General features: G+C 35.1%; 39 protein-coding genes, 1 tRNA gene, 1 rRNA gene and 2 pseudogenes. 10 read left to right on the top strand and 33 right to left on the bottom strand.

Annotated features, from left to right (window positions below; all coding sequences use genetic code 11):
• Positions 1 to 87 precede the first annotated feature (87 nt).
• Positions 88 to 1,761 carry an asparagine synthase B gene (gene asnB / locus A9G36_RS02555; RefSeq protein ID WP_034947849.1) on the top strand — a complete coding sequence of 558 codons (1,674 nt, stop codon included), beginning with the start codon at positions 88 to 90 and terminating at the stop codon, positions 1,759 to 1,761.
• Positions 1,762 to 1,840: 79 nt separating this feature from the next.
• On the opposite strand, the gene satP is transcribed toward asnB, so the two are convergent.
• Positions 1,841 to 2,419, bottom strand: coding sequence for an acetate uptake transporter (gene satP, locus A9G36_RS02550; protein ID WP_034947846.1), 579 nt, complete (start codon positions 2,417 to 2,419; stop codon positions 1,841 to 1,843).
• A gap of 232 nt (positions 2,420 to 2,651) precedes the next feature.
• Between satP and dnaK the strand changes: the two genes are divergently transcribed.
• Both dnaK and dnaJ read left to right on the top strand, forming a co-directional pair.
• Positions 2,652 to 4,568, top strand: a complete 1,917-nt coding sequence (gene dnaK, locus A9G36_RS02545; RefSeq protein WP_065585368.1) for a molecular chaperone DnaK — start codon at positions 2,652 to 2,654, stop codon at positions 4,566 to 4,568.
• A gap of 125 nt (positions 4,569 to 4,693) precedes the next feature.
• A complete protein-coding gene (dnaJ, locus tag A9G36_RS02540) occupies positions 4,694 to 5,821 on the top strand; it encodes a molecular chaperone DnaJ (protein WP_065585367.1) in 1,128 nt (375 codons plus the stop codon).
• 252 nt (positions 5,822 to 6,073) lie between these two features.
• On the opposite strand, the gene grcA is transcribed toward dnaJ, so the two are convergent.
• Entirely contained in the window at positions 6,074 to 6,457 is a 384-nt protein-coding gene (gene grcA / locus A9G36_RS02535; protein ID WP_034947838.1) for an autonomous glycyl radical cofactor GrcA, read from the bottom strand.
• 432 nt (positions 6,458 to 6,889) lie between these two features.
• Here grcA and ung point away from each other — a divergent pair, with 432 nt between their 5' ends.
• Positions 6,890 to 7,579 (top strand): uracil-DNA glycosylase, encoded by a 690-nt coding sequence (gene ung / locus A9G36_RS02530; RefSeq protein WP_065569312.1) that lies wholly within the window; start codon positions 6,890 to 6,892, stop codon positions 7,577 to 7,579.
• A pseudogene (locus A9G36_RS10480) lies at positions 7,576 to 7,833 on the top strand (LacI family DNA-binding transcriptional regulator); the annotation flags it as partial. The gene ung and the pseudogene A9G36_RS10480, both read left to right, overlap by 4 nt.
• Here the strand turns inward: A9G36_RS10480 and A9G36_RS02525 are convergent.
• Entirely contained in the window at positions 7,801 to 8,058 is a 258-nt protein-coding gene (locus tag A9G36_RS02525) for a DUF805 domain-containing protein (RefSeq protein WP_081295292.1), read from the bottom strand. The pseudogene A9G36_RS10480 and the gene A9G36_RS02525 sit on opposite strands and share 33 nt — an antisense overlap.
• 323 nt (positions 8,059 to 8,381) lie before the next feature.
• On the opposite strand from A9G36_RS02525, the gene upp reads away from it, so the two are divergent.
• Positions 8,382 to 9,008: a uracil phosphoribosyltransferase gene (gene upp, locus A9G36_RS02520; RefSeq protein WP_065585365.1), complete on the top strand. Its 627-nt coding sequence runs from the start codon at positions 8,382 to 8,384 to the stop codon at positions 9,006 to 9,008.
• 102 nt (positions 9,009 to 9,110) lie between these two features.
• The gene (locus A9G36_RS02515; protein WP_081296659.1) at positions 9,111 to 10,370 is read left to right on the top strand and encodes a uracil-xanthine permease family protein; all 1,260 of its coding nucleotides are present in this window, start codon (positions 9,111 to 9,113) and stop codon (positions 10,368 to 10,370) included.
• A 475-nt stretch (positions 10,371 to 10,845) separates the two neighbouring features.
• Here A9G36_RS02515 and lysS read toward each other — a convergent pair whose 3' ends face one another.
• From lysS to tyrA, 24 genes are all read right to left on the bottom strand, one after another.
• On the bottom strand, positions 10,846 to 12,363 hold the full coding sequence (gene lysS, locus A9G36_RS02510) for a lysine--tRNA ligase (RefSeq protein ID WP_065574127.1): 1,518 nt from the start codon (positions 12,361 to 12,363) through the stop codon (positions 10,846 to 10,848).
• Positions 12,364 to 12,393: 30 nt separating this feature from the next.
• A protein-coding gene (prfB, locus tag A9G36_RS02505) for a peptide chain release factor 2 (protein WP_141670610.1) occupies positions 12,394 to 13,492 on the bottom strand; the annotation gives its coding sequence in 2 pieces (ribosomal slippage) (positions 12,394 to 13,416 and positions 13,418 to 13,492; 1,098 coding nt in all).
• A gap of 189 nt (positions 13,493 to 13,681) precedes the next feature.
• Positions 13,682 to 14,308 carry a Fe-Mn family superoxide dismutase gene (locus A9G36_RS02500; protein ID WP_065585363.1) on the bottom strand — a complete coding sequence of 209 codons (627 nt, stop codon included), beginning with the start codon at positions 14,306 to 14,308 and terminating at the stop codon, positions 13,682 to 13,684.
• 121 nt (positions 14,309 to 14,429) lie between these two features.
• Entirely contained in the window at positions 14,430 to 15,281 is an 852-nt protein-coding gene (locus A9G36_RS02495; protein WP_218055746.1) for a VanW family protein, read from the bottom strand.
• A gap of 25 nt (positions 15,282 to 15,306) precedes the next feature.
• Positions 15,307 to 16,035 (bottom strand): type 1 glutamine amidotransferase, encoded by a 729-nt coding sequence (locus A9G36_RS02490; RefSeq protein ID WP_065585361.1) that lies wholly within the window; start codon positions 16,033 to 16,035, stop codon positions 15,307 to 15,309.
• Positions 16,036 to 16,207: 172 nt separating this feature from the next.
• Positions 16,208 to 17,404, bottom strand: coding sequence for a restriction endonuclease subunit S (locus tag A9G36_RS02485; RefSeq protein ID WP_081295295.1), 1,197 nt, complete (start codon positions 17,402 to 17,404; stop codon positions 16,208 to 16,210).
• Positions 17,344 to 19,380, bottom strand: coding sequence for an HsdM family class I SAM-dependent methyltransferase (locus A9G36_RS02480; protein ID WP_065585360.1), 2,037 nt, complete (start codon positions 19,378 to 19,380; stop codon positions 17,344 to 17,346). The genes A9G36_RS02485 and A9G36_RS02480 overlap by 61 nt, the downstream gene beginning before the upstream one ends.
• A 319-nt stretch (positions 19,381 to 19,699) precedes the next feature.
• Positions 19,700 to 19,775, bottom strand: a tRNA-Asn gene (locus A9G36_RS02475).
• A gap of 80 nt (positions 19,776 to 19,855) precedes the next feature.
• Positions 19,856 to 20,437, bottom strand: coding sequence for a YiiX/YebB-like N1pC/P60 family cysteine hydrolase (locus A9G36_RS02470; protein WP_034947809.1), 582 nt, complete (start codon positions 20,435 to 20,437; stop codon positions 19,856 to 19,858).
• Entirely contained in the window at positions 20,421 to 21,008 is a 588-nt protein-coding gene (locus A9G36_RS02465) for a biotin transporter BioY (protein ID WP_051825423.1), read from the bottom strand. The genes A9G36_RS02470 and A9G36_RS02465 overlap by 17 nt, the downstream gene beginning before the upstream one ends.
• A gap of 162 nt (positions 21,009 to 21,170) precedes the next feature.
• A complete protein-coding gene (locus tag A9G36_RS02460; protein ID WP_034947806.1) occupies positions 21,171 to 21,803 on the bottom strand; it encodes an MBL fold metallo-hydrolase in 633 nt (210 codons plus the stop codon).
• 4 nt (positions 21,804 to 21,807) lie between these two features.
• Positions 21,808 to 23,211, bottom strand: coding sequence for a DHA2 family efflux MFS transporter permease subunit (locus A9G36_RS02455; protein WP_065569303.1), 1,404 nt, complete (start codon positions 23,209 to 23,211; stop codon positions 21,808 to 21,810).
• A 290-nt stretch (positions 23,212 to 23,501) separates the two neighbouring features.
• Positions 23,502 to 24,290 carry a TatD family hydrolase gene (locus A9G36_RS02450; RefSeq protein ID WP_065574129.1) on the bottom strand — a complete coding sequence of 263 codons (789 nt, stop codon included), beginning with the start codon at positions 24,288 to 24,290 and terminating at the stop codon, positions 23,502 to 23,504.
• A gap of 8 nt (positions 24,291 to 24,298) precedes the next feature.
• The gene (gene recC / locus A9G36_RS02445) at positions 24,299 to 27,547 is read right to left on the bottom strand and encodes an exodeoxyribonuclease V subunit gamma (RefSeq protein ID WP_218055745.1); all 3,249 of its coding nucleotides are present in this window, start codon (positions 27,545 to 27,547) and stop codon (positions 24,299 to 24,301) included.
• A gap of 203 nt (positions 27,548 to 27,750) precedes the next feature.
• Positions 27,751 to 28,176 carry a F0F1 ATP synthase subunit epsilon gene (locus A9G36_RS02440; RefSeq protein ID WP_034948095.1) on the bottom strand — a complete coding sequence of 142 codons (426 nt, stop codon included), beginning with the start codon at positions 28,174 to 28,176 and terminating at the stop codon, positions 27,751 to 27,753.
• 41 nt (positions 28,177 to 28,217) lie between these two features.
• Positions 28,218 to 29,600, bottom strand: coding sequence for a F0F1 ATP synthase subunit beta (gene atpD / locus A9G36_RS02435; protein ID WP_065574131.1), 1,383 nt, complete (start codon positions 29,598 to 29,600; stop codon positions 28,218 to 28,220).
• A 49-nt stretch (positions 29,601 to 29,649) separates the two neighbouring features.
• A complete protein-coding gene (gene atpG / locus A9G36_RS02430) occupies positions 29,650 to 30,519 on the bottom strand; it encodes a F0F1 ATP synthase subunit gamma (protein ID WP_034947795.1) in 870 nt (289 codons plus the stop codon).
• A 14-nt stretch (positions 30,520 to 30,533) separates the two neighbouring features.
• A complete protein-coding gene (atpA, locus tag A9G36_RS02425) occupies positions 30,534 to 32,075 on the bottom strand; it encodes a F0F1 ATP synthase subunit alpha (protein WP_034947791.1) in 1,542 nt (513 codons plus the stop codon).
• 11 nt (positions 32,076 to 32,086) lie between these two features.
• Positions 32,087 to 32,620 (bottom strand): F0F1 ATP synthase subunit delta, encoded by a 534-nt coding sequence (gene atpH, locus A9G36_RS02420; RefSeq protein ID WP_065574132.1) that lies wholly within the window; start codon positions 32,618 to 32,620, stop codon positions 32,087 to 32,089.
• Between the two features lie 13 nt (positions 32,621 to 32,633).
• On the bottom strand, positions 32,634 to 33,104 hold the full coding sequence (gene atpF / locus A9G36_RS02415) for a F0F1 ATP synthase subunit B (RefSeq protein WP_034947786.1): 471 nt from the start codon (positions 33,102 to 33,104) through the stop codon (positions 32,634 to 32,636).
• Between the two features lie 24 nt (positions 33,105 to 33,128).
• On the bottom strand, positions 33,129 to 33,356 hold the full coding sequence (atpE, locus tag A9G36_RS02410) for a F0F1 ATP synthase subunit C (RefSeq protein WP_442902649.1): 228 nt from the start codon (positions 33,354 to 33,356) through the stop codon (positions 33,129 to 33,131).
• 34 nt (positions 33,357 to 33,390) lie between these two features.
• On the bottom strand, positions 33,391 to 34,173 hold the full coding sequence (gene atpB / locus A9G36_RS02405; protein WP_034947779.1) for a F0F1 ATP synthase subunit A: 783 nt from the start codon (positions 34,171 to 34,173) through the stop codon (positions 33,391 to 33,393).
• A gap of 257 nt (positions 34,174 to 34,430) precedes the next feature.
• Positions 34,431 to 35,762: a phosphoglucosamine mutase gene (gene glmM / locus A9G36_RS02400; protein WP_065569297.1), complete on the bottom strand. Its 1,332-nt coding sequence runs from the start codon at positions 35,760 to 35,762 to the stop codon at positions 34,431 to 34,433.
• Between the two features lie 88 nt (positions 35,763 to 35,850).
• Positions 35,851 to 36,972 (bottom strand): bifunctional chorismate mutase/prephenate dehydrogenase, encoded by a 1,122-nt coding sequence (tyrA, locus tag A9G36_RS02395; RefSeq protein ID WP_065585359.1) that lies wholly within the window; start codon positions 36,970 to 36,972, stop codon positions 35,851 to 35,853.
• Between the two features lie 114 nt (positions 36,973 to 37,086).
• Between tyrA and xthA the strand changes: the two genes are divergently transcribed.
• The 3 genes from xthA (at position 37,087) to dolP (ending at position 40,765) form a co-directional block, all read left to right on the top strand.
• On the top strand, positions 37,087 to 37,893 hold the full coding sequence (gene xthA / locus A9G36_RS02390) for an exodeoxyribonuclease III (RefSeq protein WP_034947767.1): 807 nt from the start codon (positions 37,087 to 37,089) through the stop codon (positions 37,891 to 37,893).
• A gap of 30 nt (positions 37,894 to 37,923) precedes the next feature.
• Complete coding sequence (gene xseA, locus A9G36_RS02385) at positions 37,924 to 39,258, top strand: exodeoxyribonuclease VII large subunit (RefSeq protein WP_065585358.1); 1,335 nt, start codon at positions 37,924 to 37,926, stop codon at positions 39,256 to 39,258.
• Positions 39,259 to 40,186: 928 nt separating this feature from the next.
• Entirely contained in the window at positions 40,187 to 40,765 is a 579-nt protein-coding gene (dolP, locus tag A9G36_RS02380) for a division/outer membrane stress-associated lipid-binding lipoprotein (RefSeq protein ID WP_065569294.1), read from the top strand.
• 3 nt (positions 40,766 to 40,768) lie between these two features.
• Here dolP and csdE read toward each other — a convergent pair whose 3' ends face one another.
• The 6 genes and pseudogenes from csdE to rrf form a co-directional block, all read right to left on the bottom strand.
• The gene (gene csdE, locus A9G36_RS02375; RefSeq protein ID WP_065574133.1) at positions 40,769 to 41,164 is read right to left on the bottom strand and encodes a cysteine desulfurase sulfur acceptor subunit CsdE; all 396 of its coding nucleotides are present in this window, start codon (positions 41,162 to 41,164) and stop codon (positions 40,769 to 40,771) included.
• A gap of 68 nt (positions 41,165 to 41,232) precedes the next feature.
• A complete protein-coding gene (gene csdA, locus A9G36_RS02370) occupies positions 41,233 to 42,444 on the bottom strand; it encodes a cysteine desulfurase CsdA (protein ID WP_065585357.1) in 1,212 nt (403 codons plus the stop codon).
• A complete protein-coding gene (locus A9G36_RS02365) occupies positions 42,413 to 43,291 on the bottom strand; it encodes a U32 family peptidase (protein ID WP_065569291.1) in 879 nt (292 codons plus the stop codon). The genes csdA and A9G36_RS02365 overlap by 32 nt, the downstream gene beginning before the upstream one ends.
• An 83-nt stretch (positions 43,292 to 43,374) precedes the next feature.
• Positions 43,375 to 44,370, bottom strand: a complete 996-nt coding sequence (ubiU, locus tag A9G36_RS02360; protein WP_034947751.1) for a ubiquinone anaerobic biosynthesis protein UbiU — start codon at positions 44,368 to 44,370, stop codon at positions 43,375 to 43,377.
• 482 nt (positions 44,371 to 44,852) lie between these two features.
• Positions 44,853 to 44,948 (bottom strand): annotated as a pseudogene (locus A9G36_RS09985) (pseudouridine synthase); the annotation flags it as partial.
• A 126-nt stretch (positions 44,949 to 45,074) separates the two neighbouring features.
• Positions 45,075 to 45,156, bottom strand: a 5S ribosomal RNA gene (rrf, locus tag A9G36_RS10475); the annotation flags it as partial.

Genomic DNA, 45,156 nt, shown 5'->3' with positions numbered 1-45,156 from the left:
TATTAAATAAAAATATTATTATTTTTTTATCTAGTTAGTTTTTACTTGTAACAGTATCGCTTATGCGATTTAAAATGGAGAAAATCAATGTGTTCGATTTTAGGTATTCTTGATATTAAATCAGATCCAGAACAATTACGAACAAAAGCATTAGAACTATCATGCCTACAACGTCATCGTGGTCCTGATTGGTCTGGTATTTTTGCTTCTGATAAAGCAATTCTTGCTCATGAACGTTTATCAATTGTAGATGTTAATACAGGATCTCAGCCGCTTTATAATAAAGATAAAACATTAGTTTTAGCAGTAAATGGCGAAATTTATAATCATCAAGAACTCCGAAATCAGTACAAAGATCGTTATGAGTTTCAAACAGGCTCTGACTGTGAAGTGATTCTTGCTTTATATCAAGAAAAAGGTATTGATTGCCTTGATGAATTACAAGGTATGTTTGCTTTTATCCTTTATGATATCAATAAAGGAAGCTATTTTATTGGCCGTGACCATATTGGTATTATTCCAATGTATACAGGTCATGATGAAAATGGCACATTTTATGTTGCCTCTGAAATGAAAGCATTAGTTCCTGTTTGTAAAACAATTGAAGCTTTCCCTCCGGGATGCTATCTATCTAGTACCGAAGGTGAAATCAAAACATATTACAAACGTGACTGGATGGATTACGAAAATGTGAAAGACAATAAGACGGATATTAATGCACTGCGTGTTGCATTAGAAGAGTCTGTAAAAAGTCATTTAATGTCTGACGTGCCATATGGTGTTTTATTGTCAGGTGGACTTGATTCTTCCGTCATTTCAGCGATCACTAAAAAATTCTCAGCACGTCGTGTTGAAGATCACGAAAAATCAGAAGCATGGTGGCCACAGTTGCACTCATTTGCTGTAGGTTTAAAAGGTGCTCCAGATCTTAAAGCTGCACAAGCGGTTGCTGATCATCTAGGTACAGTTCACCATGAAATTAACTTTACCATTCAAGAAGGTATTGATGCGATTCGTGACGTAATTTATTTCATTGAAACTTATGATGTAACCACAATCCGTGCATCAACACCAATGTATTTAATGGCACGTAAAATCAAAGCAATGGGAATAAAAATGGTACTTTCTGGTGAAGGTGCTGATGAAGTGTTCGGCGGTTACCTCTATTTCCACAAAGCGCCAAATGCTAAAGAATTCCATGAAGAAACTGTACGTAAATTAGCTGCACTACATATGTATGATTGTGCACGTGCGAATAAAGCAATGGCGGCTTGGGGCGTTGAAGCTCGAGTACCATTCCTTGATAAAAAATTCTTAGATGTCGCAATGCGCATCAATCCAAATGATAAAATGTGTGGTAGCAATGGCAAAATGGAAAAACATATTGTCCGTGAAGCATTTGAGTCTTACTTACCAGCATCGGTTGTTTGGCGTCAAAAAGAACAATTCTCTGATGGTGTTGGTTATAGTTGGATTGATACATTAAAAGAAATTGCAGAAAGTAAAATTACTGATCAGCAATTAGAAAATGCAAAATTCCGCTTCCCATATAATACGCCAACTTCGAAAGAAGCTTATATGTACCGTGAAATTTTCAATGAACTATTTCCAGTTGAAAGTGCGGCTCATTGTGTACCTGGCGGTCCAACTGTTGCATGTTCAACTGCTAAAGCAATTGAATGGGATGAATCATTTAAGAACTTAAATGATCCATCTGGGCGTGCAGCGGTTGGTGTTCATAACGACGCTTATAAAAAATAATTGGTTTTAGCGATAATTATTTGATAAAAAACGGGAAATATTTCCCGTTTTTTTATTAACGATAGACTAAATTAAATTATTAATGCGCAACGCCTTTTGGTGCACCAATCGGTAAAATAGTACGACCAAATTGCTCATTAATCACTTCTGCCATTGCCAAATAAACGGCACTTGCTCCACAAATAATGCCTTCAAAACCAGCAATATGAATAATACTATGATTACCTGAAATATTACCAATAGCTAATAAAGCAAATAAAATGGTTAAACTAGCAAAAACAAATTGTAATGCGCGGTTACCTTTTAATGTACCAATAAACATAAAGCCAGTAAAAATCCCCCATAACGCAAGGAAAATACCAACAAAAGTCGCATCAGATGGCGCTGTCGCTGGTGAAGTTGGTAAATACCAAATACCCACTAACGCAATCCAAAAGAAACCATAAGAAGTAAATGCAGTAGTACCAAACGTATTACCTTTTCTAAATTCTAAAATGCCAGCAATGACTTGTGCAAGTCCACCGTAAAAAATACCCATTGAAACTATTACTGTCATAACAGGAAAAAATCCTGCATTATGGATATTTAATAAAATTGTTGTCATACCAAATCCCATTAGCCCAAGTGGGCCTGGATTTGCAAGTTTAGTTTGTTCCATAAAAATCCTATAAATTAAATATGATGATTAAAAAGAGCAGCAATAATAAGTGTAGAAAACTTTACAATCAAGATTTAAGCAAAATTATTTTTTTTTACCCCTTGATATTGCCAAGAATGTTCCCATTTTATGTGGAAACAAAAACATTTCATTGTGTAAATTAAGGGCTTGAAATTACAGATTTAAGACCTATATACAATAAATAATAAACAGGTTTTGAGGAGAAAAGATTATGGGTAAAATTATTGGTATCGATTTAGGTACAACAAATTCATGTATTGCAGTAATGGACAATGGTCAAGCAAAAGTATTAGAAAACGCTGAAGGCGATCGTACAACCCCTTCTATTATTGCTTACACACAAGATGGAGAAATCTTAGTTGGTCAACCTGCAAAACGTCAAGCAGTAACCAATCCACAAAATACACTATTTGCAATTAAACGTTTAATTGGTCGTCGTTTTGAAGATGCCGAAGTACAACGCGACGTTAGCATCATGCCATATAAGATCGTAAAAGCTGACAATGGCGATGCATGGGTTGATGTTAAAGGTCAAAAAATTGCACCACCACAAATTTCTGCTGAAGTATTGAAAAAAATGAAAAAAACAGCAGAAGATTATCTTGGGGAAGCAGTGACTGAAGCGGTTATTACTGTACCTGCTTATTTTAACGATGCGCAACGTCAAGCAACTAAAGATGCTGGTCGTATTGCAGGACTTGATGTAAAACGTATCATCAACGAACCTACAGCTGCAGCGCTTGCCTATGGTTTAGATAAAGATGTAGGTAACCGAACTATAGCTGTTTATGACCTTGGTGGTGGTACATTTGATATCTCCATTATCGAAATCGACGACGTTGATGGCGAAAAAACCTTTGAAGTATTAGCAACAAATGGTGATACTCACTTAGGTGGTGAAGACTTTGACTCACGTTTAATCAATTATTTAGTTGATGAATTTAAACGTGAACAAAACTTTGATTTAAAAAACGATCCATTAGCAATGCAACGTTTGAAAGAAGCAGCAGAAAAAGCGAAAATTGAATTATCATCAGCTCAACAAACAGATATTAATTTACCGTACATTACTGCTGATGCAACAGGTCCAAAACATTTAAATATTAAAGTAACACGTGCAAAACTTGAGTCTTTAGTTGAAGATTTAGTTAAACGTTCTATGGATCCAGTAAAAACAGCCTTACAAGATGCAGGTCTTTCTGTTTCTGACATTAAAGACGTTATTCTTGTTGGTGGACAAACTCGTATGCCAATGGTTCAAAAAGCGGTTGCTGACTTCTTTGGTAAAGAACCCCGTAAAGATGTAAACCCTGATGAAGCGGTTGCTGTTGGTGCTGCTGTTCAAGGTGGTGTACTTGGTGGTGATGTTAAAGATGTTTTATTACTTGATGTTACACCATTGTCTTTAGGTATTGAGACTATGGGTGGCGTTATGACAGCGTTAATTGAAAAGAATACTACAATCCCAACTAAACATAGCCAAGTGTTTTCAACCGCTGAGGATAACCAATCAGCCGTAACTATTCATGTTTTACAAGGTGAACGTAAACGTGCAAGTGATAATAAATCACTAGGGCAATTTAATCTTGATGGTATTCAAGCTGCACCTCGCGGTATGCCACAAATTGAAGTTACTTTTGATATTGATGCTGACGGTATCTTACATGTATCGGCAAAAGATAAAAATACAGGTCGTGAACAAAATATCACCATTAAAGCTTCTTCGGGTCTAAGCGAAGAAGAAATTCAGAAAATGGTAAACGATGCTGAAGCAAATGCCGATGCTGACCGTAAATTTGAAGAGTTAGCACAAATACGTAACCAAGCAGATCATCTTGTTCATTCAACTCGTAAACAAATAACTGAAGCGGGTGATCAGTTATCAGCTGATGATAAAAAAGCCATTGAAGATGCAGTCAATGCTTTAGAAGTTGCCACTCGTGGTGAAGATAAAGCAGAAATTGAAGCTAAAATTAATGCATTAATGGATACTTCTAAAAAATTACTTGAATTAGCGCAACAACAAGCCCAAGCAGCTCAAAGTGCGGGACAATCAAATAATGCCACTGGTGCGCAAGATGATGTTGTTGATGCCGATTTTAAAGAAGTTGATGATGATAAAAAATAATCATTAATTAGTATGTTTTTTAATGCGTTATTTCAACAAGTTTTAAACATGTAACACATTAAACGGGCGTGAGGTAACTCAAGCCCGTTTAGTTGTTTATACAATGATAAAAATAAAGGTTAATTATGGCGAAGAAAGATTATTATGAAATATTAGGCGTAAGTAAAAGTGCCAGTGAAAGCGAGATAAAAAAAGCCTATAAACGACTAGCCATGAAATATCATCCCGATAAAAATCAGGATAATAAAGCAGAAGCAGAAGCAAAATTTAAAGAAGTCAAAGAAGCTTATGAAATTTTAACTGATACACAAAAGAAAGCGGCTTATGATAAATATGGACATGCTGCTTTTGAACAAGGCTATGGTGGAGCTGGTGCTAGTGGTTTTAGTGGATTTGGTGGTGGTTCTGCATTTGATGATATATTCAGTGATTTCTTTGGTGGTGGTCGTGGACGTGGACAAACTGTATCTCGTGGCAATGACTTACAATACAATATCACACTAACATTAGAAGAAGCTGCCGCAGGTGTAAGTAAAGAAATTAAGGTACCAACTTGGGTAAGTTGTGATATTTGCCATGGGCAAGGAACTGAAAAGTCTTCTGATGTGGTAACGTGTAATACATGTCATGGTGCTGGTGTTGTACAAATGCGCCAAGGCTTTTTTGCCGTACAACAAGAGTGTCCAACTTGTCATGGTCGTGGTAAAGTCGTTAAAAATCCATGTAAAAAATGTCATGGTGAAGGTCGAATACAAAAAACAAAAACATTGTCTGTCACTATTCCTGCTGGTGTTGATACAGGAAACCGAATTCGACTTTCTGGTGAAGGTGAAGCGGGCTTAAATGGAGCTCCTGCTGGTGATTTATATGTACAAGTGCAAGTTAAACAGCATGCTATTTTTGAGCGAGATGGCATAAATCTGCATTGCGAAATCCCGATTAATATTGCATTAGCATCACTTGGTGGCGAAGTTGAAGTGCCAACACTTAATGGCAAGGTCAGCTTAACAATTCCTGCCGAAACACAAACAGGTAAAATGTTTAGGCTACGTGGTAAAGGCGTTAAATCATTACGCACTAGCACTATGGGTGATCTTTACTGTCATGTTGTGGTGGAAACACCGGTTAATTTAACTAGTAAGCAAAAAGATCTACTGAAAGAATTAGGCGAAAGTTTTAAAGCAGATAAAAATTCAAAACACAGTCCAAAAGAAAAAAGCTTTTTTGATAAAGTAAAGAAATTTTTTGGGTAATATAAAAAATTAACTAAGCGAGATAGGTATTATCAATCTCGCTTTTTATTATCACTAGATAAGGTAAAAATTATTTTCCTTACATAATTAGATGCATTAAAAAGAGAAATGATTCAAAGTATAAAAATATATACAACCTATTAAGTGAAAAGAAAATGAAAAGGATGAATTAAAAATTAATATGACATCAAAACAATACTTTCGAACACTCAGAAAAAACAGAGTGTTCGAATAAAATTATTAGTATACAAATTACATTTTTGTCGTAAATGTACGTGCGATAACATCACGTTGTTGTTCAGCAGTTAACGAGTTAAAGCGAACTGCATAACCAGAAACTCGAATGGTTAATTGTGGGTATTTTTCAGGATGTTGAACAGCATCTTCTAAAGTTTCGCGTCGAAGAACGTTTACATTTAAATGTTGACCACCTTCAACTTTGATTGTTGGTGCTACATCTAATGGAATCTCACGATATTCGAATTGACCCAATTCAGCTGTTGGAATAACCTGATCTTCTTTATAAACTGATTTAGCGGCTACACAACGAGCTTCTTTTGTTGAGTCATCTAATAACCAAAAAGAATTAAGTAATGCAGCATTGTCAGCTTTAGTAATTTGAATACCTGTAATCATTTTGAGCCCTCCTACGGGGTTTTATTACCCTAAAATTATTAAGGATAATATAGCACTTTCAAAATTTGATTAAAGTCAAAAAAAACTATCAATTCAATAATCAATACCTTTGATTGCTATTTTAGTTATGGCTATAAAAGTTATTTATATTAATTATTTTGAATTTATCACTTTATTTAAAATTAAAAGAACTTAACCAAATATTTTATTTAGTACAATGTCGATAGGAGCCCTAAAATATTATAAAAATATCAGTTAAACATTGAAAGTTTGAATAATCAGTTTCCATTTTATATCTAAGTAAACATTTAAGAATATTGGTTTAGCGAAAGCCAAGCTGATTAACATTAGGTTTATTATTTTTTTTAGGTATAATTATTTAATCAGCAAATAATGTTGTTGAGTCATATGAAATAATAATATAGGTATTGTATGAGTAATCAATTAACATGGCATGATGTTATAGGCAATGAAAAAGAAAAGCCCTATTTTCAGAATATAATGCAATTTGTAGCATCTGAACGTACTAATGGTAAGATTGTGTACCCACCACAGCATGATGTGTTTAATGCATTTCGTTTTACACCGTTTGATCAAATCAAAGCGGTGATTTTAGGGCAAGATCCTTATCATGGTCCTAATCAAGCTCACGGTCTTTCTTTTTCTGTTTTACCCGGAGTTAAGACACCACCATCGTTAGTTAATATTTATAAAGAACTGGCAACCGATATTGATGGTTTTACAATTCCTTCTCATGGCTATTTAGCTTCTTGGGCTGCTCAAGGTGTATTACTATTAAATAATGTGTTGACTGTTGAAGCGGGGCAAGCGCATTCTCATGCAAAAATAGGTTGGGAAACTTTTACTGATAATGTGATAGCGGCAATCGATGAGTATCTTGAAGGTGTGGTTTTTTTATTGTGGGGATCTCCTGCACAAAAAAAAGGGCAGTTTATTAATCGCCAAAAACATCATGTATTAACATCGGTGCATCCATCACCGTTATCAGCTCATCGTGGATTTTTTGGCTGTAAGCACTTTTCCAAAGCGAATGATCTTATTATGCAACAAGGTAAAAAAGCAATAGATTGGCAACCAAGACTATCGGAAAAACAAACATGAGTAATAATAAAAGACGTCGAACAAGTTTGCAGGAAATTGCAAATCTAATCGGGATTAGTAAAATGACTGTGAGTCGTTTCTTACGCGATCCCAATCTTGTATCAAAACCACTTCAATTACAAATTTCAGCCGCAATAGATAAGCTAGGATATATTCCCAATAAAGCTCCCGATATGCTGCCTAACGCTAAAAGTAATGCCATTGGCATTGTGTTCCCTTCTTTAACCAATCAGGTTTTCGCCATATTGGTTAGGACCAAGAGTTGAATCGGTACACATAAGCTTTAATAGCGTATAAGGTATTGCAGTCAAAAAGTACCAACCCGGTTTATCAACATCATGCAAACGGCGTACTGTAACTGCGCAATTAGGAACAAATAAAGTCAATGTCAAGCTCAAAGTTAAAACGAGGTTATTTTTCATCATATTATCAATAATTATCATCAAAATAATTAGAACAATATAGATCGAAGAGAACATCCAATATTCTTCACGGCAAGCTCGTCCATTAAAATTTGCATAATTTATTGTAATACAATTAATAAACCAATTCTTTCCTATATTCCTTTTTTAAATTAATTACTGAAATAAATTATTTGGGACGGCTATTTTAATGAAAAAAAAACGAAAATAAAACTGATTTTTATCGTTAAATTTTTTTATTTTTATTTTTTATCAATATTTACATTGCCTATAAGGCTGTTGATTTCAGGTTTTCATAAAGTGATAACTATGTTAGAATTACCGCTCAGTGGTTATTTATACCAGCTAACAGATTATAGAAAATAACACTGAGGCCCTCCATGAAAATAGTTGAAGTAAAACACCCTCTTGTACGTCATAAAATTGGATTAATGCGTGAACACGATATTAGTACCAAAGACTTTCGTAATCTTGCCAGCGAAGTTGGCAGTTTATTAACTTATGAAGCAACGGCTGATCTACCTACCGAAACAGTAACAATAGACGGTTGGTGTGGACCTGTTCAAGTAGAACGTATTAAGGGTAAAAAAATTACGGTTGTACCTATTTTGCGTGCTGGCTTAGGTATGATGGATGGTGTGCTTGAGCATGTGCCAAGTGCCCGTATTAGCGTTGTTGGTTTTTACCGTAACGAAGAAACGTTAGAACCTGTTCCTTATTTTCAAAAACTAACCTCGGATATTGAAGATCGAATGGCTTTAGTTGTTGATCCAATGTTAGCTACAGGTGGCTCAATGGTGGCGACAATCGATTTGCTTAAAAAAGCAGGTTGTAAAAATATTAAAGTATTAGTTTTAGTTGCTGCACCAGAAGGTATTAAAGTGCTTGAACAAGCTCACCCTGATGTTGAACTTTATACTGCATCGATTGATGAGAAGTTGAACGAAAAAGGCTACATACTACCTGGACTGGGTGATGCTGGAGACAAAATCTTCGGCACAAAATAAAATCTCAAAATTTAGACCGGTTAATCCGGTTTTTTTATGCCTGTTAATCAGGCAAGTTATACAATAAATTTCGTTAAGTAAGAGAGGCGAGATGTGAGCAATATCACAACAGATAAAACAAAAAATATAACATCACTGCATAAACATTCTTGGCAAGATATTTTTACTGGAGCGCAAATGTTATTTGTCGCATTTGGTGCATTGGTGTTAGTTCCACTATTAACAGGGTTAAACCCGAATGTAGCTCTTTTTACTGCTGGAGTAGGTACTTTATTATTTCAATTGACAACTAAAGGTAAAGTTCCTGTATTTTTAGCTTCGTCATTTGCTTTTATTGCTCCTATCTCATTTGGTGTTGCTCAATGGGGGATTCCTGCTACTTTAGGCGGTTTAATAGCTGCGGGATTTGTATTTATGTTTTTTTCTTTTTTAGTAAAAATAAATGGTAAACATGTTATTGATAGTATCTTACCGCCAGTTGTAACTGGACCAATTATTATGGTTATTGGTTTATCATTGGCGCCTGTTACTATAGGTATGGCAATGGGTAAAAACAGTGGACTGCAAGCTGAAAATTATCAATTGATTATTATTTCAATGGTATCATTATTAACAACTTTAGTGGTTGCCATTTGGGCAAAAGGTTTTTTAAAATTATTACCTATTATTTCGGGTATTGTAGTTGGTTATACGCTCTCTTGCATGTTTGGTATTGTCAATTTCCAGCCAATTATTGACGCACCATGGTTTAAAGTTCCCGATTTCACTTTTCCTGAATTTCACTGGCAAGCCATTTTGTATATGATCCCAATTGTCATTGCGCCAACCATTGAACATGTTGGCGATATTATGGCTATTAGCGCCGTAACAGGTAAAGACTATACACGCGATCCTGGTTTACAGCGTACATTACTTGGTGATGGGCTAGCAACTTCGATGGCAGGATTTTTTGGTGGACCACCGTGTATTACTTATGCAGAAGTGATTGGTGCAGTAACGCTAACTCGCAATTTCAAAACTCGAGTAATGACATGGGCAGCTTTTTGGGCAATTTTAATGTCTTTTATCGGAAAAATTGGTGCATTTTTAAGTTCAATTCCAACTGTAGTAATGGGTGGGATTATGGTGTTACTGTTTGGTTCTATTGCATCTGTGGGCATTAATATCTTAGTGAAACATAAAGTCGATCTATCTGTACCGCGTAATATGTGTATTGTTTCATTAGTTTTAGTTTTTGGTATTGGAGGGATGATCTTTGATTTTGGCTCTTATACACTGCAAGGTATTAGTTTGTGTGGTATTTTAGCTATTGTGTTAAATCTTATCTTGCCACATCAAGTCAAATCGATTGATAGCCACTAAATTCACTCATATTTCGTTGGCTATATTGATAGTCAACGATTCTTTATGATATGTCATGATTAATTTATTGATACATTGTGCATTGCTTGATATCTTAAATTAATAGATAAAAGTGAATAACTACTCACTTTTTTATTTTGTGATTATTCTCACATGCAATAAACTAATTTTAGCAATATTGTTTTCTTTTTAATATTAACTTATATAGTGTTTTTTGCCATTTATGATGGTATATGTACTTACTAAGTATGTAAGTAATAACTTACAATGTTATTTGTTAATCATTAAAGCTGATGTTGGATAACTGGGTATTAAACAATAAATAATCTAGATGGGCTATTAGTAAGTAAAATGAATTAGTATGTTTTTTATTGGTTACGATACAAATTGTTGTTAAAAACTTTCAGTAAAACATGCGTTTCAGTATAAAAACACACTTATCAAAAAATAAGTGTGTTTTTAATGATAAACCGTTTTATTTGATTGGACGCATGGTTGGGAATAAAATTACGTCACGAATTGTATGGCTGTTGGTAAATAGCATCACCGTACGGTCAATACCAATCCCAAGTCCTGCTGTAGGCGGTAAACCGTGCTCCAGCGCTGTAATATAATCTTCATCATAAAACATCGCTTCATCATCACCCGCATCTTTTTGTGATACTTGATCAGCAAAGCGTTGAGCTTGATCTTCAGCATCGTTAAGTTCTGAGAATCCATTGCCAATTTCACGACCACCAATAAAAAACTCGAATCGGTCTGTTACAAATGGGTTTTCGTCGTTACGGCGAGCAAGCGGTGATACTTCTGCTGGGTATTCGGTAATAAAAGTTGGTTGAATTAAGTTCGATTCAGCCACTTCTTCAAAAATTTCAGTCACAACACGACCAAGTCCCCAACCTTTTTCAATTTTAATGCCAATTGATTGTGCTATGGCACAAGCTTTATCAAAGTCATCTAGATCAGTATTATTGGTTTCAGGGCGGTAATGGCAAATGGCTTCACGCATGGTCATTTTGATAAATGGTTTACCAAAATCAAACGTATGTTCACCATATTGCACAACAGCATCACCTGTTACCGCAATAGCTAAACGACGGAATAATGTTTCTGTTAATACGATCAGATCTTTGTAATCAGCATAAGCCATATACATTTCCATCATGGTAAATTCTGGATTATGTCTTGGTGATACGCCTTCATTTCGGAAGTTGCGATTAATTTCAAATACCCGCTCAAAGCCACCTACAACTAATCGTTTTAGATAAAGTTCTGGCGCAATACGCATATACATATCTAAATCAAGCGCATTGTGATGCGTAATAAATGGTTTAGCTGATGCACCACCCGGAATTACCTGCATCATTGGCGTTTCGACTTCCATAAAGTGGTTTTCAATCATAAAGTTGCGGATTTCACTGACAACTTTGGAACGCGCTTTAAAAGTCTCTCTTGACTCTTGATTTGTGATAAGATCCAAGTAACGTTGACGGTAACGCATTTCTTGATCGGCAAGTCCATGAAACTTATCAGGTAATGGGCGAAGAGCTTTAGTTAATAAACAAATTTCTTCACAGTGAATAGAAAGCTCACCAGTTTTAGTCTTAAATAGGTAACCTTTAGCGCCGACAATATCGCCCAAATCCCATTTTTTAAATTGCTCGTTATAAAAACCTTCAGGGAGATCATCACGAGTAACATAAAGTTGGATTTGTCCAGCAACATCTTGTAGAGAAACAAACGAGGCTTTACCCATAATACGACGCATCATCATACGGCCAGCCACAGTTACAATAATTTTCTTTTCAATCAGTTCTTCGTTAGTTTTATCGCCATATTGTTTATGGAGATCACTAGAAATCGCATCACGGCGAAAATCATTAGGAAAAGCAATACCTTGTTCGCGAAGATGAGCGAGCTTTTCGCGACGTACTTTTAGTTCATTATTTAACTCTTCAATTTGGTTTTGTTGATCTTGCTGCTCTGTTGACATAGTTTTACCTTTTATTTATAACCAAGCGGTTTATAAACCTGCTTTTAAGCTTTCTTCAATAAATTGATCTAAATCGCCATCTAATACGGCCTGTGTATTACGAGTTTCAACGCCAGTACGCAAATCCTTGATACGCGAATCATCAAGTACGTAAGAGAGAATTTGGCTCCCCCAACCAATGTCAGATTTAGTCTCTTCCATTTGTTGTTTTTCAGCATTCTTTTTTTGCATCTCAAGCTCATACAGTTTTGCTTTTAACTGTTTCATTGCTTGATCTTTATTGCTGTGTTGTGAACGGTTATTTTGACATTGAGTAACAATACCCGTAGGAATATGAGTGATTCGTACAGCAGACTCAGTTTTATTTACATGTTGACCACCAGCACCTGACGCACGGTATACATCGATACGGAGATCGGCAGGGTTAATGTCGATATCAATATCATCATCAATTTCAGGATAAACAAATACAGAAGCAAACGAGGTATGGCGTCGATTGCCTGAGTCAAATGGACTTTTGCGAACTAGGCGGTGTACTCCAGTTTCTGTGCGTAACCAACCGTAAGCATAATCACCCGATACTTTAATCGTTGCCGATTTGATACCAGCAACATCACCATCCGATACTTCCATCACTTCAGTTGCAAAACCTTTTGATTCAGCCCAGCGTAAATACATCCTAAGTAACATTTCTGCCCAATCTTGTGCTTCAGTTCCCCCTGAGCCTGATTGGATATCTAAATAACAATCTGCACTATCATATTTACCAGAAAACATTCGTCGGAATTCAAGTTCAGCCAGTTTTTTCTCTAACTGTTCAAGTTCAAAATTAGTTTCATCGAAAGTATCTTGATCTTCAGCTTCAATAGCAAGTTCAAGCAAGCCTTCAACATCGTCAAGACCTTGAGTTAATGAATGAATGGTATTGATTATTTCATCAAGTGCAACGCGTTCTTTACCTAACGCTTGTGCTTTTTCTGGATCGGCCCATACTTCGGATTGCTCTAGCTCGGCATTGACTTCTTCGAGCCGTTCTTTTTTTAGATCATAGTCAAAGATACCCCCGAATCACGGCTGTGCGTTCGGTAAGTTCTGCTATCTTTGATTTAACTGGATTAATTTCAAACATGATTTAAATGGAGTTGCTCAGTTTTATGATTTATTAAACAAGCGTCCATTGTAGCGGATTTGGGCATAATTTAGCAATTGCCAATTACTATTTTTGACTTTGACTCAGTAAATAAAGCATTGCTCGAAAAGAAAAGATGGCGCACTAGGCGCCACTTTTTAAGGTGAAAAGAATATGAGTACAATCAAGTTATTTTTTTGCTTCAGCGTATAGCTCAGCAACTTTATCCCAATTAACTACATTCCAAAATGCACCAATGTAATCAACACGGCGATTTTGATATTTCAAATAATAAGCATGTTCCCAAACATCTAGTGTTAAAATCGGCGTACCAGAAACACCAGCAAATTTTTCGCCCATTATCGGTGAATCTTGATTGGCTGTAGAAACAACTTCCAGTTTACCATTTTGTAATACTAACCAAGCCCAACCTGAACCAAATCGAGTTGCTGCCGCTGCTGCAAATTTTTCTTTAAATGCATCAACCGAACCAAAATCTTTTTCGATGGCCACCTTTAGGTCGCCTTTTAGTTCAGTACCAACTTTTAATAGTTCCCAGAAAAGAGTGTGATTAACATGACCCCCTACGTTATTTTTAATACCCGTGATTTTGTCAGCAGGTACTTTATCTAAATTTTTTAACAAAGTGCTAGGGCAAAATTCTTTTAATTCAGCTGGCAAAGTTTCAAGAATGGCATTTGCATTGTTCACATAGGTTTGATGATGTTTATCGTGATGCAGATGCATAGTTTCAGAATCAATATAAGGTTCTAATGCATCATAAGCATAAGGTAATGGAGGTAAAGTATAAGCCATGAAATTTGCTCCTTTCATATATTAGGTATTATTAACTACTTTATTTCATGAGTATACGGGCTATTAGTATAGCTCTCAAACTATCACTTAGATAGTTAGTGACTATCTGTTATCAGAATGACTATTGCTTTTTCAATTCGTCTTCATTATTTGCTATAAATGGGGTATACATCATAATTGCGTGGTTTTCGCTGATGAGCTTTTCTTCAACATGGTTATCAATTAAATGTGTTTTACGTTGCCATATTTTATTATGTCTGGTAAAACCTCCCCACCATTGTTGTTCAATACGATGATCGGTTTCTAGGATTTCATAATGATTACTTAAGGGGGTATCAGCAAGTAATTCGCCATGTAAATATTGATCATCAAGCCAAAGATTAAGCCGGTAAGTGCTATTGGTTTTATTGATTAACTGTAAATCTACATAGTTATAAGATAGGGTGGCGCCACAAGCAAAAGGAATAGTTCGATTGATATCAGGGAAAACATCAAAACTATGACGCCAACGTTCTATGATTGTAAGATCGGAGTGTAATACAATCCAATAAATCAAATTACCTAATTGGCATAATCCTCCACCAATATCTTTGCCTATCTGTCCATTATGTAATGATAGTCCTTCTAAAAATCCCCGTTTTTTGGATGGACGTCCTACTTTTTGCCAGATCGAAAAACGTTGATTAGGCTTAATGATTGAACCATTAAGTTTTTCAATTGCTAATCTAAGATTAGTGATTTTGTTATATTGTAAATACATATCAACATCTTTTAGTTGTCTTAATAAAACAGACTGATGTTTTTTGTGAGAATAACAACATGTATTATTATTTATGTCGACAGTGCAATATGCGTTACGATGTCGCCACCAATCAAATTTTCGTTTTAAGATAAAATATTCTTTGCCTAATTTTAGCATTAATTTACTGCGTTTTATCGGTTTATCGATAATAATATCCTGCATATTTTCCATTCCCTTATCGACAATATATAATCGGTCATTTTTCTAAAGGTGACAGATAGCGTTGGCTTAACTTGTCGAGAAAAGTGAAAAGTTTTTGATTCATTTCAGTGTAATCATGAGAGCGAAGCTTATCAGGTGTATCGACAAAGCGGTATTTTTCTGCTTGACTAAGTTCCTTTTGTGAATGGGTAATTAATAATTCGACCACTTCAGGTGTTAACTCCATATGGCATTGGAAACCATAAACAAATTTACTGTATGCAATGATTTGACGAGGACACCCTTCACTATAAGCAATAATTTGAGCATCTTTGGTTAAACCTGGCATATCATTGTGCCAATGACCGACTTCTAATGTGCTACCAAAATCAGTAAACAAAGGATTTGTTTTACCGATTTGAGTTAATACAATAGGGAATTTGCCAATCTCTTTTTCTGGGCTGTTGCTATAACTTGCCCCTAAAGCTTCACCGATTAATTGTGAACCAAGACATACACCAATGACTACTTTCTCTGCTTTTATTGCAGATAAAATAATGGATTGTTCTGCTTTAGCATCAAAATGAGCGCATTCTTGTTTGGTAGTTGATGGTGACTGTGGACCGCCCATAACAATAAGAAAGTCGATATCATCAATGCTATTAGGGAGTGGTTCATTAAGGTAAACGCGAGAATAAGTTATAGTGTGATGATGCATCATAGCCCATTGCTCATAAGCTCCAGGTGCTTCAAAAGCTTCATGAATAATAAAATGTATATGCATTAATAACAGTTCCTTTAATTTTTACAATACAGATTTTTTACTTTTGGGGTTGTACTATTTTCGTGGAGATAATTATACTCATTAAAATTATAGGTGGTTAGCACGTATTTAAGCACAGCTTAAAACTATACGACTAAACGCCTATAAAATGTTTTTTATATATTTGAGAGTCTTAATTCTTATTATTTTCTGATTGTACCACCATTTTTGTTGCTGCAATTTTTTTATTAGCATATAAAACAACATCTTTAATTACTAATTTTTGAATAGCAGAGATAAATGTTTCCATTATTGAATAATTAGGCTGACCATTTTTTATAGGAAGTTTTATGAATTGTTTTTCTATAATATTTGTATTAAAGCTTGATCTTCCCCAACTAAAGCAACTAAAAGATTTTTGCATCGTTGAAACAAAAAATAATCCGTTTAACTTATTAAAACGATCATCTTTTGATTTCAAAATTTTTATTTTATCACCAGTAAAATAAGGTTCTTTCTGATAAAAGATTGTTGCCGTATCTTGACCAAAAGACAAAGTGTTCGCTTCATTTAAAAATTGTTCATCCTCATTTATATAACCACGTATCCCATTACATAAATTCGTTCTAACCACATAAGGTTTTCCAAAATCAGAAATATAAACTTTATTTGCATCAAATCGTTTTTTATATGAATTTATATAAAACAAATATCCAGTTCTAAACTGACTAAAACTAAATTGATCACTTTCAAAATCATCTAAAGCTTGTTGCTCTTCTTTTGTTAAAGTGTAATCTTTTAAGCCTGTAACAGATAAATAGGCTTCCAGTTCCGCTATACGCTCTGCTTCCAGTTCCGCTATAAAATTTTCCATAAAATCAAAATTTATCTGACCATCTTTTAAAATAGGTAATTGAACTATTGTATTTAAGAAAGTTTTATCGACATCTCTAACAAGCACAGATAATAAATTTTGTTTTTGTTTATTCAAAAGTGCTGTGAAATATAATACAGAATTTTTCTTAAGTTGAATTTTAGGCACAATTTTTCTTACAAATTGACCCGCATACCATGGCTTTTGACGATAGAAAAAATCCATCTGTAAAAGCCCTAAGCTCCAATTTCCGGATGAATTCAGATTTTCTTTATTTATATATCCTGTTTCCATCAAGATTCCCTGATTTTGGGATGTTCTAGTAACATAATCATATTGATTACCAACGTTAAGTTTTTCTTTGTTAAAACTTAACGTGTTCTTTATATCAAACAAATCTCCTAATTTAAATTCACCCCACTTAACTTCTTGCAACTTTTTGCTAAGTGAGGAATCTACTTTCCCAGCCTTTCCTCTTCTTTGTTTTGTTGCTTTAGTAAATTGGAGACTTCCCAAGCCAAATAGTCGCTGACTGTTTTCTTAAAGTCTTGTAATGTCGGTTTGGTATCAATTGGTGCGCTTTGGTTCCAATCAGTGCCATTTTCAGGGTCTATGGTATTTTCGTAATACTCTTTATCGGTAAAAATATTAAGTTTACTCCGCCCAAAACGTACCAAGTTAACTAATTCTTGATATCGTTCTATCGCTCTGCCTGTATCTTTTAAATTGTTACTTGCTTTTTTGCGGTTAGTTCGTGTGTATCCGTCGTTTGAGAAGTCAATAAACTTCACCATTTCATCTTTTTCATGCTTTTCATTTATTTTAAACACATAAATATTTGTTTGTACGCTTGATTTGCCGATAAATAAATCAATAGGCATTTTTATACTGGCTAGAAGGGTATGTTTTTTTAAAATTCTTTGATTGTATTCTTTTGCTTTACCGGAACCGGCAGAATTTTGTATAATGATGGCTGCATACCCTTTATTCATCATATTAAGCGCTTTTTCTACAAAAATCATCCCATTACCTTTTGCAGAATAAGGCGGGTTGAGTATAAAAGCATCTGCCGGGAATTTTTCGTTCGGTTTTCCAAAGCCGTAATTACCATCAAAGTCGATTAAGGAATCTTTATTTAAAATATTTGAGCTTCCGTCTCCCATTAAGATCATATTTAAAATTGCCAACATATATACACTGGAAAGGACTTCTAAACCCAGCAATTGTTCGGCTTTTATTTGAATCTCTTTTTGCTTGAGTTCATCCGGCGATGTAATGCTGTTTTTAGCATCATTCAGCATTTCGTTCATTGCGGCAACAAGTAAGCCGGCAGATCCTGTTGCAAAATCCCAAACGTAGGAGTCTTTATTTATTCGTGCCAATTTTACTAAAAGGGTAGCAACATACGAAGGTGTGAGTACTACGTCGTTAAGTTTATCTTGAGTAAAGCCTAACCAAGAATACATTTCATTAAAGAGTTTTCCCGTAAAATCAGTCGTTAATCCGATTTTGTAATAGATACCTAAATCATCAATAATTTTAGTAAACACTCTTTTTAACTGAGATTCCCCATTATTGACTTTATTGATGTTTTCGGTGGTAAGAGTATTTTGCAAAGTTCTTAGAATAAGGTCTTTTTTCTCATTAGGTAATTTCTTTTCCTCTAAAAATGCTTTGATTTTTCGAACAATTATATCTCCATCTGTATTGCCTTTTTCGATAGACGATTTTAAATCTTCTTTTTCAAGAGGCGCCACTTTACCGGGTATCCCCAATGTTGCAATAATAGAGGCAGCAACCAGATAAACTCGATCGTTTTCTCCTAATCCTTTTTCATTTTGGTATATATCATTATTAAGCTTTACCAGACTCGCATTAATTTCTCTTTCACGTTGTTCTTTGAGCTTCTCAATCTCTTCTTGTGTTAGGCTTAACGATTTTACTTGCTCGATAAAAGCATAAAAGTTTTCTCTTTTTAAAAAAGATAAATCTGAAAATTCGCCAACTTTTTGACCTATCCCAAAATTACTTTTTGAAACATAATAAACCCCTATTTGATATTGTATTTTTTCATTTTCGTCTTTATAACCGGTCATTCCGATAGCGATAATATCGGTGTAACTGGTATGGTGCAGTATAGCATTAGCATAATGGACAGCTCCGTTTACTGCATATGAATTGATATTTTTAAAATGGGGCTCATTTTTTGCTGTTCTATTCTCAACTTGTCCTTGATTGTCCAGTTTTACGAGTTTATTTTTATATCCTTTATATTCAATAAGGACAGGGTAAAAATTCATATTTTCATGTTGTAGCAACAACTTCACATCGGGGCGATTTGCACCATTTCCGCCGTTTTTAGTAAAGTAATCGGAAAGTGCTTTATCTATTTCAGTATTTAATGATTCTTGTTCTAATTTATAGTCTAATTGATGTGATTTAAGCCAACCGTTAGCTAAATCTGCAATATTGGGTTCGATTGATTGCACCATTATTCTTAATCTCTTTGTTCTTAAATTTTACAAATTCCAAAGTAAAATTTGGAAATGAAGATATATTGTAAATATAAACTTTTAAAGAAGTTGGTTATCTTAACATTTTTGATGAAATATTATTTAATATAATATGCCGTTAAAAGAAAAAATTAGAATTATTATTTTTTAACGTAATTGATATGCTAGCTAATTATGGAGTGAATAAGACTAAATGTGGAAATGGCTCAAAGAAAGAAGCTCGACTAATTTGTGCAGCTGATCAATTTTTCAAAAAAATCAGAATTTAGAAAATCTTTTGCTAATATTATATAGATATTGGCTCCTCCAACAGGACTTGAACCTGTGACATACGGATTAACAGTCCGCCGTTCTACCGACTGAACTATGGAGGAACCGAAATGTAGCGCGCATATTATAGATTTAATGGCGCTATGTCAATAGTAAAATGCTTTTTTGTGTTAATTACCTCCTTTTAGAATAATTCAAGTGTTAGGATGGTCTTGAATAAGTGGTTTTGTCTAAGTAACTGTTGTGGGTGAGATCCTAATTCTTGTTGTGGAATAATCTGATTTAGATCGCGATAATAATCGACCCAATAAGATAAAATTTCATTTGTCGTTAAATCTTTAAAATTCATTGGATATAATGCAAAATAATCATTACCTTGCTCAGTTTTAAAGGCATAAGTAATTAGCTCGCTGCAATAAAACCCATCTGCATTGGGATGAAAGCTGTGATTGTAAGGTGAGCCTAAACATTTCTTTACCCGCCTTAATGCATTTTGAATAATAACTAAATCATGGATTCTACCAATGATGTTATGCTTAGCTGTACAAATAAAATTAGTCAATGACTGTTCAATCACGCCATAGCTTTGCGTTGCTTCAATAACAGTATTATTTCCAATATATAAACCAACATGATTAATGCTTTTGGTTATTTCATCTATATTTGGCACTGCACCTGAAAGGCTTACAGCGCCATTAAAAGCATTATTTTTTTTAAGGCTTTGGAAGATAATATCTCCACATTGGAGATTATTGTTTTTTTGCACGATAGCGCCATAGCGAAAACATTACACAAGTTGCAATAATAAATTTAAGCGCATCAACACCAACAAATGGGAAATAACCCACTTTTAAAGCATCAATAAGTGTAATGTTTAAATAGCCCATTAAATAGACGACACCAAATACAAATAACAATTGGTGTGCACAAGCGAATGCAATTAAGCCTAAAATAAAGTGACGATCATACCCTTTTTCTGCTGCAAAACCTGCTAAATAGGCGCTAAATACATAACCATACAAGTAACCCGAAGAAGGCGATGCTAGTGCCATAATCCCTCCGCTACCATTAGCGAATAGAGGTAGTCCCATGGCGCCTAAAAAAAGGTATTGAATTATTGCTAATGCGCCTAGTTTACGACCTAAAAAAGCACCAATTAACAATACTGCCAATGATTGTAATGTAAATGGAACAGGGTAAGTAGGAATGCTAATATTAGCGGCTAATCCTAAAAGTAATGCTGCACTGGTAGTGACCAATAATTTACGTTGCCAAGAAGATAAATTTACCAGTGTCGTGATAAATGTTGGATAATACGAAGTCAGTTGTTGTTTCATTATTTTCTACCTTTTATATAAATAATAGAACTATAATAGCGCAATCGTTTCGGTTGTAAACATTTTTATTGAAAAATGGTTTACAGCTGAAAGTGAAAAATAGGCTTTTTTAATTATCACACTCTAAAATAAAGAGTGTTATAATTAAAGACAATGTGTTACTTAAACTAAGTAAGGATTACTAACTCGTTCATGACCAAAACTTGACATTGGTCCGTGACCTGGTACAAAAATAAAGTTATCTCCAAGTGGTAATAATTTATTCGTGATTGATGAAATTAAATCGGCATGGTTGCCTCGTGGAAAATCAGTTCTTCCTATACTACTTTTAAATAATACATCGCCGACAAAAGCCAGCTTATCCAAGTGGTTAATAAAAACAATATGTCCAGGCGTGTGACCAGGGCAAAAAAGGACATCAAGGCTAATATTACCAACTTGAATCTGCTCGCCTTCTTTTAACCAACGATCAGGCAAAAAGCTATCAGTATAAGGAAAACCGAATTGTATACTTTGTTGTGGCAAACTTGTTAATAAAAATTCGTCTTCTTGGCTTGGTCCAATAATCTTCACATCATAATGTTTAGCCAACATAGTTGCAGCACCAACATGATCCAAATGTCCATGGGTTAATAAAATCTGCTTAATATTAACACCTAGTTTTTCAACTGCTTTTATAAGCAGTTCGGGTTCGCCTCCGGGATCAATAAATGCACCTTCCATGGTTTCATCACACCAAATAATGCTACAATTTTCTTGAAAAGTGGTAACTGGGATGATTTGGTATTGGAACATAGATTTATCTCCTTGTTTTTTGGTGATGAGTAGTTAGATTTTGTCCATCTTGTTTTTTTAGTTGTGCGAAAATGAAGCCGGATAGCACCGTAACCACGCCAAGTATAACAAATGTTAATTGAAATGCGTGAAGCGTACTAGCTGAGTTACTAATCAATCGTAGTAAAACAGCTCCAAAACCAGTACCAAAACTGATTGCTAATTGCTGATTTACGGCCATTAAACTATTACCACTACTTGTATTATCATTTTCTAAGTTAGCTAAGGTTATGCTATTCATGGCAGTATATTGCATAGAATTGATGCCACCAATACAAAATAGCAATAAGCTAATGAGGATGAGAGGCGTCGATAAATTTAACAGAGACATTAAAAAAATCATTACACCCGCTAAAATTGTATTAGTAACGAGTACGAAACGATAACCTAAACGCGCTAAAATATGTGGAATAAATATTCGGGTACAAAGTGAAGCAATAGCCATTGGCACTAGCATCAAACCAGCAAAGATAGCTGAGTAGCCAAATCCTACTTGTAATAATAACGGAATTAGAAAAGGCACGCCTGATATCCCTAATCGGCAAGCGAGATTGCCAATAATACCGATTTTGAACGTTCGAATCTTAAAAAGTGATAATGGGAATAAAGGGTTGAGTTTCTTTCTTGCATGCTCACGATAAATCAATAAAAAAAGTAGGCTGATTATTGCAAGTAGTAATGGAAGCAAATATGTCTGATTTTGGCTTAAAATCTCAACACTTAATGTGGCACTTATAAAGCTAATAACGATAAAAATAAAACCGAATAGGTCAAAAGGCATACGTTGACCTTTTAAATTAGGCATATATTTCCAACTGATTATCACGCCTAAAATACCAATAGGTAAATTAATAAAAAATACCCAATGCCAACTGACCATATCAACCAAATATCCCCCCAATACTGGTCCTAAAACAGGACCAATTAAGCCTGGAATTGTGGCCGTATTTAAAGCAGATAAAAAATCACTACGTTTAAAAGATTTTATTAATACTAAACGTGATATAGGTACCATCATCGAGCCACCAACACCTTGAATAACTCGTGATACATCTAAAAAAATCAATGAATTAGATAAAGCACAAAGTAAGGATCCTAGTGTAAATAGTGAAACGGCCATAACAAAAATATTTCTTGTGCCAAATTTATCTGACAAAAAACCACTAACAGGAATAAATAATGCAAGAGTCAAAGCATAACTTATCACGGCTGATTGCATATTTAATGGGGACTCATTAAGATCATTAGCCATAGTGGGGAGTGCTGTGTTTAATATCGAGGTATCAAGTGATTGCATAAAGAATGCAAATGCCGCAATCCACGGTAATATACGATATACAAAGGGTGGTAACTGTAATTCGCTATTCATTTTAATCTAGCCTGAAATTAATTTAAATGCAGGGTAAGCACTAAAAATTAAGCTATCCTACTTAGGTTGTGTTTGATAGAAGCTATAATAAATACTATTTTACAATATTATTTATCAATTATTGGTTTTTTCTTATTTTTACAGCGTTACCTTACCAGTAGTTAGCATAGAGCAAGCCACAAACACTGCGCCAAACTGAAAACACGTCAGCAGTTAGATCCGATAAAAACAGATATAATAAATTTTCTATGAGGTTAATAAAACAATTCTGTAATGATTGTAGAATTATATTAATTTTTTGTTTTTTTTATATTATTAATTCTGCTAAATAGCATTAAGGTGTTTGTTAAAATTGTATTAAGTATGTAATCTGGTGGCTCATTGCGTAATTGTGTTAAGATCTTAAAAACCTCAGTAATGTATTCAGGACGGTTTGGTTGACCTTGACGCCCACTTAGTGGCATATCGGGTGCATCTGTTTCAAGCACTAGACTGTCAAGCGGTAATTGAGCAATTGTATTGCGAGTTTTATTCGCACGTTCATAACTAATTACGCCACCTACACCAATATAATAACCCAGCTTAACAAATTGCATGGCTTGTTGATAACTACCTGAAAAACCATGTATTACACCTCGACAAGGTAAGTTGGCCTTGTGTAATTCGCGGTACATAATATCGTGCGCTTTGCGTGAATGTATTAAAACGGGTAAATCAAACTGTTTGGCAAGTGTTAATTGCGACCTAAAAAATAATAATTGTTGTTGCCAATCGATACTTAAACCGTAGCGATCGAGCCCGATTTCTCCAATGGCAACTAATTTTTTAGGTTTTGTTTTAACACTATTGGTTAATAGTTCTAAATCAGCCATAGTATGTTGGTAGATAGGATGTAATCCCAAAGCGGCATAAAGTTCATGGTAATTATTCGTAAGTTGTAAAACAGTATCAAAATAGTTAGCACTAACTGTGGGTATAATTAACCCAACAATACCCGCTTGGCGAATCTTATTTATTGAATCAACCAAAAATTCAGTAAAAGGCGGAAAATCAAAATGACAATGTGTATCAATAAACATAATGCCTCTTATTCTACTGTTGTTTGATGTAATAAAATTGGTAATAAAAATCGCTCAGCGGTAAATATAATTTGTTCAATCAGTGTATCGGTTAACTCAGGATAAAGACGAGTATAATAACTGTCACACTCGGCGGATTGGTTAAATCCGCCTTGCCATGAATTTAAAAGTTGATTGATAGCTCTTTCACTAGCGATAATCTGACCTGTTTTCTTGTCATAAGCTGCAATTAGCCAACTCCACGAACTTTTTAATGGCATTAATAATGGTTCATTGATACCCTGCAAATAGCCTTCAACTAAATTAGTTAATATAGTTAAGGCTAGATCTGCATTTAAATGTGAAAATCGCCATTCATTATCTTCCCGACCATACATACGACTTTGACTGTCAATTTTATCAGGATTTAAAATGCAATAAACCAAATGATCAATCCACAACGAAATACCATTGCGAATCGAAAGCTTTGATGGTCGCCATGTCAATATACCATCGTCTTGAATGTGAGTTAACCAACCTTGTAATTGGTAATGTTGATCATTGGATGAAATGGTTAAATTAACTTCTTGTGTTGTCATATCCAAGCGTTCTTGGCAGATTTTATTAGCTAATAATTGCATTGTTTCATTTTGCTCATGGTAAATAATCTGACCAAATGCACCGTCAGGTAAGTCACCAGTTAGTGCTAAGCGTTGATATAAATCATCTGATTGTTGAGGATCTTTGGCAATAAGTTGATTTAAAATCTGCAAATTCAATTGGTAACGCTGTAAACTATCAAGATTAAAGTTCTCCGCATCTGGTAACGTATCGTCAAGATAGTTAAGATAAAAATTAAAACGCTTTTGTAAAAATAGTCTAATTGGGTGTTGGTAAAATCGTTTTAATTCATCAAGACTGATATTATCGACACTGATAGCGGGTATTTTACTAATAAAGTCTTGCTCTTTTCCTTGTTGTAATGCAGCTGGTAACCATTCATCGGCATAACTTTTTGGATTTTGTAAAAAGTTTAGGGGATTAAATGGTGTGCGTGTATGGTTTATCCGTAAAAAATCTAAGTTGTTATTAATGTTATCAACCTGGTTTACAGGAATGTTATAATATTGAGCAATATATTCCCAAAGTTCATCAACGAGTATTGACGGATAACGTTCACTATTATCTTTTATATCTCGACCAATATAGCTAATATAAAGCAGGTTTTGCGCCGATAAAATAGCTTCTAAAAAAAGGTAGCGATCATCATTACGACGACTACGATCACCTCGCCTTGGATGATGGGCAATAAGATCAAAATCAAGTGGTAGTGATGTTCTTGGATAATCGCCATCATTCATACCCAATAAACAAACAACTTTAAATGGAATAGAGCGCATTGGCATCATAGTACAAAAGTTTATTTTACCGATTAAAAAACGGTGTACTAAATGATTTTGTTCTAAGCGTGATTGCATAGCATCATGCAAAATAGTGATAGAGATATTATCCGTATAATTGGCCACCATCCCACTATTAATCAATTTTTGCCACTCTTCTTCGAGCATTAACAAAATAGATTCACGCTGTGGATTACTCGCAAAAAAATCATTCATTAATTCAAAGACACAACTTTGCCATTCAATTAATGGTTTTTCTTCACTTAAGATTGCTAACCATTTGCTCACAACACTAACAAACTCAGCTAACTTACCAATTAATTCGGCATCTAAACCTGTTGCACCATCATATGGTAATATTTGTTGCCAAGCTCCTTGCTCACTGCTCATCGTATAACCAAGCAATAAGCGCTCTAAGCCAAATAACCAGCTATGCGTACTTTCAAGCCCAAAACGAATACCCGATTCAATAATCCAAGTTCGTAAAAGAGTTAACTGTGATTCATTAATGGCAAACTTTTCAGCAATAGCTGGAATTTCTAACAAATTAAATAGCTCTTCTGACGTAAATCTACTGTACGGAAAGTTTAAAATAGCGAAGAATCCTTGCACAATAGGATCAATATTCCGTGCTTTTTGGTCAGAAATGGTAAAAGGTAAATAACGTTGGCCAGTTGCATTACCAAAAACAGCGCGAATATAAGGTACGTAACGGTCTATATCTGAAACCATTACAATACAATCACGTAATTCAAGCTCAGAGTTGGCATCAAAAATGGACAACAGATAATCATATAATACTTCAACTTCACGTAGTTCACTATGGCAAGCATGAAATGAAATCGATTGATCCGCAGGTAAAATTTGTTTATTACAAGAATCACTTTGATAAAGTTCCAAAATATCTTGTTGAATTGCATGTAACAGGCAAAAGCGATCTTGATCAACAAAGGCTTCAATATCTTGCTTATGGCTAACGTCTTGTAGTAAAAATAGATTATCTCGACCTAATTTTCCCCACGATGTTAATAGCGGATTGGGAATTTTATCAGGCGTACTTTGTAAATCTGATAATTGCTTTTCAATAATATCTCCCCAATACCATTTACAGGGGTTATTAAACATCAAATGAACATCAATATGTTTTCCAAGAGCCGCAAGCAATGATAAATAAATAGGAGGGAGTGAAGATATACCGAAAATAAAAACACGCTTTGGTAAGTGCTTTAATTGCGTACGATCCAATCTATCATCTTGTAAAATTTTAAGCATTTGTTGATAAATATTTGCTCGATGATAAGGTTGGCTAATTGATATAAGTTTACGCCATAATTCTGCTTGCCAAATTTCATCTGAATGATGATTTAACTCAGCTACTGTTTGATTAGCTTCCCATCTTACTAACCAATCGGAGCGATAAACTAAATATTGGTCAAATAAACGGGCAATACGTGTTGCCAGTTGATATAGTTTTCTATCTGTTTTGTCAACATTCAAATAAAACTTGAGTGAACTAAATTCTTTTTGTTCAATAAGCTGTGGAAGCAGATAATACAAGCGCCAACTCATTGTTTCAACACTATAATTATTTTCAATTGGTGCATTAGGTAACAAGACTTGATAAAGTTGCCAAATAAATTGTGTAGGAAAAGGGAAGTTAATATTTGCAGAAATGCCTATTTCATCAGCCAACGCAATTTGCAACCATTGTGCCATACCTTGGCTTTGTACAATCACCATATCCGATGTAAATACATCTTCTAATGGCTGTCTTTGCATCAATTCACTCACTAATGATTTAAGAAGCTCGATTTGATTTGAATGATAAATAGTAAACATAGCAACATTCATTACGATAAAATTATCTCTAATACTCATGAATAAATCTAGTGACTCTTATTTTAAATAAAAAATTATAGCTCATATTAATAGTATCGAAGAATTTATCTTTGATTTGTAATAGTTAAGTAACAAACAAGACCAACTATTTATTAATTTTAATAATAGTTCATTTGAATTAAAAAAGGCTACAAAACAAACTTTGTAGCCCGGTAATTTTTCTGCTCTTGAAAAACAGTCGATTATTGACCAATACGGCGTGTTAATTCGATAACGCGAATTTTTGCCAAGGCTTTAGATAATTCGGCAGACGCTTGTGCAAATGACATATCATCGCTTGGATGATTAATATGTTCTTGTGCTTGTCTTACTGCTTCTTGTGCTCTTGCTTCATCTAAATCTTCACCACGAATTGCAGTATCTGCCAAGATAGTTACGATGTTAGGTTGTACTTCTAAGATGCCACCAGATAGATAGATAAACTCTTCTTCACCATCCGCTTTCACAATGCCGACCATGCCTGGTTTTATGGTTGTGAGTAAAGGGGTATGGCCAGGATAAATCCCAAGTTCACCTTCCTTACCTGTGACTCTGATTCGCTGAACATCACCCGAAAACAGGTGAGATTCAGCACTAACAACTTCTAATTGATAGGAAGTTAGTGCCATAATACGATCTCCATTAATACGATCTTCGTTCAATGAATCTCTTAGAGAGATTTTGCCTTCTCAATCGCTTCATCAATTGAACCAACCATATAGAATGCTTGTTCAGGAATATGGTCATAATCACCATTCATGATTCCTTTAAATGCACTGATCGTATCTTTTAAAGGTACATATTTTCCTGCTGAACCAGTAAATACTTCTGCAACAAAGAATGGTTGAGATAAGAAGCGCTGAATTTTACGTGCACGAGCAACGATCAATTTATCATCTTCAGATAACTCATCCATACCAAGAATAGCAATAATATCTTTTAATTCTTGATAACGTTGTAGAATTGACTGAACACCACGGGCACAATCATAGTGCTCTTGACCAACAACTAAAGGATCTAATTGACGACTAGTTGAATCTAATGGATCCACTGCCGGATAGATACCTAAAGAAGCAATTTGTCGACTTAATACGATTGTCGCATCTAAGTGAGCAAAGGTTGTTGCTGGTGATGGATCAGTCAAGTCATCTGCTGGCACATACACCGCTTGGATTGAAGTAATCGAACCAGTCTTAGTTGAAGTAATACGTTCTTGTAGTAACCCCATTTCTTCAGCTAATGTTGGTTGATAACCTACTGCCGATGGCATACGACCTAATAACGCTGATACTTCGGTACCAGCTAAGGTATAACGATAAATATTATCGATGAATAATAAAACATCTTTACCTTCGTCACGGAATTTTTCAGCCATAGTCAAACCAGTTAACGCAACACGTAAACGGTTTCCTGGTGGCTCATTCATTTGGCCGTAAACTAATGATACTTTATCAAGTACGTTTGATTCTTTCATTTCGTGGTAAAAGTCATTGCCTTCACGAGTGCGTTCACCCACACCAGTAAACACTGAGTAACCTGAGTGTTCAATAGCGATATTACGGATCAACTCCATCATATTAACGGTTTTACCTACACCAGCACCACCAAATAGACCAACTTTACCACCTTTAGCAAATGGACAAATTAGGTCGATAACTTTAATACCTGTTTCAAGTAATTCAGTTGAGTTTGCAAGTTCTTCATAGGTTGGGGCAGCACGGTGAATCGCCCAACGTTCTTCTTCACCAATAGGACCTGCTTTATCAACAGGTTCACCAAGCACGTTCATAATACGCCCTAGCGTTTTAGTACCTACAGGTACTTCAATACCGTGACCAGTGTTTACAACTTTAAGCCCTCGTCTTAAGCCATCAGATGATCCCATTGCAATACAACAAACAACACCACCACCTAATTGTTGCTGAACTTCCAGAACTAATTTCTCAGTGCCAGTTTCCACTTCTAATGCATCATATACCTTTGGTACTGCATCTTCTGGGAATTCGACATCAACCACCGCACCGATGATCTGGACAATCTTTCCAGTAGCCATTTTTATTCCTCTACGTCTTTTTCTTAACTATAAGCCAATATATTTAGCATTAACCAGAAACAGCGGCTGCACCAGATACAATATCAATCAACTCATTGGTAATTGCACCTTGACGTGCTTTGTTATACACAATTTGTAATTCATTGATTAAGTTTGCACCGTTATCGGTTGCCGCTTTCATAGCCACCATTCTTGCTGCTTGTTCACTCGCTAGATTTTCAACCACAGCTTGATAAACTTGTGATTCAATATAGCGACGTAAAATTACATCTAATAGTGATTTAGCATCCGGCTCATAAATATAATCCCATGATGAAGCATTAAGTTTTTTATCTTCTGAATGTGGTAATGGTAATAACTGCTGTATTGTTGGCTTTTGTGACATGGTATTAATAAATCTATTGGTAACAATATATAATCTATCAATTTTTCCGTTGTCATATGCTTCAAGCATTGTTTTTACTGGACCAATTAAATCAGATAAATTTGGTTCGTCCCCTAAGTTAGTTACTTGAGTTAAGATGTTCGTTTTTACAGATGAAAAGAATGAAACACCTCGAGAACCAATTAAAGCCACATCAGTTTCAACACCCTCTTCCTGCCATGTTGACATATCAGCAACGACAGTTTTAAAAAGATTAATATTTAAACCACCACATAAACCACGATCGGTTGAAATAATAAGATAGCCAACTCTTTTCACATCTCTTTCTTCTAAATAAGAATGTCTGGTTCCTATCTGAGCTAACGCTAAATGTCCAATTACTTCACGAATCATTTCAGCATATGGTCGACTAGCCGCCATTCTATCTTGCGTCTTACGCATTTTAGAATTGGCAACCATTTCCATTGCTTTAGTGATTTTTTGCGTACTTTGGATACTGGCAATTTTTGTTCTAATCTCTTTTGCATTAGCCATTTTTTACCTCACCCTTACCATGTTTGAGTTGATTTAAAGCTTTCAAGTAATTCTTTTAGCTTAGTTTCAATCTCATCATTGTAATTGCCAGTTTCATCGATTAATTTGATAAAATCAGCATATTGACTATGAGCATAAGCAAGTAGTGCTGTTTCAAACGGTAATACTTTAGCCAATTCTACATCTTCAAGGTAACCTCGCTCAGCAGCATAAAGTACTATTGATTGTTCAGCAACAGTCATTGGCGAGTATTGCTTTTGTTTTAACAATTCTGTTACTTTTTCACCGTGACTTAATTGGTTTCTTGTTGCTTCATCTAAGTCTGATGCAAATTGAGAGAACGCAGCTAATTCACGATACTGTGCAAGCGCAGTACGAATACCACCTGATAATTTTTTCATTATCTTAGTTTGTGCAGCACCACCCACACGTGAAACCGAAATACCAGGGTTAACCGCAGGGCGGATACCTGAGTTAAATAGGCTAGTTTCAAGGAAAATCTGACCATCAGTAATCGAAATTACGTTAGTTGGTACGAATGCTGAAACGTCACCAGCTTGAGTTTCAATAATTGGTAATGCTGTTAATGAGCCAGTTTTCCCTTTAACTTCACCTTTAGTGTACTCTTCAACATAGGTCTCATTAACACGAGCTGCACGTTCAAGTAAACGAGAATGAAGATAAAATACATCGCCAGGATAAGCTTCACGTCCAGGTGGGCGACGAAGTAATAACGAAATTTGGCGATAAGCAACAGCTTGTTTAGATAAATCATCATAAACAATTAACGCATCTTGACCACGGTCACGGAAGTACTCACCCATTGCACAACCAGCATAGGGTGCTAAGTATTGTAGTGCAGCTGATTCAGACGCTGATGCCACAACCACAATCGTGTTTTTAAGTGCCCCATGCTCTTCAAGTTTGCGTACAACATTGGCAATGGTCGATTGTTTTTGACCAATGGCGACATAGATACATTTTACACCTGAATCACGTTGGTTGATAATTGCATCGACAGCAAGTGCTGTTTTACCCGTTTGGCGGTCACCAATGATAAGTTCACGCTGACCACGTCCAATTGGAATCATTGAGTCAACGGCTTTATAACCAGTTTGTAATGCTTGGTCAACAGATTTTCGTTCGATAACACCAGGGGCAACGACTTCAACTGGTGAAAAGCCATCATGCTGAATCGAACCCTTACCATCAATTGGCTCACCTAATGTGTTAATAACACGGCCTAATAAACCTTCGCCGACTGGAACTTGTAAAATACGACCAGTACATTGCACTTTCATTCCTTCAGACAAATCTTCGTATGGTCCCATGACCACTGCACCGACTGAATCTCTTTCAAGATTTAATGCCATTGCATATCGGCCCCCTGGTAATGCAATCATTTCGCCTTGCATTACATCGGTTAATCCGTAAATTCGAAGAATACCATCACTTACAGATATGATAGTTCCTTCATTGTGAGCATCACTCACAATATTGAATTGAGCTATTCGCTCTTTAATTAGTTCACTTATTTCAGTTGAATTTAGCTGCATTATCAGTCCCCTTAAGACTGTAGAGCGTCATTTAAACGATTTAAACGCCCTCTGATACTACTATCAATAACCATATCGCCCGTACGAATAATAAAACCAGAAATGAGCGATTTATCTATATAACATTTTAGTTTTACTTTTCGTGATAAACGTTTTTCGACAGCGACAGAAATTTTATTAAGTTGTTCATTGGTTAGCTCATTGGCAGAAATAACATCAACATCTGCTTGGGCCTCTTTTTCTAAACAATATTGCTCAAACAAAATTAATACTTCGGGAAGAAGCGATAACCGTTTGTTTTCAGCCATAATCCTAATAAAGTTAGTGCTAAACTCATCTAACACATCTTTACAGATGTTGATGAGTAAGTTAGCCACTGAATCAGCTTTCATGTCAGATGTTAAAACACTTCTTATTTGAGCATCTTTGCTCACTTTAGATGCTAACACTAACATTTTATGCCATGATTCGATGTTATTTTTTTCTATCGCAAAATCAAAAGCAGCTTTAGCATAAGGGCGAGCAATTGTAATTAAGTCAGCCATTGCTCTATTCTCCTTATAGTTCAGCTACAAGTTTATCAATGATGTCGCTATTTGCGGCTTCATTAACAGAACGTTGAATAATTTTTTCTGCACCAGCAATTGCGAGTGTAGCCACTTGCTGTTTGAGCTCTTCTTTAACTCGTTTTCGTTCAGCCTCTACTTCGGCAAATCCTTGAGCAACAATCCGTTCTCTTTCGCGAGAAGCTTCTTGTTTTGCTTCTTCAAGAATGATTGCTTTGCGTTTATTCGCTTGCTCAATAATTGCATTAGCTTCAACCTTAGCCTGTTGCATTATGTCAGATGTATTTGCTTTGGCTAATTCCAAATCCTTTTTTGCTGTTTCTGCTGAAGCAAGCCCATCTGCTATCTCTTTTTGGCGTTTTTCAATTGCACTAATAACAGGAGGCCAAACAAACTTCATACAGAACCAAACAAATAATACAAATGTAATTGCTTGGCCGAGGAGAGTTGCGTTCATATTCATGAGACAATTCCTCTTAAATTATTATTAACCTGCGACAGCAAAAATGATGAATAATGCAATACCTACACAAATCATTGGAATTGCATCAACTAATCCCATAACGATGAAAAATTGGGTTCGTAACATAGGTATTAATTCTGGTTGGCGAGCGGCGCCTTCTAAAAATTTACCACCTAGAATACCAATACCAATTGCACCACCAACAGCAGCTAACCCCATCATTATGCCTGCGGCTACATATAAAATTTCCATTATATACTCCAGTTAACTATAAAAAATATTGAAATTAATGTTCTTCCGTCGCCGATGCCATTGCTAAATAGACAATCGTCAACACCATAAAAATAAATGCTTGTAATGTAATAATTAAAATATGGAAGATAGCCCAAGGTAATGATAATACCCACTGTGACCACCATGGTATCAATGCAGCAATTAGAATGAAAATAAGTTCACCTGCATACATATTACCGAAAAGTCGAAGTCCTAAAGATAACGGTTTAGCTAAAAGACCAACTAATTCAAGTACAAGGTTTACTGGCGCAAAGGCCCAATGATTAAATGGATGAAGTGTGTAATCTTTAATAAACCCTGAAATCCCTTTGTACTTGATAGAATAAATGATAATTAAGAAAAAAACACCTAAAGCCATTGACATGGTAATGCTGACATCAGCTGTTGGTACTACTCTTAAATGAGAAAGACCCAAGTATTGACTCGCATAAGGTAGAAAATCAACGGGTATAAGATCCATTAAGTTCATTAAGAAGATCCAGATAAACACTGTTAAAGCTAAAGGCGCAATAAGTTTATTTTGCCCTGTAAACATGTCTTTTACTGTATTATTAACAAACTCGAAAATCATTTCAACAGCGCATTGCAATTTACTTGGAACACCACTGGTGGCTTTCTTTGCAACGCAACGGAAAATCCATAGAAAAATAACACCAAGTATTATTGAAAAAAATAATGAATCAAGATTAAATGTCCAAAATCCTGACCCCACTTGTAAATTTTCAAGATGGTGTTTTATATAAGCCTGCGGTGAAGCTGGAGAGGAGACTGCCATATAACCTTCTTACCTATTCTTAAATATAAAAATATTACTTATGTTTTATACCTTTAAAAGGTATAAACAATCGCTGTAATAACCATAAGCTTCTATTTTAAACCCAAATCCCTATAGTAAGTCAACCTTTGATTAACTAAATTAAGAATTTAGACACTTTTTACTAATTTTTTGTTAAGAGTACATAACTTACCCCATTACGTTATGAAAAAAAAGTCCATTAATCACTCAATGAGCTGATAGAAATATATCCTTTTTTAAGCTTTAACAGCAGTAGCGATAAATTCAGCTAATTTTTGTACTTCAAGTTCATCGATACCTTCAACCATAACACGTATAAGAGGCTCTGTTCCCGATTTACGGATTAAAACGCGCCCCTGGTTACCTAATTGTTTTTCTGCTTGTTCAATAGCTGATTTTACCGTTGGTTTAATCAAAGGATCATCTTTTGCTGAAAATCGCACATTAATTAATATTTGAGGCAGCATGGTCATGCCACTGCATAAATCAGCTAAAGACATATCATTACGGATCATAGCGGTTAAAACTTGTAAACCAGCTATAATGCCATCACCGGTTGTGGTTTTATCTAATAATAATACATGACCAGAATTTTCAGCACCTAAGCGCCAATTTTTTTCAATTAATTTTTCAAGGACATAACGATCACCAACGTTTGATCTAACAAATGGAATACCAAGATTTTTAAGTGCTATTTCAAGCCCCATATTGCTCATCAACGTTCCGACAACACCACCTTTTAATTGTCCTTGTCTTAATGCTTCTCGTGCAATGATATAAATAATTAAATCACCATCAATTTTTCTCCCTTTATGGTCAACCATAATGATGCGATCTCCATCACCATCTAAGGCGAAACCTAAATCTGCTTTTTCATCAATAACACATTTAGCAAGAGCTCTTATATCAGTAGCACCACAATTTTCATTAATATTTACACCATCAGGTTCGCAACCAATTTTAATGACTTTTGCGCCAAGCTCTCGTAATACTTTTGGCGCAATATGATAGGTAGCACCATTTGCACAATCAACAACTATTTTAAGCCCTGCTAAACTTAAATCGTGATTAAAAGTACTTTTACAAAATTCGATATAACGACCTGCTGCATCGGTTATGCGACTTGCTCGTCCAAGTTGTTTAGATTCGACGCAGTCAATCTCTTTTTCAAGCTGAGCTTCGATTTCTAATTCAATGGCATCATCAAGTTTTTTCCCTTCCGTTGAAAAAAATTTAATACCATTATCATAAAAAGGATTGTGTGATGCAGAAATAACAACGCCGGCATCAGCCCTAAATGTTCGCGTTAAATAAGCGATAGCAGGAGTCGGCATTGGTCCAGTAAAGGCGGCGGCAACACCAGCTGAAGCAAAACCTGCCTCTAGTGCTGATTCAAGCATATAGCCAGAAATACGGGTATCTTTACCGATTAATACTTTTTTTACACCATCTTTAGCAAGAACTCGTCCAGCTGCCCAACCTAATTTGAGCGCAAAGTCAGGCGTAATAGGATACTGCCCAACTTTACCTCTAATTCCATCTGTACCAAAATATTTTCGATTAGACATTTTTTTCCTCATACTCAGACCTACTTTTTAGGCAGCTCTTATCAATAATTAGTTTTTTTCATTATCCTTCAAAAAAATTTCATACGAATTATTCACGATTATCATTAGCCAATTTCAATAAAGCTTGGCTTTCTTTTATAAAATGCTTGGCATAATTACCAAACCATTTGGAAACTTCATTAAAATTATCAACAAATTTAGCTTTATCGCGCTCTTCAATAACCTCAACCATTTTTCCAAAGCAATTATAATAACGTTTGATTAATTCGATATTATCATCTGATGCCATAATGATATCGGCATACAGCTCAGGATCTTGAGCAAACAATCGCCCAATCATCATCAGCTCAAGTCGATAAATAGGAGAAGAAAGTACGATCAATTTCTCTAAATCAGCTTGTTCTCGTTGTAAATTGACACCATATGAGAACGAAGTGAAATGACGTAATGCTTGGATGAACGACATACATTTGTCATGTTCTTTAGCATCAATTGCACATAAATTAGCACCCCAAATTCGCATTTGCTCAATTAACCATTGATATTTGGCGGGATCACGCCCTTGGCAATAAACAATAATTTGTTTTGCTAAATTCGGAACATCCGGACCAAACATTGGATGTAAACCAACGACAGGACCTTGATGCTTATCAAGCATTTCTTGGAGAGGTTTAGCCTTTATGGATGTAAGATCCGTTAAAATGCAATCTTTGGGTAATGGTGGTAGCTGTTTAATAATTTCACAAGTTTTGTTAATAGGTACCGTCATGATAACTGCCGCTGCATCAGTAACCACTTCGGCTGCTTGATGCATCGTTTTTGAACCTAATGTTTTAACTTGATACCCAGATAAGGTAAATAAACGAGCAAACAATCGCCCCATTTGCCCATTACCACCAACAATCACTATTGATCCTTGACCACTATAGACTTTTTTAAAACCTTTATCATTTTCGCTAATATAAGATTCACGCATCAAACGACGTAAAATATCTTCCATTAAAACAGGAGAAATACCTTGCTCTTTAGCCTCTTGCCGTCTTTTAGCTAGCATATCGGCTTCGCGTTGAGGATCATAGATGGGAATACCGTACTTGCTTTTTACTTCGCCAACTTCGGCAACTAACGCTAATCGCTTTATAATTAAAGATAAAATAGATTGATCAACTTCATCAATTTTATCGCGTAAGGCAAGTAGTTCCTTAAACATATTGGATAGTTCCTTATTATCACAAAGAGTTGTTTTTCTGTAATAGCTTAACAGTATAACGTATTTTTGGTACGATGCGTATTTAGAACATCAAATACAAGACAATAAATCAACATGAATGTTATCTCATTTAATATTAACAGCCTTCGTGCCCGAATTCACCAATTAGCAGCTATTATTGATAAATACCAGCCTGATGTAATTGGTTTACAAGAAACGAAAGTCCATAACAACCAGTTTCCTATTGCTGAGCTTGAACCATTTGGTTATTACCTAAACTATCATGGGCAAAAAGGACATTACGGAGTTGCTTTACTAACAAAGCAAAAACCTCTGTCGGTACAATGCGGTTTTCCAACCGATGGGGATGAAGCACAATGCCGTTTAATTATGGCCGAATTACCTACTAGTAAAGGGAATTTAACCGTAATTAATGGTTATTTTCCGCAAGGTGAAAGTTTACATCATGAAACTAAATACCCAGCTAAACGTAAATTTTATCAAGATCTGAATAATTATTTACAAGAATATCAATTAAATAATCAATTAACTTTAATTATGGGGGATATGAACATCAGTCCAACTGATTTAGATATTGGTATTTCAGAAGAAAGCCGTAAACGTTGGCTTCGTACAGGTAAATGTTCATTTTTGCCGCAAGAGCGTGAATGGATCAACAATTTAATGTCACTTGGCTTTATTGATACTTACCGTAACGAACATCCAACAAAGCAAGAATATTCATGGTTCGATTACCGCTCAAAAGGGTTTGAAACAGATACTGGTCTTAGGATTGATTTAATTTTAGCTAGTCAAAAATTGCTAGCACACTGTCAACAAACAGGGATTGATTATGCTATTCGAGCAATGGAAAAACCCTCTGACCATGCTCCAATTTGGGCTAAATTTGATTTAGTATAAATCTGTATCATCACAATAAAGGATCATCACATGCAAAATAGCTCGGTTTTATCGGTCAAAGATCTTAATCAAATCGTTAAAGATTTACTGTCTGATGCAATTGGGCAGATCTGGTTAATGGGAGAAGTTTCTAACTTTTCACGTCCATCATCAGGTCATTGGTATTTTTCGTTAAAAGACGATAGCGCACAAGTTCGTTGTGCGATGTTTCGCAACAGTAATTTTCGGGTAGGTTTTACTCCACAAAATGGACAACAGGTTTTAGTTAGAGCAACAGTAACCTTGTACGAAGCTCGTGGTGAATATCAACTGGTTATTGATAAAATTCAGCCAGCAGGTGCCGGGCTATTACAACAAAAATTTGAACAGTTAAAAAAACGGCTTTCTGATGAAGGAATGTTTGATGCTATTTACAAAAAGCCACTCCCTAAAAATATTCGCACAGTTGGAATTATCACTTCATCAACAGGTGCGGCATTACATGATATTTGTCAGATATTAAAACGCCGAGATCCGAGTTTGCATTTAATTATTTACCCAACACAAGTACAAGGTATCGAAGCAGCCGAGCAAATTGCTAAAATGATTCACATTGCCAACATTCGTCAAGAATGTGACATCTTAATAGTTGGTCGGGGTGGGGGGGCGATTGAAGATTTATGGTCATTTAATGAAGAAGTGGTGGCAAGAGCTATTTTTGCAAGTCAATTACCTATTGTCAGTGCCATTGGGCATGAAATTGATTTTACGATTGCCGATTTTGTGGCTGATGTAAGAGCAGCAACGCCATCTGCGGCAGCAGAGCTTGTTAGCCAAGATAGCTTAGAACAAGAGAAACGTTTGCAGACTCAAGAACAGCATTTATCCATGGCAATGGATTATTATTTAATGCAGTGTCGAGAAAAACTCAATAAATGGCGACATCAATTGCAAACTCAACATCCACAAACAAAGCTAGAAAAACAATTGAGTCAACTCTTAACTTATCGCCATTCATTATCTAAAAATATTCAGCAATATTTGATCAGACTGTCAAATCGCTATAATGCACTTGATAAACGATTATTACGAGTATCTCCACAAAATAATATTGTTTATCTAGGGCAAGTTACATGGCAAAAAAAACAGAAACTAATCAATTTAATTAAACAAAGGTTAACAATATCACAACATCAATTTATTTTACAAACCTCTCAACTTAATAATGTTAGTCCTCTAGCTACACTTGAACGAGGTTATTCAGTTACCACGAACCAAGACAACACAGTAGTTCGTCGCTCTGAGCAAGTTGCTATTGGTGACATTATAGTAACAAGGCTGAAAAAAGGTAAACTTATTAGTCAAATTACAAAAATTAACGAATAAAATAATTATATTTAAAGATTATAAATAAACCTATTTTACTAATCTTTAGTATCATTTTTGCAATTCTGGTAATCGCTAGTATATAATCTAAACAATAGACAATTATTATATTATTCAGAGAGTTTATGCATTATTCAATCGATATTGATTTAGGCACCACAAACAATTAATTTGTGTTTATCAAGATGAATCCTTGTCTCTAATTAATATTTTCATGGTATGTGTTTATGATACTCGGCTTAATTCACCGCATAATGCTTCAAGATTTTCTTTATTATTGAGTGTTTCCCAAAATTCAAATCCAATCGACTAACCAGTAAAATAGTTATCCACGATTAATAAAAATATTGAGAACCAACAGCTATTCTTAAGAAAATCCATAGTGTTTTTTATTCGGTAATATATTTATTGGTAATACCAATACTTAACACATATCCTATACGCACATAACCCCAGTTACGAAGCCACTATAGCCACATACATAAAAAGTTTGTTCAACTAATTCTAATAACACTTTTTGATGATTATCTTGTATTTATACCTGTCTAATTCAGTAAATCGACAATACATTAGATAATATCTAGAGAGCATGTCCATCAGCAATCATATCAAAGGTGCATGCCTCTCAAGAATCAATTCCCTAGCTTGCGCCATTGGTGCAGATAAACCATAAAGCCAATAAATAAAATCTTGATCCATACTTAAACTAATAAACACAACTATATTGTTTAATATAAGAAGATAGCATATTGTAGTTGTAAAGAGAAATTGTGCCATTATTTTCTAAGCTATTTATTTTGGTAGAAATTAAATTATTATCATTAAAATAACAATAAAATTATTTTGCAAATTACTTTCCCCAAGGCATAATGAAATGTAATTCTATCTTTGTCTACATATTGCTTAGCCATAAATTGAAGGAGTTATAATGAAAAAATTTGCCTTAACAGTAATTTTAATGTCAAGTGCATTAATGTTACAAGGCTGTGTTGCAGCAGTAATTGGTGCGGGTGCCACAGCCACAGCAAAGGTTGCTAGCGATCCTCGAACAGCTGGAACACAAGTTGACGATACGACACTTAATTCCAAAATTGGTATGAAACTAAAAGATAATGCCTCAGAATTTGTTGGTTCACGGATTTCAACAAGTGTTTATGACAGCAATGTCCTTTTAACTGGTCAAGGAAATAATGAGCAAAGTATGAAGGCTGAAAGTCTAGTCGCTGAAATTGACGGTATAAAAAAAATATTTAATCAAATCCGTATTGGAAAAATTATTGGTGCAGGCACAATCACAAATGACACATGGATAACAACAAAAGTTAAATCGCAACTTATACTAAATGCAGATACGAAAGCAAGAAAAATCAAAGTAGTTACCGAAAACAGTGAAGTTTTTTTAATGGGCATCGTCACGCAAGAAGAAGGTAGGGTTGCCGCTGAAGTTGCAAGCAAAGTCAGCGGTGTTAAAAAAGTAATAATGCTATTTACTTATCCAGAAGATTAATTATTATACTATAGATTGAATGCGCTCGATTAATTTCACCAACCCATGCAATCGTGATTGGCTGAGTTCAGCTGTTATTTTAAATTCATTTAATATGGATTGAAAATTGATTGAGAGAATTTCTTTGGCAGTTTTATTATTAGCAATAATCACTAAAATTGCCATTAAACCTTTTACAATTCGACCCTCACTATCACCACTAAAAACATAGGTATTATCTGTCTGTTTTTGATAAGTCAACCAAACTCGGTTTTCACAGCCATTGACTTGATTTTGCGCTGTCTTTTGCTCTTCAGGAAAATCAGGCAATTGCTTTGCTAACATCACTAACTGTCGATAACGATCTTGCCAATTATGTTGCTTTGCGAATAATTCGGTTAAGTTTTGCTGTGATAGCATAATATTGACCTATTTACGGTTAACTGTTTGTAAAAAAGTTTCAGGAAACTATACGTTTCAGTATAAAATTACTCTAATATTTCAATTGCATTTTGCAATACTGAAATAAGTTTATCCACATCTTGCTGATTATTATATGGCATCAATGAAACACGAACCACTCCGTGGCATCCTAATTTATTCATCAAAGGCTGTGCACAAAGCTGACCAGTACGGATGGCAATATTTTGTTCACTTAACAAAATAGCAATATCATTATGATGAATATTATTGATATTAAAAGTGATTATCGAGCTATCATCCACACTATAAAATTGAATACCTGCAAATTGGTTTAGTTGTGATTTTGCGTAATAAGCTAGCTGTTTTGTGTAGTTTTCTGTTTGCTTATTATCCCAACTTTTTAACCACTCAAGTACGGCATCAAAACCAACAATACCTGCAATATTAGGTGTGCCAGCTTCAAATTTATAAGGAATATCTTCTTGAATAAAATCATCAAACGAAGCGCTTTTTAGCATTTTACCACCACCATGCCAAACCGACATGTGCTCAAGTAATGCCTTTTTACCATATAAAACGCCAAGCCCCGTTGGACCATACAATTTATGGGCAGAAAAGACATAAAAATCGATATCTAACTGGTTAACATTAATTGCATGATGAACAACACCTTGCGCACCATCCACCACTAAAACAGCATCATATTGATGAACAATACAACTAATTGCAGACAAATCAGGACAAAAACCTGTTACATTTGACATTTGGGTGATTGCAACAATTTTCGTCTTCTCTGACATTAACGACGATAATTCATTAACATCGGACGACCATTTTATGACTTTAGCCCTTGTTTGCTTAGCCACAATCAACCAAGGTAATAAATTACTATGATGCTCTAATTCACTCACAATAATTTCATCACCAGGTTGTAACAACGAGCGGGCATAGCTTTGTGTAATTAAATTAATTGACTCGGTTGCACCCCGTGTCCAGATAATTTCAGCACTACTATTAGCATGAATTAAATCAGCAACATTTTGTCTAGCCTTATCAATTGTTGCAGTTACTTGCAAAGCATCTTGGTGTAAACTACGTTTTGCAGTAGCTGTATTCTTGGCATAATACATTAGTGTTACATCGACCAAGGCTTGCGGTTTAAGTGCTGTTGCTGCCGAATCAAGATATACGCTTTCACTATTAAGCGCAGGAAAATTTCCCCGAAACTGTTCAGGCAGAAAATGCTTATTGAGTAAGTTCAAGTCCGGCAATCCCATTCCAGTAACCATTACAATCTCGGTTATGTTCAATTTGCAGTGGATTTAATCCATCTTCGTTAGCTTTGAACAGCTTAATAATATCAAGTGTTTCAATACCAAGCGGTGAAATTCTAATAATATCGACCAATTCTTTCATCTCTTTTAAATTATTTCCCAAATTGTAACAATAACCGCTTTGAGTCTGAATGCCGTTTAACACAAATACTTTCTGTTGTTCTTGCGAAAACACCTCACGTCCAACAGGATACTTAATACAACAAGTTTCGCATTTATCTTTAGGCTTATCTTCCGATCTTGCAGTGAAACAGCGAGCTGAATAAGCCAAAGGTAAATAACCATAGCTGAAGACTTCAACTTCAAAATTTCGTGCGATATTTAAACTCTCAAGCTGTTTAAGAACATTGCTCAACCAATCACGAGAAAGCTCAACCGGCATACACCAGCGAACCATACCTTGTTTTTGTAATAATTTTAAAGTTAAAGCGTTATAACAGTTAATGGCTGGGCCAGCAACAAACGGCAACTTATGTTCTTGTGCAATGTTAATTGCCGCCAAATCGTTGGCTTCAACCAAAAAATCACCATTATTTATTAATTGCCGCAACTCATTAAGTTCCGATGGAGCCTCAAGCAAAGCCAATGTTGACAGCACAACTTGCTTGCCTGATTTTGCGATCTCTTTTGCCAGCTCAAGCCAATTAGCGACTTTCATTTCACGACGTTTAGTACAAACGGTTTCACCCATATAAATAATATCCGCCTGACTCTCTTTAGCAGAGTAATAAAAAGCTTCTGTTTCAGTTTTAGGCCAATAATAAAGCACTGGTCCTAATGCGTATTTCATGGTTTTGCTCACTATATTTATGTTAGATCTTTTTCAATGATTTACCTTGATGCTGTTAGCACATTATCTATTGCTAACTCACCTTATTGCCATTTACGATGATAAGCGCCTAATGTTGTTTGTGTGCCTTCTGACACCGAACCTAGCGTATCTATCCAACGTTGTTCTGCTTGGAACGATTGCGGATTGGCTTTATAGCGATCGATAGCTTGTCTCCATACTTTTGTCACTTGCTCGACATAAGCTGGGCTACGCTGACGACCTTCTATTTTAACCGATGCGATATTTGCGGCAAACAGTTCAGGCAATAGCTCAATGGTATTTAAACTTGTTGGCTCCTCGATCGGATGATAAAGCTCATCTCCAACAAAATAACGACCTTTACATAGTGTTGGATAGCCTGCATTTTCGCCTTTCTTATGACAATCAATTAACACATTATTCAATCTTGATTCCAGTCCTTTCTCTGTTTCCTCCCAACGAACAAATTTGGCAGGCGAACAAGCGCCAACGGTATTAGGTGATTCGCCAGTTAAGTAAGATGACAAATAACATCGACCTTCCGCCATAATACACAAACTACCAAAAGCAAACACTTCAAGCGGAACGGGTGAAACTTGTGATAACTGTTTAACTTGATGCATCGAAAGTACACGCGGTAAAACAATGCGATGTACCTGAAAATTATTATAGTAAAACTTAATTGACTCCTCATTGGTCGATGAAGCTTGCACAGAAACATGGCGCTCGATATTAGGATACTTTTCAGCAGCATAATCTAGGATAGCTAAATCAGCAATAATAAGGGCATCAGCACCAATATTGGCTGCTATATCTACCGCATGTTGCCACCGATGAAAATTATTAGGATGTGCGAAAGTATTAATCGCAATATGAAGTTTTTTACCCCGTTTATGCACATAATCAGAAGCTTCGATTAATCGTTTTTCATTAAAATTTAAACCAGCAAAATGCCGAGCATTGGTATCATCCTTTAAACCAATATAAACAGCGTCAGCTCCGTTATCAATAGCAATTTTAAGTGATGGCAATGAGCCAGCAGGACAAAGAAGTTCCATAATTATTCCTAATTTACAATCAGTATTTTATACATTGTGTATTATGCAATAATTTACCGTGTAATGCGAATAGAAAGCCGTGATAATGCTAAAAAATGAATAAGAAAATTTCTATTATATAACACAATAAAAATAAAAAAGAACTTAAATATGAAAATGTAGAATATTAATTGTATTCATATAAAAAACAGCAAGAGTGGAATAGAATTAAACAATTATTCCATACATATATAGCTAACTCAACTATTTATAAATGAGGAAAAAAGTGAATGGACTAAAAACTTCAGATATTAACTAATAAAAATAACTAAAGTAGTTTGAAAAGATTCTACTAAATGAATTTTGAAATCTAATCTTTATAAAGCTCTATTTTCAATAAGATGTTGCAATGTTTAGAGTGCAACCGTAAACCTTTAAAACGATTAATGAAATATATGACTTTAATGGTGAGGTCTAAGAAATAGAAATTGCATGTACTTATGTAAAGGAATAAAGTCTTTTAGTGTCTGATATTTTTCATGAGGCGAAAATTGAGTGACAACATTAAACGGTTTATTAAAAGCTATTAATGTTTTCATTATATTCCTATACTGATTTTATCATATTACACATTAAATAAATTCTATTTAACATACATTTATATAATTTATTTAATAGACGTAAAAAAGCCCAGCATCTCTGCTGGGCTCTCTATAATTTAAAAAGTCTGGCGGCACCCTACTCTCACATGGGTAATACCCACACTACCATCGGCACTACGGCGTTTCACTTCTGAGTTCGGCATGG

This window comes from Gilliamella sp. Choc6-1 (genome assembly GCF_001690385.1).
GTDB lineage: Bacteria > Pseudomonadota > Gammaproteobacteria > Enterobacterales > Orbaceae > Gilliamella > Gilliamella apicola_A.
This window is presented reverse-complemented; position numbering and strand designations above follow the sequence as displayed.

Excerpts from the sequence above, each read along its gene's own strand:
- asnB (WP_034947849.1), top strand. The coding sequence starts at position 88 with ATGTGTTCGATTTTAGGTATTCTTGATATTAAATCAGATCCAGAACAA.
- satP (WP_034947846.1), bottom strand. The coding sequence starts at position 2,419 with ATGGAACAAACTAAACTTGCAAATCCAGGCCCACTTGGGCTAATGGGA.
- dnaK (WP_065585368.1), top strand. The coding sequence starts at position 2,652 with ATGGGTAAAATTATTGGTATCGATTTAGGTACAACAAATTCATGTATT.
- dnaJ (WP_065585367.1), top strand. The coding sequence starts at position 4,694 with ATGGCGAAGAAAGATTATTATGAAATATTAGGCGTAAGTAAAAGTGCC.
- grcA (WP_034947838.1), bottom strand. The coding sequence starts at position 6,457 with ATGATTACAGGTATTCAAATTACTAAAGCTGACAATGCTGCATTACTT.
- ung (WP_065569312.1), top strand. The coding sequence starts at position 6,890 with ATGAGTAATCAATTAACATGGCATGATGTTATAGGCAATGAAAAAGAA.
- A9G36_RS02525 (WP_081295292.1), bottom strand. The coding sequence starts at position 8,058 with ATGTTCTCTTCGATCTATATTGTTCTAATTATTTTGATGATAATTATT.
- upp (WP_065585365.1), top strand. The coding sequence starts at position 8,382 with ATGAAAATAGTTGAAGTAAAACACCCTCTTGTACGTCATAAAATTGGA.
- lysS (WP_065574127.1), bottom strand. The coding sequence starts at position 12,363 with ATGTCAACAGAGCAGCAAGATCAACAAAACCAAATTGAAGAGTTAAAT.
- A9G36_RS02500 (WP_065585363.1), bottom strand. The coding sequence starts at position 14,308 with ATGGCTTATACTTTACCTCCATTACCTTATGCTTATGATGCATTAGAA.
- A9G36_RS02495 (WP_218055746.1), bottom strand. The coding sequence starts at position 15,281 with ATGGAAAATATGCAGGATATTATTATCGATAAACCGATAAAACGCAGT.
- A9G36_RS02490 (WP_065585361.1), bottom strand. The coding sequence starts at position 16,035 with ATGCATATACATTTTATTATTCATGAAGCTTTTGAAGCACCTGGAGCT.
- A9G36_RS02480 (WP_065585360.1), bottom strand. The coding sequence starts at position 19,380 with ATGGTGCAATCAATCGAACCCAATATTGCAGATTTAGCTAACGGTTGG.
- A9G36_RS02465 (WP_051825423.1), bottom strand. The coding sequence starts at position 21,008 with ATGAAACAACAACTGACTTCGTATTATCCAACATTTATCACGACACTG.
- A9G36_RS02460 (WP_034947806.1), bottom strand. The coding sequence starts at position 21,803 with ATGTTCCAATACCAAATCATCCCAGTTACCACTTTTCAAGAAAATTGT.
- A9G36_RS02455 (WP_065569303.1), bottom strand. The coding sequence starts at position 23,211 with ATGAATAGCGAATTACAGTTACCACCCTTTGTATATCGTATATTACCG.
- A9G36_RS02450 (WP_065574129.1), bottom strand. The coding sequence starts at position 24,290 with ATGTTTATTGATACACATTGTCATTTTGATTTTCCGCCTTTTACTGAA.
- recC (WP_218055745.1), bottom strand. The coding sequence starts at position 27,547 with ATGAGTATTAGAGATAATTTTATCGTAATGAATGTTGCTATGTTTACT.
- A9G36_RS02440 (WP_034948095.1), bottom strand. The coding sequence starts at position 28,176 with ATGGCACTAACTTCCTATCAATTAGAAGTTGTTAGTGCTGAATCTCAC.
- atpD (WP_065574131.1), bottom strand. The coding sequence starts at position 29,600 with ATGGCTACTGGAAAGATTGTCCAGATCATCGGTGCGGTGGTTGATGTC.
- atpG (WP_034947795.1), bottom strand. The coding sequence starts at position 30,519 with ATGGCTAATGCAAAAGAGATTAGAACAAAAATTGCCAGTATCCAAAGT.
- atpA (WP_034947791.1), bottom strand. The coding sequence starts at position 32,075 with ATGCAGCTAAATTCAACTGAAATAAGTGAACTAATTAAAGAGCGAATA.
- atpH (WP_065574132.1), bottom strand. The coding sequence starts at position 32,620 with ATGGCTGACTTAATTACAATTGCTCGCCCTTATGCTAAAGCTGCTTTT.
- atpF (WP_034947786.1), bottom strand. The coding sequence starts at position 33,104 with ATGAATATGAACGCAACTCTCCTCGGCCAAGCAATTACATTTGTATTA.
- atpE (WP_442902649.1), bottom strand. The coding sequence starts at position 33,356 with ATGGAAATTTTATATGTAGCCGCAGGCATAATGATGGGGTTAGCTGCT.
- atpB (WP_034947779.1), bottom strand. The coding sequence starts at position 34,173 with ATGGCAGTCTCCTCTCCAGCTTCACCGCAGGCTTATATAAAACACCAT.
- glmM (WP_065569297.1), bottom strand. The coding sequence starts at position 35,762 with ATGTCTAATCGAAAATATTTTGGTACAGATGGAATTAGAGGTAAAGTT.
- tyrA (WP_065585359.1), bottom strand. The coding sequence starts at position 36,972 with ATGTTTAAGGAACTACTTGCCTTACGCGATAAAATTGATGAAGTTGAT.
- xthA (WP_034947767.1), top strand. The coding sequence starts at position 37,087 with ATGAATGTTATCTCATTTAATATTAACAGCCTTCGTGCCCGAATTCAC.
- xseA (WP_065585358.1), top strand. The coding sequence starts at position 37,924 with ATGCAAAATAGCTCGGTTTTATCGGTCAAAGATCTTAATCAAATCGTT.
- dolP (WP_065569294.1), top strand. The coding sequence starts at position 40,187 with ATGAAAAAATTTGCCTTAACAGTAATTTTAATGTCAAGTGCATTAATG.
- csdE (WP_065574133.1), bottom strand. The coding sequence starts at position 41,164 with ATGCTATCACAGCAAAACTTAACCGAATTATTCGCAAAGCAACATAAT.
- csdA (WP_065585357.1), bottom strand. The coding sequence starts at position 42,444 with ATGGGATTGCCGGACTTGAACTTACTCAATAAGCATTTTCTGCCTGAA.
- A9G36_RS02365 (WP_065569291.1), bottom strand. The coding sequence starts at position 43,291 with ATGAAATACGCATTAGGACCAGTGCTTTATTATTGGCCTAAAACTGAA.
- ubiU (WP_034947751.1), bottom strand. The coding sequence starts at position 44,370 with ATGGAACTTCTTTGTCCTGCTGGCTCATTGCCATCACTTAAAATTGCT.